The sequence below is a fragment of the Mucilaginibacter pedocola genome (genome assembly GCF_002013915.1).
Taxonomy (GTDB): Bacteria; Bacteroidota; Bacteroidia; order Sphingobacteriales; family Sphingobacteriaceae; genus Mucilaginibacter; species Mucilaginibacter pedocola.
This window is the reverse complement of sequence record NZ_MBTF01000036.1, coordinates 57,672-115,342: the sequence shown is the minus strand read 5'-3', so window position 1 is coordinate 115,342 and position 57,671 is coordinate 57,672. Positions and strand designations below refer to the sequence as shown.

The window sequence follows — 57,671 nt, the reverse complement described above, 5'->3', positions numbered from 1 at the left end:
GTGTAAATTAGCCCATACAATCCTGTTTTTGAAAGGTTAAGCGTTCCGTCGGGATTTAAGGCGCTCCCTTGCTCATAGCAATTGCGGTTTTCATATTCAAATGGAAAAGTAACCTTCTCCCATAGCCCGGTTTCGAAATTACACTTATAGGTATAGGCAGTTAAAGTTATTGGATGGCATTCTCCCTGCTGTGCAAACTTTTTGGCTGTTTCAATATCAAAATACTCGGCTATCCGCCCAAAAGAAAATCCGCCTATACCGCCCGCTACTGCCGGAGTAGTGCGCAGGCGCATTAAAACCGGCACCTGTATGCTTTGCCGGGCCGCCAAATCGGTTGGTACATAATTCATTACAAATTCGTACTCCGGGTCGTTATCCGGCAAGCTGAGTGATACTTTTTCGGCAGTTATCAATCCGTAATTAGTAAGCGTCACATTGAAAGCGAAGGTTTGTGCGCCCGTTAACTTTGGCATCACTTTAGGCATATCTATAATTACTACCGGTTTTGGCACCTCTGTTTCGAATTTAGTTTCGAGGGTGACGGTGTAATTATCCTGTATGGCTGTAGGCGTAACTTTCCAATCAAAAGTAATAGCCTGGTAATCTAAAAATGCCGATACGGCAACCGTACTGCCGGGGTTTATAGTAACTGTGCCACTGTAGGGTTTATGTTTTTCTTTTTCCACGGTAATGCTGTGCTTACCCTCGGGTATTCCTGCAATGGTGTAAATGCCGGTCGAGTCGGTGTAGCCATCAGCGTATACTTGCCCGGTGAAATAATTCTTTATCTGCACATGGGCATTTTTAACATTAGGTCCGCCTTGCGAGTAGAAGGTAAATTGGTCGGTTGCAGTAAGCTTAACCGTACCCGTAGCTGATGACACTTTTTTGAAGGTAAATGGCACCGAAAGCGCCGCAGCATTTTGCGCAGAAACTTTTAGGTTGCCATTAATCGGGTAATCAAAGGGCACCTCCGCGGCAGCTAAAAACTTCAGTACAACCGTGGTGGTATCACCAGGGGCCAGCGATGGCAGGTTTTTAGGCGTAACACTGCTAAGCCAGGCTGCCTGCGGCAATGCTACCGTTACCGGGCCCGATGCAGCAAGGCCTTTATTAGTCAGCTTAATTTCTACCTGCCGTTCGCCTTTTACAGATGAGGCGGTAACATCAATCTTGTCAACATCGGCAACCAAATTGGCATTGGCTGCGCGGCAATAATAATATAAGTCAAAATTCTGAATGGTACCTTCGTTAGAGGCGGCCCTTAGCGTAGCCAACTCAAAAAGGTCGCCGTTGGTTACTGTAGCGCCATAAATGGAGTATTTGATATCAACAGTAGCGTTGGCCGGCAGCGATGCCAGTTTCTCAAATTTCACATACGCGCCTGCCGGTAATTTTACGTTAGCCAACGTAAAATTACCTAATGCCCTGCCGCTCAGGTTTTGCACCTTCAATGTGCCTTTAAGCGTATCTTTTTGCGTAACGAGTATCTGCGGAGTTTCGCCCCCGTTAAGTTTTACGCCTACTATATCAAAGGCATCCTGCTCGGCAGCAGCCTCCAGGCCCGGGAAGCTTGCACCAACCGTATAATGGCCCGCCTCGGTTGCCAATGGGCTAAACTGCGCGGTAAATTTCCCTGCTTCGTTGGTGGTGGCGGCTATGGTACGCCGCAAGCCATTAGTAATAATATAAACTTCTACAGGCTTGTTGGCAACTGCAGCAGTACCAGTTACTGCCGTACCGGTTACAGCAATAGTACTGCCTTGTAAAACGTAAGTAGGAGCAACCTGTGCAGTTGCCGTATAAGCCGAAATAATATTTATTGGCAAGGCCTGCGATATATTGTTTGTGCTAAGCAATTCGGCAGGCGAATCGTTAGGGTTAACCCAAAACAGCACTTTATAATTGCCCGTTGCAGCCGGGGCCGCCACAGCATTTAAAACCTCCCTGGTTTGCCCTGCGGGGATACCATCTTTGGTAACGCTTTCGGCAAGCACAACGTCGCCTGCATCTATTGCATCATCCTGAGATAGGTAAGCGCGCACCAGCACTCCCGAAGGCGCAGTTGCACTACCCGTGTTTTTAATGGTTAGCTGATAATTGATTAGTGCGCCTGCATTTACAGTAGCGTTGGCAAGCTTGGCGGCTGCCACCTGCAGGTCGGGTTTGTTAATATCTGTAACCATTACCCAGATTACACCTGTTGCAAAACCTGCCGCGGTTGCTTTCAGGTAAACTTTTTTACTGCCATCGGCCAGGCCGTCATCCTTAGTAGTAATAGGCACATCTACATAGGTTTGGCCTGCGGGTATTACCGCTGTGGCAGGCAAGGTAACCTCTTTAGTATCTGATGATGTTAGGGTAAGTGTTAAGGCCGAATTGGTTGGCGTATTACGCGAGAACCTTACATAGCCGGCATTGGCAACACCTTCGGCAAAAGTTTGCTGGGCAACGTAGGTGGTTAAAGCAGGCCCGTCATTATCGCTGATGACCATAGATGCAGATACCGAGCCGGATGAAGTGGGAGGCGCCGAGCAGCCGCATGAGGCGATGTACAACGATGCATTTATTACCACGGTGCGCTGCCCGTCAACTATACTGTTATCAACTACGCCTATATCAAAAGTTTTTTCGTTTTCGCCTGCGGCAAGGCTTACTGTTGCCGGCAATAACAACGCATTGGCCACACTTGCCGATAGGTTTACCGTAAAGGCGTTACTACTGCCTGTGCCTGTACGGCGCAGCGTAGCCTGGGTAGCGTAAGCCCCCGCCCCTTCAGATACTATCCCGCTCTGAACAATCAATTCCAGGTTGGGTATATCATCATCGTTCACCGTTATTTTTGCGATGGCCGGTTCGCGTTCGGCAGCACCGGCGGAAACGGTTGCTTCTACCGCTATCTCTGGTGTTGTGTTTTGTGCTACAGTAACCGGCACATCAACATACAGTGCCCCGGTTGGTATAATTACCGATGCAGGTACCGGGAAACGTTTTTGATTACCGGAAGTGAGGTAAACCGTTAAGGGGCTCTTGGGTGCAAGGTTGGTATTTACCCTAAAGGTAACACTGCCGCCTTCGGTTATGGCAGATGGCAGGCTGGTAATGCTCAATGCAGCAACATCGTTATCTAACATAGTAATGCCGCTTTTTGTACCGAAGAAACTGGTGGCAGCGGCAGTGAGCGAATCGGCAATTGGGCCTTCTACCAAATTATTGTTAGGGGCAGCTATGGTAAACGATGCACCCGCCTGACCAGCCGGAATGGTTACCGTTGCCGGGATAGTAAATTTGGCAGTGTTTACCACACTAAGCCTTACTGATAAAGCTGCAGACAACGAACCCGTACGGCTAACTACGCCGCTTATGCTGCTACCCTCGGTTACCTCGCCTGCTGATAAGGCGAGGTTCAGCATTTTCCTTACGTTGAAAGAGGTAGCTTGTACGCCGGTATTATTGGCACCGTTGCCTTCCTCTTGAACGGTGGCTCCCGGTACAAGCTCCACTACAAACACACCTTTATCGCCAATATTAAGCTGGGTAGGTACGCCTATTTTGGTGCTTCTGGCTACTGTTTTAGCTATCGCGAGCGATGCGCCGCTATAGCCAACCTGCTTCAGGAAGGTACGGTTTTCGCCTGCTATGCCCTGCATGTAAATACGCTCTGCCCAATCGCCGTTTGACGCAAGTGAGCCATCGTTGGCAACTGTCCACGAAACGGTTACCGAATCGTTTGTGATGATGGTTACTTTATTAGCCAGTACATTTTTAACAGCCAGATCGGGCAGTTTGGGCACAACCGTAAAACTTTGCTGCACTGCGGCAGCGGCATTATAAAACTTATTACCCGCCTGGCTTGCGGTTATAACCACGTTACCCGGGGCAGTGATACGGAGCGTATCGTTTTTTATAGTTGCCGGCCCGGATGTTACAGCGAATGCCACTTTTAAACCCGATGATGAGGTTGCAACCAGTTTAAATGGTGCATCGCCTTCCTTTTTGGAAGGAAGAGCCGCAAAAGTGATAGTTTGCGCGCGACGCGTAACATTAAAAGTTTGCTGTGCCTGCGCCGGTTTAAAGCCGGCACTACCCGCTTGTTTGGCAGTTAGCGTAACCTTGCCGGTATCTAACGCTAAAAGCAAATTACCGGCCGCCAGCGCAGCAACGCCCGATGCAGGAACCGTTACAATGCTATAAGTAACCGGCAGTGCCGATGTTGCCGTGGCGTTAAGCCTTAAAGTATCGCCAACAAACTGCGTGGGGATGGCCGCCAAATTAACGGTTTGGTCAACCTGTGTGGTTTGCTGTACCCAAGGGATGAATAATACTTTGTTAGAAACTTTGTTGCCTTTGCCCTGGGGGTTTAAGGTAGTATGCAATGGCCCCGATGGGTCGCCCCAATACGAACTACGCGCGTCAACGGTATCGGCACCAGTGTTGTTTACGCCGTATTCGCTATTGCTGTAAATTTTGCTATTAAGGAGGGTCGGTTTGCCAGCGGTGTTATAAAAACCGACCTTATTGCCATAGAGGCTGGTTTCTGTTATTTTAGGGGATGCGGAGTTTTGGATAGCACCATAATAACTGTTTCGCACCGTACTATTTGATAATGTAATGTTACTGGCAATTTGCATAGATATCCCAGGACCGGAATAGCCATTACTAACGTCGCCCCATCCGTCCATCACTATATACTTCAACTGAGAATTTTTGCTACCTGCCCGGAGATACATTACACCGCCATTATTATGCCCTGAATTAGCAAAACCCGTAAATCGAATTGAATCCGCCTCATTTCCAATTGCATTAAGTGTGCCGTAAACATCTATCAAGTCGTTATAATTTTTTGACTGAATTTCAGTTTTGGGTTGTATCGTAAGTTTGGCATCTTCAGGAATGCTTATCCCCCCTTGCAAAATATATTTGGAGCCCGGACCAGGGTAAGGGAATATTTTTGCCCCTTCTATACTGCCATAATTTAAATAAATGGATGCATTAGACATATCAGATATGTTACCAACATTATTGGGGTTGGCATCAATATCCTGGCTGTAACTATTCCGCACTACGCTGTTAGATAGTTTTATTGTGCTATTTAAACGCATAGCTACACCTGGTCCCGAAGAACCATTACTAACATCGCCCCAACGGTCCATAACTACATATCGTAATTGGGAACTATCGCTGCCCGGACGGAAATACATTACACCGCCATTATTGTGGCCCGAGTTAGCGAAACCGATAAAGCGAATAGAATCGGCTTGCGTTCCAACCGCTGTTAATTGGCCGTAAACATCTATCAAGTCGCTATAATTCTTCGACTGAATTTCAGTTTTGGGCTGTACCGTAAGTTTGGCATCTTCAGGAATAGAAAGTCCTCCCTGTAAAATATATTTAGAGCCAGGGCCCGGGTAAGGGAATATTTTCGCCCCTTCTATACTGCCATAATTTAAATAAATGGATGCGTTAGACATATCAGATATGTTACCAACATTATTGGGGTTGGCATCAATATCCTGGCTGTAACTATTCCGCACTACGCTGTTAGATAGTTTTATTGTACTATTTAAACGCATGGCTACACCTGGTCCCGAAGAACCATTACTAACGTCGCCCCAACGGTCCATAACTACATATCGTAATTGGGAACTATCACTACCCGAACGGAAATACATTACACCGCCATTATTGTGGCCCGAGCTGGCGAAACCGATGAAGCGGATAGAATCGGCTTGTGTTCCAACCGCCGTTAATTTGCCATAAACATCTATCAAGTCGTAATAGTTTTTAGATTGTATCTCAACTTTTGGCTGTATGGTAAGTTTGGCATCTTCAGGAATGGAAAGTCCTCCTTGTAAAACATAATAAGAACCCAAGCCAGGATAGGGTAAAAATTTTGTCCCTTCAACGCTGGAATTGATCAAATAAACTGAGGCATTTTTCAAGTTAGAAATCGAGCTGGCGTTATTAACATCCATAACTACGGCACGTTCATTACCTGAAAAAACCACATTAGCAACAGATGGATTCCCGCTTGAAATATTTATACCTATTCCCTTGCTGTTGCGAACGCTACTATTGCTAATACTTATTGTTGATGTATTGATATTAACCGCTCCCCGATCTCCATAATAAGAGGTTTCACCCATTCGATCTATCGCTACATAATCCAACGATGACCTGATAGTGCCGTTAGACTGAAAAAGCAACTGCCCCCCATGACTAAGATTAGCATTATTAGGATTCGCAAAACCTTTAAATCTAATAGAATCGGTTATCGTACCCTTTGCTATTAATGCGCCATCAACAGTTATCCTATCTGTATAGTTTTTTGACTGTATTTCAACCCCCGGCGCAATAGTAAGCGTTACGCCATCAGGAATATTGAAACCGCCATCGAGCACATAGCGAGATCCGGTGCCCGGTTTAGGTATAGTAGCAGAAGTCGACATAGACTCGTAGCCAAGCCCTATCGCTGTATTAGTTAAGCTTGCAAACCCGCCAACGCTCGATGGGTACGCTGTAACATCTATAATGTTATTGGAAAACTTAATACTGCTTATTACCGGCGAAAAAGACTGGCCTATTTTAATAGCAGTCCCTTCGCTGTTTCGTACACTACTATTACTAATAGAAACTTTAGAAGAATTAACAGCGATAGCACCACGATCTCCGTAGTAATAAGTATCGCCCATACGGTCCATGGCTACGTATTGCAACGCCGAAGTTACTGTGCCTGCAGACTGAAAAACAATGCGCCCGCCATGGGTGTAACCACTTGCTGCATTGGTTTCAATACCAATAAAACGAATAGAATCTGCAGCTGTACCTTTGGCTATTAATGCTCCGTCGACGGTAATGTTATCATATACACTTTGCGACCGTATTTCCGTTCCTGCTGCTATGGTAAGCGTAATGCCATCGGGTATTGTAAACCCGCCATCAAGCATGTAATATGAGCCTGTACCGGGTTTTGCCATAGTTGCCGATTTTCCGAGAGATTCGCTGGTTAAGTAGATGGCGGTATTGGTTAGACTGCTCAACCCGCTTACACCTGACGGAAACGCTTGTATGTCGCGACTGTTATTTGCGAACGCAAGGCTGCTGAGTGATGGTGAAAACGACTGGGCTATCTTGATACCCGAGCCCTCGCTGTTACGGATATTGGTATTACTGATAGATACTTTAGAGCTATTGATAGCGATGGCCCCACGGTCGCCGTAGTAATAGGTATCTCCCCAACGGTCCATTGCCACATACTGCAATGCAGAGCTTGTTGCACCGGTAGATTGGAATACTATGCGGCCACCATGGGTGTATCCATTTGCGGCATTAGTTTCAAAGCCGGTAAAACGAATGGAATCGGCAACGGTACCTTTAGCGATCAACACACCATCAACAGTGATATTATCGTAAACACTTTTTGATTGAACCTCCGTTCCGGCCGCTATTGTTAAAGTAATGCCCGATGGGATAGTAAAGCCACCTTCAAGCACGTACACCGAGCCTGTGCCGGGTTTAGGAATTGTGCTCGATTTTCCTATCGACTCGTTACTTAAGTAAATTTGGGCTCCGGTTAAACTGCTTAGGCCGCCTACACTTGATGGATAAGCCTGTATATCACGCCCGTTACCTGCAAAAGCGATAGTGCTAACCAATGCCGAAGTAGATTGCGCTATGGTAATACCGTTGCCGCCATTGCCCGTAATTTTGGATGCGCTGATACTAACTTTATTTGATAGGTTAGCTGCAACCATTATCGCGCTGCCCTCACTGCCGCTTATCCGGCTGTTGCTTATTGTGGCAGAAGACGTGTTTATCACGATAGCGCCGCGGTCACCATAATAATAGGTATCGCCCCAACGGTCCATGGCTACATATTGCATGGCCGACATTGTAGCCCCTGCCGATTGAAATACAATGCGCCCACCATGGGTGTAGCCACTTGCCGCATTGCTTTCAAACCCTTTAAAACGAATAGAATCAGTAGCCGTACCTTTCGCTATCAGTACCCCGTCAACAGTTATTTGGTCGGAGTAAAAGTATGACTGTATCTCTACACCGGCTGCAATTGTAAGTGTTATTGCTGAAGGTATGGTGAACCCGCTCTCAAGAACATAAACTGAACCGGTCCCCGGCTTTGGTATAGTGCTCGATTTACCCAAAGACTCGTTACTAAGGTATATTTTGGCACCCGTTAAACCGCTTAACCCACCAACGCTTGAGGGATAAGCTTGAATATCTTTTGCATTATTAGAAAAAGAGATACCGCTGACCAACGCGGCGGTTGATTGCCCTATGGTAATACCGTTAGCTCCACTACCCGTAATTTTTGCGGAAGCGATGGTAACTTTATTAGATAGGTTAGCTCCGAGCATTATCGCGCTCCCTTCGCTATTGCTTATACGGCTGTTACTTATTGTTGCAGATGAGGTGTTTATTACTATTGCACCACGATCACCGTAATAATAAGTATCTCCCCATTTATCCATTGCTACATACTGCAAGGCAGACATTGTAGTACCTGTCGACTGGAAAACAATTCGCCCTCCATGAGTATAGCCGCTCGCCGCATTGGTTTCAAATCCTTTAAAACGGATCGAATCGGTGGCTGTTCCATTGGCTATTAACACACCATCAACCGTTATCTGATCGTAATAGTTATACGATTGCACCTCCACCCCAGCTGCAATGGTAAGCGTCGCACCTGCCGGAATATTAATACTTCCATCAAGAATATAAGGGCTTGCGGCTTTTGTCCAGGTGCCGCTTTGCTCGCCCGAAACGTGGGTTTGGGCTCGGAGGTTGGTTGCAAACGCAAGCATCAGCACAATGCTTGCGAATAGTTTAATGCGTGATAAGGCCATAAAAAGGTTATAACAATAATTTATTAATCAGGGCAAAGCAATACCGTTTACGGGCATCGCATATTTGCTGCCATTGCTTTACTTCGTTTGCAACCGAAGTATTGCAAGCGGCACTTTAAAAACGCTGAATATGTTTACCTTGAACCATAGGCCGCTGGGGGACGGATAGTATATACATGGCAAGAAAACGGGCTACGAATATGCGCCTGTGGAGGTATTAAACCCGGATAAAGAAATTTGATAATAAGGTATGGCCAAATAATGCCGACGAATAATTAGCCACTTATTATACCGCTAAAACACTGCTGTTTATCTTTATTGCGGATGTAAAGCACCAAGAACAAATACTCATCAACCAGCACTAAGATAAATAACAATAACACAAAAAACAGGCCCTATAGTAAAATTTATTTATTATAATATTTATAATAAATAAAGCCAAAACGCATTGATAATTAACAGTTTTGCCAACCACACGCGTAGCCAATTAGCAACGTCGCATCCATGACACTTAACTGACTATTAATAAGGAGCAATAAACGCGCATCTGGCGCGCGCAAACAGGCATAAGCCATAATAAATACGCAACCAATCCGTTGGCAGGGTCGGGTTTTAACGGCATAAAATTGCATTTACGCTTTCAACATCTTTGGCGCTTAGCAATTTATATTGTTTTGAACCTGAGGCGAACGCGCACATCCGGCATTTCTCTTCTACTTTATCTTTCAGGTATTTAATAACCTTATCGTTTTGGATGTAAGAGCGGTATTCATGCTTTTTAATACAACCTTCGCAGGCGGGGCCGCCTTCTGTAAATTCGTACATAAATATCAGCTTGCCTTCGGCACTGTAATAGTAATCTTCTTTGGCATACACATCGCCAACGGTGCCATAGTCTACCGATATTTTTACTATACGGTTATCGCTGTAATAATAGTCTACCTTCATTTGTTCATCGCACATAAATTCGAAGTGCTTCTTCTCGGTGGGTGAGGTGTTAATATCTTCTACTATTTGGCGAATGAAGACAATAGGATCTGTTGGTTCTGCGTCAGCTGCCGCCGTATCTGCAAGTACTGCATTGGCAGAATCAACCGTGTCGGTTAGGGATGCTTGTGTAGTATCTTGAGTTGGTTGGTTCTTTTTGCCCTCGCCACAAGAGAAAAGCAGGAGGCATAATATTGGCAGATAGATAGCTTTCATGGTTTTGGTAGAGCAATAACCTCACCAAAACCATTATAGAAACGCGCGGCACGCGCGCACCATCGACCGCAGACTATTTCAATGCATCCTGTATTATTTGCAAATATTCTTCCCTATTCGTTTTCTTAAACTCCACATCCCTGCATTGGTTAAAGCGTATAAAATCCTTTAATGCTTCTATCAAATTTTGCATCATGGCATCGCTTAGCTCCACCTCTTCAAAATGCAGGTTGTGTACGATAAGTACCTTTTGCTTGCGGTCGGCCTTGGCATCCATACGGGCAACAAAGGTGTCGCCAATTAATACGGGCAACGAGAAATAGCCGTACTTGCGTTTGGGTGCAGGCACAAAGCATTCCACCTGATAATCAAAATCAAAAAAGTCGCGCAGGCGGTGGCGGAAAACGTTCAGGATATCAAAAGGCGAAAGGATAAAAGCATCGCCCGATATCTCCACTTCTGTTTGCTGGTTGGGTAGCATGTAAAGTGGTGCAGTTTTCACACCCTCGATAGTTACCGTTAAAAGCTCCCCCTCCGCTACCATTTTAGCCAACTCCTTCTTCACCAAATTATCTTTCACAAAACGCGCACGCCAGGCCAGCTCTTTTGCCTGGGCAATACCTAAAGCACCCAGCGTACGGCGGATAACAAAGCGGGCATACTCTTCGGGCGAAGGCATGGTCTGGTCGGTGTCGGGCGGCACCAGGTTCAGCGGGACATCGTATACTTTATGAAATTTGGCGTTGCGCGTTATCATCAATTGCCCATAATAATAAAGGCGCTCCAAAGCTACCTTGGCGGGGCGCCAGTCCCACCAGCCGGTGCTGGCCTGCTCGCGGTCGTATTCAAAATCGCCCACCATTAACGGACCTTCGCGCTCTATGCGGTTCAGCACCTGCTTCATCAATTGCTTTTCGGCTGGCGTTAGCTGGTGGCGTTTAGTAAAAGCCTCTTTTATAGGTAACGAGAACCGAAAATCATGCATGGGGATGAAACCGGCATCCGAAGTGTAGTATTCAAATATCTGCCCATCCTCGCGCAGTTCGTCCAGCCAGCTTAGTTCGTAATCGGGTACGCGCGCTGCCATTACATTATGGTGCGCACGCTCAACAACGTAATTGGTATCTAACTGCAGGAAGCCCAGGTGGTTAATAATGTTATAAACCGCCTCTATCCCCGTACCGAACTGTGCTTTTTTGGCAAGCCCTGCGGCATTCAAAATAATTTTGCGGGCTTGTTGTTTGCTGAGCTTAATAGGTTGCATAGAAGCCAAAATAATAAATATATTGCGGTTATGAAGCAGGCATTATGGCTAATAGCGGGCTTTGCCCTATACTACATCGGGTTTAAAAACTTCGAGGCCATTATGCTTTTCTTCAACAAATGGGTGCACTACGGGCTGGCCGGCTATTTTTGGGCTTATGTGGCAGTAGGCATTCCCATTTTTGCGGCGGTCTGCATCATTAACAAAGGCTATAATTTCCCGGCCTACCTGGGGCTTAATGGTAACATCGGCATCGCCTTTATAGCTTCGCTTATTTTCGCGGCACCGTTGCTATTGGGTGGCTTTATTTTCTTCGGGTTAAAGCCGGTTACATCTGTCCCCAACCTAATTGCGCAAACATTATTCGCAGGCTTTTTTGAAGAACTGTATTTCCGGGGGTTCTTCTTCGGGCAGTTGTTTCGTAAAACGAAGCTTGGCTTTTTGCCGTCGATATTGGTTTGCTCGCTCATATTCGCCGCAGGGCACCTATACCAAAGCCACGATGCGGGTACACTATTCGGTGTGTTCATCACTACTTTCATGGGCTCGGTACTATTCGCCTGGCTATTTGCCGAATGGGAATTTAACTTGTGGGTACCCATTATCCTGCATACACTGATGAATTTGGCATGGGAGCTTTTTGCCATGAGCGAGAACGCTTTCGGTAATATGTCGGCGAATATATTACGCGGCATTACCATTGCTCTCTCCATCATTCTTACCCTCGTTTATAAAAAGCGTACCGGCCGCAAGCTTGCAGTTAACCGCCATACATTATTGTTAAAGCCTGCTGCAAAACCCTTGCAATAAATTATTGCCGGCACCAACTTCTAAGTAGAGTTTTGTTTTTTTTAATTACCTAAGAGTTAATAACTTTACATATCACAAAATATCTTAGTCCGGCATCAATAGTTATAGTATTACCTAAACCCCCTAAATGAAAAAACCTTTACTTTTTTGCATATTCCTGCTGCTTTTTACTGCCAACTTATTTGCGCAGGCACCCCGTGTAAACTCATTTACGCCCGCAAGCGGGAAAGTTGGCTCTACAGTAACCATTAGCGGCAACTCCTTTAATACAGTAGCAGCAAACAACCAGGTGTTTTTTGGTGGCGTAAAGGCAACGGTTACCGCTGCAAGTGCTACATCGCTCACCGTAACAGTACCTGCCGGTGCCGCTTACAAACCTGTATCAGTTTTAAATACATCAAACGGGCTTACAGGTTACAGTAATGTGTCGTTTATGGTAACAGCCGATTCAAAAAACTCTATAGGCTTATCTGATATCGACCCTAAAGTAGAGTTTTCTGCCGGCTCCCTGCCGCAAACCATTTGCACCGCCGATATTGACGGCGATGGTAAGCTTGATATGGCCATTTTAAACACCTCTTCAACCGGCGGTACCAGCATATCGGTATTGCGTAACACAAGCATAAAAGGTGCTATTAATAAAGCTTCCTTTGCCGCCCCGGTAAACCTGCCAACAGGTGCCGCCCCAACTGCCCTGGCCCTGCAGGATATGGATGGAGATGGTAAACCGGACCTTGTAGTTACCGACAAGAGCGAAAACAGTGTATCCATTTACCGTAATATTTCGGCACCGGGCAATATCAACGCAAATTCGTTTGAAGCAAAAGTTAGTTTCACTACCGGCTCAAATACACTATCGCTGGCCATTGGAGATATTGACAGCGACGGGCGACCGGACATAGTTACATCCAATGGGGTGGTTGTTTCGATATTGCTGAATAAAACTACCAGGGGCGTTATAAACGCTTCATCGTTCGCCACCAATTACGATGTTACCAGGCCGTTACAAGCTGTAATAATTGCCGACCTGGACGGGGACGGCAAACCCGACCTGGCTGGTATTAACAACATAAGTACTGTTATAGTAATGCGCAATACTATGGCCACACCAGGGGTGGTAGATTCGGCTTCTTTTGCGCCAAATGTTGTTTTTTTATCGGGTTCGGGCCCAAAACGCCTGTTAGCCACAGACCTGAATAAAGACAACAAACCCGAATTAATAACCATTAACAACTATGATAGCAACATCAACATTTTAGAAAATGCTACAACAGGCCCCGGCATTAGCAGTAATTCGTTTTTGCCCAAGGTTATTTTTCCGATAGGCACCTACCCCTCACTGCCAACCGATGTGGCCTTTGATGATTTAGATGGCGACGGCTACTTGGATATGGTAGTATCGGTATATGCCAATGCCCGCATATCTATTTTCAGGGGGCTTAATTCGGCAGGCGCTATTAATGCCGGCACATTTGCAGCTAAATTAGATATGCCGGTAGCCAATGATATGGCTTTGGTGGCCATGGGCGATATAGATGGCGACGGCCGCCCCGATATTTTAACTACTAATAACCTTAATAAGGTTTCGGTATTACGCAATAACCCGGTTATAGCGCCTACCATAACATCTATAACACCCATGAGCGGGCCGGTAGGTACAACCGTAACTATTACAGGCACCAACTTTAACAAATACGCTGCAGATAAAAATGTGGTTTACTTTGGCGGGGCACAAGCCAAGGTGGTATCGGCCACCGAAACGCAGATAGTAACTACGGTACCGGCCGGCTCCACCTATCAGCCTATATCCGTTTTAAATACCGAAACCATCCGTTCTGCCTATTCTAACAAGCCCTTCAATGTTACCTATAGCGGCAACACCGGCATCAGGGCGCCAGATTTTGAGATACCCGTTGCATATACTTATGCCACAAGCCGAACTGCCAGTGTAGATGTGGTAGATATTGATAACGATGGCGCGCCCGATATGGTAACCACTACCCTTACCAAAAACTGGATACACGTGCGGCTTAGCAAAGGCCTGTTGCTCGGGCACACTACAGACCAATATGATACGCCTACAGAGTTTACAATAGATAAACCTATTGATATGCTTAAAATAGCCGATCTTAATGGCGATGGCAAGGCAGACCTGATAGCCTTTTCGAGTGCGGCAAAAATTATTTATATACTCCGCAATACTTCAACACCCGGTAAACCTGCATTTGAACAGGCAAACTCCATAACTGTAGACCAGTATGGCACTGTAGATAAAATAACACTGGGAGATATGGATGGTGATGGTAAAACCGATATTTTATTAGGGAATTTTTACAGCACATTTAATATTTACCGTAACATATCATCTACAGCAGGCATATTCTTTACAGCTACTTCCGGCCCTCTCGGCAACAACGGCGGGGAGGATGCCCAGGTTGGCGATATTGATGGCGACGGCAAGCCCGACCTGGTGTATGGGTATTACGACGGCAATAATGTGAGAGGGATATTTGCGGCAAGAAACACATCAACACCGGGCCTTATCTCGTTTGCTCCCGGGCAACTTACAACCGCAGGCTACTACCGCAATTTTAGGCTGGCAGATGTAGATGGTGATAACAAACTGGATATAATTGCTGCCGGTATCGCAGTTTACAGGAACACCGCCACCAAAGGCACAATGAACGAATCTTCTTTTGCTCCCGCAGTAAGTTTGGGTGATGCCCAAACTTTTAACATATTTGGTTCATATGCCCTAACAGATGTAGATGGCGATGGCAAACCCGACGTTGTAGTAGCCAATGCCTACAATAATAACCATAATACCCTGGCGGTATTCCACAATACCAGTGCCGGCACCGCTATTTCTTTCGACCTGCCGATAAATATCGACATGCCCGCAGAACCTGTTAACCTGGCCGTGGCAGATATAGATGGCGATAGCTACCCCGATATATTGGTATCAACCGTTAATGGCTACATACAACCGGTATATTATCATGCCCAGGTGGTTATTAGCCCGCCCCAAATAACCGCTGTAAGTACTTTAAAAGGTGCGGTTGGTTCGCAATTCACCATAACAGGGAGCGGGTTTAGCCCTTCACCCCAGGGCAACACGGTTGTTATGGGTAATGTAACAGCTACAGTAACCGCAGCTTCGGCTACAAGTTTAACGGTAACCGTGCCGGTAAGCAGCATGTACGAAAATATTACTGTTACCAATAACGATAATAAACGGGTAAGCAACTCCTGGCAGCCCTTTGTTACCACGTTCGAGTCGAAAAACAGCTTTTCGTTAAACGACTTTGCCGACCCGGTATTTATCCGCACATATAGAACAGGCAACTCACTAATAATAACCGACGTAGATGGCGACGGAAAACTGGATATGGTGGCTTTAATAGATTCCAATTACGCCAACCGTAAAATGTCAATATACCGCAACATCTCGGTTAAAGGTACACCGCTCAACGCTGCTTCGTTTGAGCCAAAAGTTGATATCAAAGCCGACAATATTGTAGGCTTAAGGGATGTTGACGGCGATGGCAAACCGGATATTTTGAGCAGAGGCGGTGGCCCATTCACCTATGGCGGCAGTTTTAGCATCAGCCCCAATACCTCTACACCGGGCAATTTCTCTTTCGGGGCACCGGTTTACAACGGTACTTCATCATCCACGCTGGCGGTTACTGCCGTTGATATAGATGGGGATGGCTTGATGGATGTGGTATCATCAGGCGGCAACAATGCCAGGTCTGTAAGCATTTCGCAAAACGTTTACAAAACTAAACCCTTCGAATTTAGTACCGAAATGTCCTACGCACTCAGCAGCGACCCTGCCGTAGTAACGGTTAGCGATCTGGATGGCGATGGTAAACCCGATATTGTTACGGGCAACACTGATGGCAGCATTTCTGTTCTGCGTAATACGGCTGTACCTAACGCGATCAACGCGGCCACCTTTGCGCCCGAAATAAAATTCTCCATCGGGAAATCTTTGTTCGCGATACCTGTAGTAGGCGATATTGATGGAGATGGGAAACCCGATCTTGTTATCTCCAGCCAGGTAGATTCTACTTTTTGCATCTTACGCAATACATCTACCAAAGGCAATATCTCCTTTGCACCGAAGGTTGAATTTAGCACCATACAACTGCTTAGGCTTATGCTGGCCGATATAGATGGCGATGGTAAACCGGACATTATAACCAACCAACAAAACGATTACACAAAACCCACAGGCTTTGGCATATACCTAAACAAAAGCACGCCGGGTAGCTTCGACAAAAACTCGCTTGCGCCGCGGATGGATTCATACATTGGCACAATAATGCATTTAGCAGCCGGCGACCTGGATGGCGACAGCAGGCCCGAACTGGTAGCAAGCCTATCGGGAGTTATCACGATACTCCCTAATAAGCCGCATGTAGCCGCAGCTCCAACAATAACCGCTTTTGGCCCTGTAAATGCAACACAAGGTACCCAGGTTAGTATCATGGGAACCGACTTTACGGGCGCAACAGCCGTCAGCTTTGGCGGCACGCCGGCGGCCTCGTTCGTTGTGCAGTCGCCGCGGTTTATTACAGCGGTGATAGCCGGAGGTAACAGCGGATCGGTATCGGTAACTACTCCGCTTGGCACTGCCTCGCTGCCTGGTTTTACATATGGCCTGCCCGATACCAAGGCAACCCTTATAACACCATTGGCCGACGTAGTGGAACTAAAACTCAGCGGTAGCGGCACAAAGAACATTACCCTGGCCGATGTGGCAACGGTTGCTGCCGCAACTGCCACACCAAAAATTACGGTAAGCCCTTTAAGTTTCGATTGCACCACACTTGGCAACCAAACAGTAACCGTAAAAGTTGAAGATGCCGGTGCACCGCTAAACCCTGCAGCCGTAAAATTCAATTACCCCAACGGCCTGGCTATTGATGCCTCCGGAAACCTTTATGTTACCGAATACAATAATTTCAGGGTGCGCAAAATAAGTGCCGGTGGCGTTGTTACCACATTGGCAGGCAATGGCACCGAAAATTATAAGGATGGCAAAGCCACCGAAACAGGTATCCCTTACCCCGGTAGCATAACTATTGATGCTTTTAACAATGTTTATGTTAATATACAAAGCAGCGTAAGCAAAATAGATGCGCAAGGCAATATATCAATACTTGCCGGTAAATCGGGTGGCGGCGATGGCCGCTCTCTCCCGGGGATTGATATTTCCGCCGCTTTTGCTCCTACGGGGATGGTAGCTGCGCCTGATGGCGGCGTTTATATAACCGACTCCAGCGTAGGCCTTATAGCAAAACTGGCCCAAACCGGCATCGTTTCGGTATTTTCGGGCAAATACGTATTCAACGGCCAACCCTACGGCGCGCGCGACGCCTATTATAACGGGCCTGCCGGAATAGCGATAGACAAAGCCGGCAATTTATTCGTGGCCGAATCTAATGCCAATGCCATCCGCAAGATCACTCCGGCCGGGGTGGTATCTGCTTTAACACTGCAAGGCCCCGAAAGCTATATTTACCCAACAGGTATAGCAGTAAACAGTAATGGTACATTGTTTATAATAAACGGGCATTCGGTGGCCAGCATATCGCCCGATGGCTTTGTTAAAACCATAGCGGGGAATAAAGATGTAGCCGGAAACGTGGACGGCCAAGGTACCGAAGCAAGGTTTAGGCTACCTAAAGGGATAGCCGTTGACAGCAAGGGCAATATTTATGTTGCCGACGCCCTTAATAATACCATCCGTAAAATAGATGCTACCGGCTTGGTAACTACTTTGGCAGGTGGAGAAGCGGGTTTTCAGGACGGCAGCATTGGCTCACCTTCTTCTGTTACTACTGCACAAATAAAAGTGAACATAACAGGCGACCTGGCCATAACCACTACCTTTGAGGATAAGCTTTTGCCTTTACAACCCGACGGCAAAGCCACCATCCCCGATTACACTGCCGGAGTTATTGTTGCCGGAAGCTGCGGCACCGGCGGCATAAAAATTTCGCAATTACCCGTAGCCGGTACAAGGCTCAACCCCGCCGAAAAAACAACTGTAACTATTACTGCTACAGATATTGCGGGCGCCAGTGTATCAAAGTTATTCGCGGTTACGGCAGATGCTAACAAACTGGTTGTATTAAACCCCATACCCGAAATGGTTTACGGCAGTGCCGATGTTGCCTTAAATGCGGTACCGCCAACCAACAGCACTGTTAGCTACACCAGCAGCAATACCGCTGTAGCAACCATAGTAAACAATAAGGTACACATTACAGGGGCAGGTACTACCACTATTACAGCAACCTCGGCCGGTTTGTATGTAAGCCAGGCCACTCAGCTACTGCTTGTAAAACCTGCTACGCTTACTGTTAAAGCAGATGATAAAACACGCCTGGCCGGCACGCCAAATCCTGCATTCACTTTTACTTATACAGGATTTGTTAACTCAGACACGCAGGCAAGCATAACAACGGCGCCTACAGCCTCAACCACGGCAACGGCCGCATCCGGGCCCGGCACATACCCCATTGCATTGAGCGGTGCGGTGGCGGCCAATTATGTGTTTACATATGTGCCGGGTACGCTTACCATAACTAACCTGCCAACTGATAATTTTACCGTTTCGGCCAGCGGTGCTACTTGCAAAGGCAACAGCAACGGCAGCATAAGTGTTACCGCCAAGCAAAATTTAAACTACACGGCAACCCTAACCGGGGCCGCAAACCAATCGCAATCATTCAATAACACAACTGCTTTTAACAACCTGGCGGCGGGTACCTACAACCTTTGCATCACTATTGCCGGGCAAAGCGGGTATAGCCAGTGTTATACGGTAGTTGTAATTGAACCTCGCGATATATCGCTCTACACAACCGTGAGCAACGATAAAACAAAAGTACAGCTTGCAATGAGCGGGGCCGGCGTTTACAATATCCAGCTGAACGGAGTATTATATACCACAACCGATAGCACAATTAGTTTGCCGCTGGCTACCGGCAGAAACGAGTTGGTGATGACGAGCGATAAACCATGCCAGGGCATCATACGGCAGATACTTAACATTACCGATATTATAGTACCATACCCCAACCCCTTCGATAATGCCATAAACATTAACCTGGGAAGGCGTACCCCAACTAATGTACAGGCCGACGTTTATTCGGCAATGGGCAATTTGGTTTATAGCGAAAAGATCAGCAGCCCTACCGGCACCCTGCGGTTAAATTTGGCGGGTATTACCATGGTGGGTACTTATACGCTAAAGTTAACTACCGACGGAGAACAAAAAGTTTTTAAGATAATTAAGAAATGAGAATAAATATATTCCTGCTGTTGCTGGCAATGGCCTTATTTGGCTGCGGCGATAAGCATAACGATGCAGTGCCCGAAATTTTACCACCCGGAAAGCCCGTATTACTTTTCCCTGCACAAAACTCGGCATGTACACCAAGCGCTATTTCATCCCCGTCTGAAAGTACGATATTATTGGTTTGGGATACAGTTGCCAATGCCGAAAGTTATGTTGTAACTGTAAAAAATTTAATATCTGGCGAACAATCTACCCAAACAACAAACTCCCCGCCACTCATAAAAGCACTTCCGCGTGGCATGCCCTACTCCTGGTTTGTAGAGGCAAAATCTACCAAAACAACCGAGGTTGGCACAAGCGATACCTGGAAATTTTACAACCCGGGTCCCGGTACGCTGTATTATGCACCTTTCCCGGCAGATGCAGTTGCCCCGGCCTTAGGCCAGGCAGTTACGGCAGTTGGTAGCAAAATAAACCTGAGTTGGCAAAGTGCCGATGCCGATAACGATATTTTGAATTATGATGTATACCTGGGCACAGATGCATCGGCCAACACGCTGGTAAAGGCTAAGGTAACTGATAAATTCCTGAATGATAACACGGTAACTGCTGCCACCACATACTACTGGAAGATAGTAACACGGGATGCCAGGGGCAACACGTCCGAATCGGCGGTATTCAGCTTTAAAGTGAACTAAACTTAAGAGGGGTACTATCTGGCCCTGCGTTTCAGTTTATAGATAATGTATGGCCTAAGCCTTATTGGCAAGGCCATACATCGTCAGCGAACCGCCAAAAGCACGCATCAATACATATAATTTACTGATAATAAATTATATACAAATCTTAATATTTGTAATAATCGTATATTTATAAATATTAAGCTTAGTATTTGCGTCGTGTGCGGAGGTCATCCGCTGGGGTTAGGCTATGGGGATGGGGCGCGGATGCCTTGAGCTTTCAAAAATTGACTAACCCCTACAGCCATGGCCTTACCAGAATACATTGAATACACGCCCCCACTTCCCGAGTTAACACCTTATATAACCATTTTTGCTTCTGCCCGCATGACCGTTACAGAAGGCAGCGACAGTGTGGACATTTTCCCGGTGGGGTACAGCGTACTCTCCTTCGCGCTCGACGACCTATTGCAGGATTTTTTGGATAAGGACAAAACCCTGCCCCATTTAACCTTACCGGCCAAACCACCAAGTTTTACCAGCTTGGGGTAAAACCCGGGCGCTACCGTTTTTTATCGGCGGTACTGAAACCCTGGAGTGCTTACCGCTTATTCGGCACACCTCAAAACAGATTGGTTGACACCTTTATTGATATTGGCGAACTGCTCTATACTGATATGCAAGCCTTTTATCAACAGATGCTTGCACATAAAAACGAACCGGAGAAAGCCATGACTTTATTACAGGAATGGTTCGTAGGGCGGTTAAGCACCAAAGTAAATTCCGAAAAACTACAACTGGTACAACAGGCCTGCGAGCGGATAGATGAAGGCAGCGGCGTAAAAACCATTAAAGAAGTGTATACGGGTATGGGGATATCAAAGAGCACCCTCGAACGTCATTTTTTAGAAGTAGTTGGCATCACCCCAAAAATGTACAGCCGTATAGTACGCTTTAATAAAGTATATAATATTTTACAACACGGGCAATATAATACCTGGCAGGAGGTAATATACAACTTCAACTTTTACGACCAGGCGCACTTTATTAAAGATTTTAAGAAATTCTTCAACCGCACGCCCTCCGAGGTGCACAAAAGCCGCGTAAACAGTAACGAGCTGCTGGGGAGTGTAGGTGATTAATTTTTTGATTCCACCGATTAAAAGACGATTCCACCGATTTAAAAAAGGGAACTTTAACTGCCCAATTATTCGCATACTTTGGTTCCCCTCTTGAGAGGGGTTAGGGGTGTGTTAGAGTTGGTGCAAAGCGAATCTGTAAAACTCGCGAACACACCCCAGCAACCGCACATTTCCTTCGCGCCCCCTCTCAAGAGGGGAACAAAAAAGAGCTCATCTCCCGCTTCTTTTTTACAATGGCTCAAGCATTTACGTGTGTAACTTGGCTTATCGCCAAACCAAACACATGAAACTAACTTTACGCCTTCACTTTTTTTTGCCTGCTAAGCAATTTTGTATCGGCAAACAATTATCAACCCCAAAAAGGGCAACCCTCGCTCGCTATCCCGCTCCGGTTCGAGGAGAATAAGGGGCAGGTTTCCAACCAGACAAAACTATCCTCAAAAGATGTGCTGTACACCATGAAAGACCGCGGCATGGCCGTGTATTTCACCCGTACTGGCGTGCTTTATAAATGGATACAGGCCGATACCAAAACCCAAAGCAAAAAGCTGCCTGATAACCATCCGTTAAAAGGAATCCGCCCCGAAGAAACGGCTGTGAACATAGCCTATGCGCAAACGCAATGGCTTAATAGCAACCCGGCGGTAAAGGTGGAGGCAGATAGCGCTTATACCGATATCAGCAATTACTACCAATCGGGCAAGCTTATTAGCGGCGTAAAGAACTACAGGCGCATCACTTATAAAAATATTTACCCCAATACCGATATCGTATATTATATAAAAGATAATAAGCTGGAATACGATGTAGTGTTGCGCCCCGGCAGTGAGATTGCGAAGGTAAAGTTTGCTTACAGCGGAGATGCGCCGGCGGAAAAAGCCTCCGGCAAAATAAAAATAAGCAACGGACTGGGCACGCTTACAGAGGCAGGGCCGGTGGCTATGGTAGCCAACAAAACCATTGCCGCAAGTTACAGCCACAGCAAAAACGGTGTATCATTCAGCCTTGGCGATGTTGAACAACCGCAGGATAAAACGCTGGTGATAGACCCATCTATCAGTTGGAGCACCTTTTATGGCGGGCCAAGCGAAGATGCCGCGACGAGCACCGCTACAGATGCAAGCGGCAACGTGTATTTGGCGGGGTATACCCAAAGTACATCAAACATTGCCACGCCGGGCAGCCAGCAAAGCGGTGGCGGCGGCGTGTTGAATTACGATGCCATGCTGGTAAAGTTCGACGCGAACGGCAACCGCCTTTGGGCAACCTACTACGGCGGCACCAGCAGCGACCTGGCCTACGGCGTAACTACCGATAACGATGGCAATATTATTATAGCAGGCTACACCCAAAGCAACGGCATGGCCACAGCAGGTACGGCACAAGATGCTTTGGCCGGCGACTATGACGCCTTTGTTGCCAAATTCAGCACCAATGGTACACGTATCTGGGCAACGTATTATGGCGGGCCTATAAACGCATTCGGCATACAATCGGGCGAGGATGCGGCGCTGGCCGTTACTACCGATGCCAGCGGGAACATTTATTTCACAGGTTATACCTACAGCCAAAACTTCCCGGTAAAAGGTGCGGCGCCGCATCAGTTGGCACTTGCAGGCAGCTATGATGCTTTTGTGGTAAAACTGAATACCGCAGGCGCTGCAAGCTTTGCCACTTACTATGGCGGCACGCAGGACGATGCCGGGCGGGGCATAGCCGTAGGCGGCTCGCAGGTATACGTTACCGGCTATACCAATAGCCCTACAAAGATAAGTACAGGAGGCGCCCAGCAAACCACTTACGGGGGTGGTGGTTACTGGGATGCCTTTCTGACGGCATTTTCGCCTACCGGTTTGCAGCAATGGGGGACTTATTACGGCGGCAATGTTTATGATGATAAAGGCTTTGGCGTGGCGGTAGATAGCGAGGGCTCGGTTTACATGACGGGTTCTGCTGCAACACCCGGCCTGGGCACTATTGCCACTGTTGGCAGCCATAAACAAAGCATTGGCGGCAACGAGGATGCTTTTTTGGCGAAGTTCAATTCCCTTGGCGCAAGGCAGTGGGGCACTTATTATGGCGGCACCGCTACCGATATCAGCTCGGCCATCAGTATTAACGCTTCCGACGATATCTTCATAGGCGGCAACACCAAAAGCACCGCAGGTATTGGCAATGCGGGCTTTAAAAATGATTATACCCCGGGCGGTTTCCCTACTACTACCGATGGCTGGGTGGCCCGCTTTAAAAAGGATGGTACCCTGCAATGGGGTTCGTACATAGGCGATGCAGGGGATGATGCGGTTAACGGCCTGGCTACATCAGGCAATTTTGTTTACATGGCAGGGAGTACTAACAGCAACACCGGCTTTGTAACCAATGCCTTCCAAAACGCTTTTGGCGGTGGTGTGAGCGATGGCTTTTTGGCCAAAGCCGATATTACTACCGTGCCTGTAACGCTGCCGGTTGCTACCAACTCATCGAATATTGTATTCTCTAACATCCTGGGCGACCAGGTTACTCTAACCTGGACCAACGGCACCGGCACCGCCCGCATTGTGGAGGTGCGCACGCTGGATAATAACTTCCCCAACCCATCTGATGCTTCTATTTATCCAAACAATAATAATTACCCGTCTGGCTACCCGCTTGATGCTGCTACCAAAATTATTTACCGCGGCACGGGCAACAGTGTAACCGTAACGGGGCTTACCATGGGCACCACTTACTACTTTAAGGTGTTCGACTACACCGGCACCTTCGAGCCGCAAGTGGTTTACATCCGCGATAATACCACCGGCAATCCCGCCAGCGTAACCACAGGTAAAAACGCGCAAACCATCACTTTTGCCGGCCCGGTGGATAAAAATTATGGTAATGGAGAATTTAGTCCGGCAACCGCATCATCGGGCCTTGCAGTAAACTACACCAGCGATAACACCGCTGTAATAACCGTTGTTGGCGGGCAACTGCGCATAATGGGCGTTGGCTCGGCGAATATTACTGCCACTCAACCCGGCGATGCTACTTATGATGCGGCTACCGCAGTTACCGCGGTGGTAAACGTAAACAAAGCAACGCTTGCTATAAAAGCAGGCAACGCTCAACGCAAATACGGTGAGGCTAATCCGGCTTTCAGTATTGTGGCTTACTCGGGCTTTGTGTATAACGAGGGCGAGAACGTTATAACTACGCCGCCTGTATTTACCACGGCTGCCACGGCAACATCGCCGGTGGCTTTTTATAATATAGTTCCATCGGGCGCAGCAGCGGCCAATTACAATTTCGTTTATCAAAATGGTATACTCGAAGTTACCAAAGCAACCCTGACCGTACGCCCCGACGATAAAAACCGCGACCAGGGCCAGGCGAACCCTGCATTTACCCTAACTTACACCGGGTTTGTAAATGGCGAAACTGCTGCTGCCCTTACTACCGCCCCTACCGCTACAACCACCGCAACAACGGCGAGTGCACCGGGTGCTTACCCCATAACCGCGAGCGGCGGCGTGGCCACCAACTATGACTTTGTTTACCAGCAAGGCACGCTTACCATAGGCGTAGTACTCACCGCGCAAAGCATCACATTTGCCCCTTTTGCCGATGTATTTGTTGATGAAGCAGATTTCTTCGCTAATGGTTCGGCCAGTTCGGGCTTGCCGGTTACTTATAGTAGCAGCAACACCAATGTGGCAAACATTATTCCTGCTACCGGCGGGCAGCCCGCTATGGTACATCTTGTAGGGGCAGGCACTACTACTATTACAGCGTCGCAAGCCGGTAACGATGTTTATGCGCCTGCAGCGGATGTATCTCGCACGCTAACCGTAAACAAACACGACCAGGTATTCACCTTCGCACCATTTGCCGATGTAACCATCCTTGATCCTGATTTCTTCGCCGACGGGCATACCGATTCGGAACTACCCATCAGCTATAGCAGCAGCAATACCGCAGTGGCTACCATTGTAGGTGGCAACATGATACATGTGGTTGGCCTGGGTAGTACCATTATCACCGCCTCGCAAGCCGGAGATAATATCTGGAACCCCGCAGGCCCTATCAGTCGCCAGCTAACCGTAACCAAAGCACCGCAACAGGCCGACCTGTTGCCTATTAGCGCAAAAACATACGGCGATGCCGATTTTGAGCCTACGATAATTATTAATGAAGGCGGAGCGACCGTACTCAGCAGCAGCAACCCTGCCGTAGCCATTATTATGCCTGATGGTAAACACATCCACATTGTAGGCGGCGGCACGGCCACCATTACGGCCACGCAGCCCGAAACTGATATTTATTTCGCCGGCCCGCCGTCTTCGCAACTGCTTACCGTTAACAAAGCCAATCAAACTATTACGTTCCCCATATTCGCTAATCATTTGGTGGGCGAGGCCGACTTTAGCGTAGGGGCGTCTACCACCTCGGGCCTGCCGCTTATTTACACCAGCAGCAATACCGCAGTAGCTACCGTGAGCGCATCGGGTATGGTGCACCTGCTAAGCGAAGGTTTCACCAATATTACGGTATCGCAGCCGGGCAATGCCAATTTTAACGCTGCTGTAAGCGTAGAACATACCCTTAACGTATTTGAGCGCCAGCCGCAAACCATTGCGCTGGCCCCTTTCGAAAATGAAGAAGTTATAGCTACCGACTTTTTTGCAGGCGGCGTAGCAACATCGGGACTTAAAGTAACCTATACCAGCAGTAACCCGGCTGTAGCAACGATCGTTACCAGCAGCGATCCGCGTGGCGACCTCATCCATATTACGGGTGTGGGCACTACCACCATCACCGCATCGCAAGCGGGCGACGCATACTGGTTCCCGGCACCAAATGTTTCGCAGGCGCTTACCGTTGTTAAAGCATTCCAATCGGTTTGGATACCTCCCTTTGCCTTAAAAATTGATTTCGGCTCGGCAGACTTCAACCCGGAGGCCTCGGCTACCTCGGGCCTGCCCGTAACGCTTACCAGCAGCAACCCGGCAGTAGCTACCATAACGGCCGATGGCAAAATACACATCGTAGGGGCAGGCACGGCAGATATCACCGCCACGCAACCGGGTAATTCCGCGTATGTTGCCGCCGCCCCATTCACACAAACACTAACCATATCCAAAGCCGGCCAAACCATTACATTCGCAGCCATCGCCGATAAAACATTGATAGATGCCGACTTTGACCCTGGCGCAACGGCCAGTTCATCATTGGGAGTTACCTATAGCAGCAGCAATACTTCGGTAGCAACCATTTTGGCAGGCAAAGTTCATATTGTTGGGCTTGGGACGGCAAAAATTACCGCCACACAGTTGGGTAATGCCAATTACAATGCCGCTACCCCCGTACAGCACGATATTGTGGTAGCCAAAGCATCGCAAACCATCACCTTCGCAGCTATAGCGGATATGCGCACACAAACTACCGCAACGCTTACGGCAACCTCATCATCGGGACTGCCGATTACCCTTACCGTAACAGGCGACAAGGCGCGTCTATCGGGCACTACCCTTACCGCCTTAACAGCGGGCACGGTTACGGTTACTGCCACACAGGCCGGTAACGATACCTACTTAGCCGCCAAGCCGGTAGAGCGAACCTTCACTATTATACAGCCACCCACGGTTAGGCCTAATAATATCATCACCCCCAACGGCGATGGTTATAACGATACCTGGATAATAGCCGATATAGGCAGCTTCCCCGATTGCCGCATCCGCATTTACGACCGCGCGGGGCGCGAGGTTTATGCCTTCAGCGGGGCTTACAACAACAACTGGGCGGGCACCAACCGCAGCGGCGACCCATTGGTGCAGGATGCCTATTTGTATAAGATAGACCTGGGCAACGGCAGCACCCTAAGCGGTACCATAACCATCGTTAGAAACTAAACCTTTAGCCATCACAACCATGAAACTTATTCAGCACATAAAAGGAATTGCTTTAACGGTGTTTTTAACGGCCGTTATGTTTTGCATGCAGGCGCAGGCGCAATTGGTGCCCCTGGCCAGCCAGTATTATTTTAACAGGTATTTGGGTAACCCTGCCTTCGCGGGCAGCACCGAGGGTTTTAAAGGCAACCTGGCCTACCGTTCGCAATTTAACAGCGTAGAAGGTTCGCCGGTTACCGGGGCCTTTACAGGCGAGTACGGCTTTAACAACCGTGTGGGTATAGGCGCCACCGTGTTTACAGATAAAGCCGGTTTGCTGCGCCGTACGCGCGCTGTGGCCACTTACGCCTACCACTTGCCCGTAGCACAGGGCGAAACCCTGCATTTCGGTCTATCGGGAGGGATAAGCACTGAGAGATTAAACACCTCCAACCTACAGGGCGACATGAGCGACCCATCCATTGCGCGCTTTAATAACTCAAGCGCCAGTATCGATGGTGATTTTGGTATTGCCTATACCAACAGCGCCCTAACCATACAAGCAATGCTGCCCAACATGCGCCAGCTATTTAAAAAAGAAATTACCAATACCGTAAACTGGGCCGTGTTTTATACTGCCATCAGCTACAAATTGCCCTTGGGCGATGACGGCGATGGTACCCTCGAACCCTTAGCCGCCCTCCGCGGTGTAAAAGGCGGCGACCAGATATTCGACATCGGCGCCAACCTTGCCATGCTGAACAATAATTTGATGTTGAACGCCATGTACCATACTTCTAAAAACGCCACCCTGGGGTTGGGTGTTAATGTAGCCTCCATCAACTCGGCAGTAATGGTGAATTACACACTCAATACCGCAGGTATGAATCGCTTCGGTAATAGCAATGTTTTCCAGGTGGGGTTAAGGGTTGACCTGAAGAGAGAGGATTAGCTGCCCAAACATCCTGTAAAACAAAAGCCCTCTTTCCCTAAAAAGGAAAGAGGGTTGAATAGGGATAGCTGACCTAATTACCTGCCGGGGCCACCACCCTGGCCGCCTTGCCCGCCGTTGCCGTCGCCTTGTTTTAGGTCATCGTTGCTTACGCCACGTTTTTTCTTTGGCGGGCCGAAGGTGGTTTTACCAAAGTTGTAGGTAAAGCTAACACCGAAGGACCTGAATGGCACCGAGAAGCGGTTATACTGCGTGAGCGCACCGCTGTTGATGCGCGACGTAAAATCTTTGTAATCCTGGAACGGCTGGGTGATATTGATACCCACCGAACCCTTCTTTTTGAAGATATCTTTCTTAGCCCCTATCACAAACAGGTTAAAGGCCGGGTTGCTTCCCTGAAATGTGCGCCTTGCCGAATTTTGGATAAGGAACGTTTCTGCCGAAAGCGTTGAACTCAATTTTACTGTACCGCTGATGAAAGCATTGTACTGGATATAGGTAGACTGGTTACCCACCGGCAACAGGCTACTGATAACCTGCGGCTTGTAAGTAAAAGCATTGATATTACCCCTGATGGTTAAAACCTTAAATAATTCGGTAGAGCCAAATAGTGTAGCACCGATAGAGTTGTTCTTACCGACGTTGAGATAATTGGTTAACGATACATCGCGTGTCACGGTGTTGCCATCGTTATCAACGGTAGTGAAAGGCACGGTGCTTACATAGCTCTCAATAATATCGTTGGTTTTGCGGTAGTAAACCGATGCATTGATCACCGAGGTTTTGATGAAGGTAGAATAGTTAAGTTCTACGGTTTGGCTTATCTCGGGCGACAACTCGGGGTTACCCTGTGTTTGGTTAAGCGGGTTGGCCGTGTTGCGGAAAGGATTCAGGAACTGCAGGCTGGGGCGCTGTATACGTTTGCTATAGCTCAGTTTAAGGGTTTGTGTTGGTGTAAGCGCTTTAGAGATAACAAAGCTTGGCACAAAATTGGTGTACGAGTTGTTTAGCGGCGATAAACCAACACTGCTGTTGCCTGAGTTACCGCTGATCTGTGTATTCTCTACCCTTGCACCAAACTGTAGGGTATAGCCACTTTTCAGTGATGTAGTTAGCAAGCCATATCCCGAATACACATCCTGATCGTAATCATAAATATTTGAAGTTGCAGGGTTGAATACATAGTTGCCGCTTGCATCTGGGTTATAAAAATCGTACTCGCTGGTAATACGGCGGATAATGGTTTTTGCACCTGTCTCCAGTTTGAATACTTTATTGATAGGCAACACATAATCTGTTTGTATGGTGTACTCGTTGTTAACACCGTTGTTTTGTGCCCTTTCATTTTGGGTGAAACCGGTGTACTCGTTCAGGTAATTCACATCGTTGGTACCGTGCGTCCATTGGGCGGCTATGCTTATCTCCTCGCCCTCTTTGGCAAATTTGTGCGTAAAATCGTTATTCCAGTCGAAGTTCGATACATTGAATTTGTTGCTGGTTAGCGCTGTATAATTCACCAAACCATCCGCAGGCGAATAGTTGGAGTTTACCGTGCTGCCATCATTCTTGAAGGCACCGCCACGCAGGTTAAATGATGAGGAGAAGCTGTTCTTGTCGTTAAAATCGTAACCCAGAGATGCCGAACCATTCATGAAATGGCGGTTGGAGGTGTTCCTGCCTTCGGATGATGAATTGGTGCCCAGATCGGTATTCTGGCTGCTGAACGAAGTATAAGTGGTTTGCGGCCAGCCCGTGTTATAGCCAAAGTTACCCGTTAGGCTCAGCTTGTTTTTATTGTAATTGATGTTAGCGCTTTGGTTACTCTGCCTGGTACCAACGCTACCCGTAACCGACCCGCTAAAGCCCGATATCTCTTTCTTTTTGGTAACGATATTGATGATACCGGCCGAACCTTCCGCATCATACTTGGCTGATGGCGCGGTGATTACCTCGATGTTTTTGATCTGGTCTGATGGCATCGATTTCAGCACATCGGCAGCATTGGTAACCAGTGCGCCTGAGGGCTTGCCATTGATGAGGATACGTACATTCTGGCTGCCACGCAGGGCCACGTTGCCATCCATATCTACCGATACCATTGGCACCTTGCGCAAAATATCCGCGGCGTTACCGCCCGTGCTGGTCACGTCTTTCTCGGCGTTAAAAACCAGTTTGTCAATGCGATTCTCTACCAAAGCGCGTTGCCCGGTTATTTGCACGTCGGCCAGCATTTTGGCGTTGGGTGGTACGATTACCGGCCCAAGGTTAATGTCTTTTTTTGTTGGAGTTATCTGGATATTGTTGACCGACTTTGTGGCATAACCTAAAAAGGTAGCCTGCACACGATATTCGCCGGGCTGCAGGTTGGTAATTTTGAAGGCACCCTTGGCGTCGGTAAGGCTACCGCTTACAGGTGCGGTAACCCCTGCCTTGTAAACGCTCACCGTAGCATAATCTAAAGGTTTGCGCGTAACAGAATCTATCACCACGCCCGAGATAGAGCCCCCTGCCGGCGGCGGCCCCTGCGGAAAGCCGCCTTGTTGTGCCTGCGCTATAATAGGCAGCAGCAATAAAGCTACAAAGGCTTTCAGTGCATGCTTTAATATTGTTTTAAAAAGTGTATTCGGGTAAAGTTGGCGGTACATAATTCTTGGTTTGGCGCAAAACAAGCTAAATTCTATTAAGTAGTTTTTACTAATAGACGGGCAGGCCCTAAATGTAGACGAATGGCGATTAGAAACCGATGAGAACTAATTAGCGAAGTTTTAGCTGTGGAATACCTATTGTGCCGGGCTTTATAGATAGAAAATGCCGTTTCATCTATTTTATTTTGCAAACCGTCTATTCGACATTTTATATTGAAAAATATTCAGGTGATTTGCAGCATCCCGGTGAGATGGGATTTGGTTGATTACTGTATCTTGATACGGTATGGTGCGTTTTGCCTGAGAAACAAAACGCACTTTTTTTACCTTTAATTTTTACCAATTAACATAAGCCATGGCTGTTTCGGGCATTAAAAAGCTTCTTTTTTCGGCGCAGTTCTACATTATTGTGGGGCTTATAGCGCTTACGCTTTTCCCGCTGGCATGGCCCATTAAGCTCCCTCCCGAATTTTGGGCCAAACAGGTGCTGGTAAACCTGATGTGGGCCGCTTTATTTTATCTTAACCTGCTGTTTTTAGCGCCCAATTTTTTATACAAGAACAGGGTGCTGCCCTTTTTATTGCTGCTGATAGCGGTGGTAGTGGGCGTTGTATACCTCAATAACTGGCTGGATGAAGTTACCGGCGTGCGAAAGGCACTCATCAAACTCTTCAACAAAAAATCCGACGAAAGCAACAAACACGACAACTACTGGACCATCATCTCGGCGCTTATTGTTTTAGGTATCAGCTCCATCATCGCCATCTCCAAAAAAATACGTTTAGACCAGGAGGCCATTCGCGCTACCGAAAAGGATAAGATAACCAACGAACTATCTTTCCTCAAGTCGCAGATAAACCCGCATTTCTTTTTCAACATACTGCACACTATTTATGCCCTTGCCGATAGCAACGTGGCAGGCGCCAAGGATGCTATTTACACGCTATCGCACATGATGCGTTACGTGATATATGAAACCAAGAATGACCTTACCAATCTTGAAAAAGAGATAAAATTTATTGAGGACTATATTAAACTGATGAAGCTGCGCCTGAGCGATGATGTGCAGATCATATTTGAGAAGCCCGAGCACCTGCGCAACCACGATATTGCCCCCATGATATTTTTGCCTTTTGTGGAGAATGCCTTTAAGCATGGCATCAGTTCGGTACATCCCAGCTATATTTTTATAGAGATAAGCCAAACGGCCAACACCTTGATACTCGAAATAAAAAATTCGCTTTTTAACGAGAAGGCGCAGTACCTTGAAGAAAGCAACGGCATTGGCGTGGCCAATACCAAGCGCCGACTGGATCTGTTGTACCCAGGCCGTTACTCGCTTGACATTAACAGTGACGCCGTAACCAAAGACTACACCGTATCGCTAACTTTAAATTTGAAATGAAAATAAATTGCATAGCGGTTGATGACGAACCCGTTGCCCTTAAGCTGGTAACATCGTACATTGAGCAAACTTCGTTTCTGAACCTGGTAGGCACTTTTTCCAACGCGGTAGAAGCGCTAAAGGCTACGTTTGAGAATCCCGCAATACAATTAATTTTCCTCGATATCCGCATGGCCGACCTGAGCGGTGTAGAGCTGGCTCGCATTATTGAGCAAACCGGCAAAAAGAAAAACCTGCGCATTGTTTTCACCACTGCTTACGACCAATATGCTCTTGAAGGTTTTAAGGTTGATGCGTTGGATTACCTGCTAAAGCCCTTCAGTTTTGTAGATTTCACCAAAGCGGCAACCAAGGCCTACGATTATTTTGTGATGCTGGAGAGCAGCAATGCCGGCGCAGGAATTGAAGCTCCGATAACCGCACCGCAGAAAAGCTATATATACCTGAAGGTAGATTTTCAGCTGGTGAAAATAGATACCGACGATATTTTGTACATAGAAGGCTTAAAGGATTACGTAAAACTTTTCCTGAAAAGCCAGGAGAAGCCACTGCTTACCCTAACCAGCCTCAAAAGCCTCGAAGAGAAACTTTCACCCTCGGGTTTCCTGCGTATACACCGCTCATTCATCATCGCCAAAAATGCTGTGAAATCGGTCACCAAAAACAGCGTACAAATTGCCGATACTACCATCCCCGTTACCGACCAATACAAAGAGTTATTCTTTGAGTTTATTAAGGACTGGCGGTAGGTAAACGTTTTTATTTACCCTCTTGAGAGGGGGCGCGGTGGACGGAGCGAGAGCAGGGGTGTGTTGGCTGATGTTTTCCATTATCCGAGATGCGCAAACACACCCCTCCACCCCTCTCAAGAGGGGAACCGCACCAGCCTTTCCGCACATTTTTTAAAGCGATCCAAGCTTTAATCGATATCCACTACCAACTTCCCTCTCGAACCGCCCGCAGCCTGTATAGCATAAGCCTCCTCCACATCGGCCAAACCAAACGTACGCTCATCAACATTTGGCAATAACTTACCGGCTTCTATCAAACGCCCTGCATCTGCCAGTATTTGCCCGTGATGCGCCCTGCCCTCGCCCGAAATAAGCGGGTATAAAGTAAACACACCCGAATACGTGCCTCCCCGAAATGATAGCGGTGCCAAACTATGCGTGCCCCAGCCCAATATACTTACCGCATGCCCTGTATACCGCTTTACTGCACGGAAGGAATCATCCAGCACCGCCCCGCCAACGGTATCCAGCACAATATCGAAGCCATCGCCGTTGGTGCGTTGGTTCACATATTCTTCAACACTGCTCTCTTTATAAAATATGGGGATAGCGCCATAACCGGTGATGAGGCTTTCATTCTCGTGGCTTACGGTGGTAAATACTTTTGCGCCTCTGGCTACTGCTAATTGCACAGCAATATGCCCTACCCCACCTGCACCGCCATGTATCAAAACAGTTTTACCCGGCCCAACATTGGCCTTATCTACCAAGGCTTCCCAAGCAGTTATTAAAACCAGCGGTAATGCAGCAGCTTGTTTAAAACTGATATTGGCGGGCATTTTAGCCAACAGCGCAGCATCTACCGAAGCATATTCGGCCAGCGAACCGGGGATGCCGGCTATACCACCCGTCATGCCAAATACACGGTCGCCGGGTTTAAATGGGGTAATGCCTTCGCCAACTGCTTCTACCACGCCTGCCATATCTATGCCTAATATTGCAGGCAATTGAGTGTGCGCATGTGCGGCCTGCCCGGCTTTTATTTTCAGGTCGAGCGGGTTGATGCCGCTGGCTTTAACTTTTACCAATACTTCGCCGGGTTTAGAGGCGGGTTTATCTATATCTTTCAATACAAAGGATGCATTGTAATTTTCTAATACTAAAGCTTTCATAATTATTTATTTGATGACACAAAGTTGCGATAGCGCGCTGCCCGATAAAGAGTATTTTTACACCATTATGGTGTAAAAATTTACCACACCGCATTATATTTGTGTATGGTAACAGACCATCTAAGGCAACCCTTCGAACTGGTATTGAAAGAAGCAATGGACGAGTGCCCCCGCGGTTGGCATCAGCATAGCTTTTTCGAACTGGTGTATATTGTGGCCGGCAGCGGCACGCAATGCATAGATGAAAGCGAACTGCCCTACCATACCGGCGAGCTTTTTATATTGGCGCCCAACCATTCGCACCTGTTCAAAATACAAGAGCGGTCGCAATTCTTTTTCATACGGTTCAACCAATTATTCCTCAGCCGGGCGAAGGGCAACAGCGCATTGCTTGCCCGCTTAGAGATGATACTGGAGAATGCCGGCAGGCAAACCCCATTATTGAATCAGCCGGAAAACAGCACCGCCCTGAAAAACCTAATGGATATTTTAATAAGCGAACACTTACGCCGTGATATTTATTACGAGGAAGTGACCGGGCAATTGGTAAACACCCTGCTTACGTTGCTGGCGCGAAACCTTTCGCCCGTTGTGGGGGACCAACCTAAAATAGCAGACGACAAGTTGCTGGATATGATGGAATACATACAGGCCAATATATACTTCCCCGATAAACTTAGGGCAGCGGCCTTGGCCCAACGCTACAACATCTCGGAAAGCTACCTTGGCCGGTATTTTAACAAACATGCCGGCGAAACGCTGCAGCAATACATAAACAACTACCGCATGCAGCTGGTGGAGAACCGCCTGCTGCAAACCAAAATGCGCATAACCGAAATTGCCGACGAATTTGGCTTTACCGATAAAAGCCACCTCAACCGCCTGTTTAAGCAATACAAACAGTTAAGCCCGGGCGAGTTCAGGCGCGCTAAGGCAATAGCATAAGCAGTTCATTCACCGCTCAATTGCGCCCCTGTTTTTTATTCTACCCTACGTAAGTTATATTTGCCCGCAACAGCACCAATTCAGGCCACCAAAATGAACAAATACAGCAAGCAAACAAGATTTTTATTAGCGGTAGATTGTATAATTTTTGGCTTCGATGGCGAATCGCTGAAACTACTGCTGATAAAACGGGGCTTTAACCCCGAAAAAGATAAATGGAGCCTGATGGGTGGTTTTGTGCAGGATAGCGAAAGCCTGGACCAGGCTGCCAACCGCATCCTGAAACAACTCACCGGTTTAGAAGGGGTGTATTTAGAGCAGATGTATTCCTTCGGCGAAACCACCCGCGACCCTATCGAGCGCACCATATCGGTAAGTTATTTTGCGCTGATAGACATCCATAAATACGAGCAGCAAATAAGTTCCGAGTTTCATGCCGAATGGGTACCGCTCGAACGTATCCCCAAACTGATATTCGACCATCAGGACATGGTAGAAATGGCCCGCGGCCGTATCAAATACAAAGCGGCGCTGCACCCTATTTTGTTCGAATTGTTGCCATCGCGTTTCACGCTGCCGCAGTTGCAAAACCTTTACGAAAGTGTATTTAACACCAGTATTGATAAACGTAACTTCAGCAAACGTGTGCTGGCCACCGGGCTGCTTATTAAATTAACCGATAAAGACAAGGCCGGTTCTAAACGCGGCGCTTACTACTACCAGTTAGATAAGGATAAGTACTACGCCAACTTCCAGGCATTCGTTAACATCATCCCTAACCCCGATTCGTTGCAGAATTAAGCGGTAACAAAAAAGGCCATCCGTTTATCAACGGACAGCCCTCTTTAGTTTAGTTTGTTTAATTTTTAGATGTAGCGGTTCACCAGGTTTTCCAGGTATTCTTGCTTGCCGCTTTTTGGTGTTGGCTCGCCATTGGCGGCTGCGTAGTTGCGCAGGTCTTCTAACGACAATAAACCGTTTTCGTAATCTTTACCCGCGCCGCTATCGAAAGAAGCATAGCGATCGGCACGTATTTTCTTGTAATCCGATTTTTGCAATATGTTATCGGCAATAACCAATGCCCTTGCAAAAACATCCATACCACCTACGTGTGCATAGAACAGGTCGGCAGGGTCTACAGAGTTACGGCGAATTTTTGCATCAAAGTTGATACCACCACCTGCAAAGCCACCTGCTTCCAGTATGATGAGCATGTATTCGGTTACCTCGGTGATATCATTCGGGAACTGGTCGGTATCCCAGCCGTTTTGGATATCGCCACGGTTAGCATCTATCGAACCCAGCATACCGCAATCAGCAGCTACCTGCAATTCGTGCTGGAAGGTATGGCCCGCTAATGTAGCGTGGTTCACTTCCAGGTTCAGTTTAAAATCATCGGTAAGCCCGTATTTCTGCAAGAAGCCGAACACGGTAGCGGCGTCAAAATCGTATTGATGCTTAGTTGGCTCGCATGGTTTTGGCTCGATGAAGAAGGTACCTTTAAAGCCTTGTTTGCGGGCATAATCTTTAGCGGTATGCAAAAATTTGGCAAGGTGCTCCTGCTCGCGTTTCATGTTGGTGTTCAGCAGGCTCATGTAACCTTCGCGGCCTCCCCAAAAAACGTAGTTCTCGCCACCTAAGGCAATAGTAGCATCCATTGCGCCTTTTACCTGTGCAGCTGCATGCGCCAGCACATGGAAATCGGGGTTGGTAGAAGCGCCATTCATGTAGCGCGAGTGGCTGAATACATTGGCAGTACCCCAAAGCAGTTTTACACCGCTGGCAGCTTGTTTTTGTTTAGCGTATTCAACCAGTGTTTGCAGGCGTTTCTCGTTATCAGCAACATCGTTGGTGTAGTCAACCACATCGATATCGTGGAAGCAGTAGTACGGCATGTTCATTTTGGTGATGAACTCAAAAGCCGCATCCATTTTATCTTTAGCACGCTCTACCGCATCCGCTTTAGCATCCCAGGGGAAAATATGGGTAGCACCACCAAACGGATCGGCACCGTTGCCGTTGAACGAGTGCCAGTATGCACAGGCAAAGCGCATATGCTCTTTCATGGTTTTACCGGCAACCACCTTATCGGCATCGTACCAGCGGAAGGCCAGCGGGTTATCCGACTCGGGGCCTTCGTATTTTATTTGCCCTATTCCTTTAAAAAACTCTTTCTCTCCTGTTATAACCGACATAGCTTTTCTATTAGTTTATGTTTGATTTGTTTATGATGATAACTTGCTTAAATGCTCTTGCAAAATACCTTTCCAGCTTTGGTAGGTTTCTTCAAAGCCATCGCCTTGTGGCTCTACCCTCTGGATAACTTTAGCATTGCTGAAAGCCTCCGATGGCGTGAATATCTCTGCGCCTATACCCGCGCCCAAGGCCGCGCCCATGCTGCCATCGTTATTATAAAGCTCTACCGGTACGCCTGTAGCATTCACAAAACTTTGGGTGAAAAGGCTACTCAAAAATAAATTGCTTTTGCCTGCGCGGATAACGGTTGGGTTCATGCCGTTTTCGCGCATAATATCCAACCCGTACCTGAAGGCGGCAGCAATACCCTCCTGCCCCGCGCGGAAAATATGGGCAAGGGTATGCAGGTTCAGGTCGATATTGTGGAGGTGCGCGCCTACCTGTTTATTGTTAAGCATGCGCTCGGCACCGTTGCCAAAGGGCATAATACGTAAGCCGTTACTGCCAACCGGGGCTTTCTCTGCCTCGGCATTCATTTGCTGGTAGGTTAAATTGCCCGCAAAGGCATTTTTAACCCAGCGGTATAAGCTGCCCGTGCCGTTGATGCACAGCAACACGCCCAAACGTTTGGCATCGTTGGCATAGTTAACGTGCGCAAAAGTGTTCACGCGCGATTGTGGGTCGTAAGCCAAATCGTCGCTCACGCCGTATATAACGCCCGAGGTACCAGCTGTAGCGGCTACTTCTCCGGGTTTTAGTACATTCAGCGAAAGGGCGTTATTGGGCTGGTCGCCGGCTTTATAGGTTACCGGGATGCCGGTGGTTAGTTTCAACGCTGCGGCAACATCAGGTTTTACGCGCCCGTGAGCCGAAAAAACCGGCTTCATTACCGGGAACAGACTATCATCGAACCCGAAGTATTCGATAACATCTTTTGAGATACCGTTGAATTGAAAATCGAAGAAGATACCTTCTGATAGCGCCGAGGCGGAAGTAGTTATTTCGCCCGTTAGCTTCATGGCGATATAGTCGCCCGGTAGCATTATCTTATCTATCTGCTCGTAAACTGCGGGTTCGTTTTGTTTTACCCAGGCCAGTTTAGATGCCGTAAAGTTCCCCGGTGAGTTGAGCATGTGCGAGAGGCAGGCTTCGTGGCCTATCTCATCGAAGGCTTTATCGCCAATTTCTACGGCGCGGCTATCGCACCAGATGATGCTGTTGCGCAACACCTGCTGGTTCTTATCAACCAATACCAGCCCGTGCATTTGGTAGGCAATGCCTATGGCAGTAATATCGGCAGGGTCATAACCGCCTTTCTTATGGCACAGCGCTATGGCGTGGCCGGTTTGCTGCCACCACTCCTCGGGCGATTGCTCGGCCCAACCCGTTTGCAGCGAAATAATGGCCGCTTCCGTTTCGGGGTATTGCGCCGATGCAACAAGTTGCTGCTTCTCAACATCAACCACGCTCACCTTTACCGATGACGTACCCAGATCGATACCTAACAATAACATAAATAATAGCCGTTTTTGGTTATAATTGCAGAAACGAAATTAAATTAAATTCAACAAAATGCAATCGATTGTTGAATTTAATTTTAAATTTTATCTTGCAGCATGAGATCGAAGAAACGAACTACCATTTATGATATTGCCGAAAAGCTAAACCTCAACCCTTCATCGGTATCGAGGGCGCTTAATAACAGTAGTTCGGTAAACGACGCTACCAAGAAACTCATCCTGAAAACAGCCAAAGAGCTTAACTATACCCGCAATACGCTGGCATCTAACCTGCGTAAGGGGCACTCCAAAACCATTGGCGTGGTGGTTCCGCGCATCAACCAAAACTTCTTCTCGAATGTGATAGCGGGGATAGAGGATGCTACTTACAAGCAGGGCTACAACTTGATCATTTGCCAATCTAACGAGCAGTACGAAAAAGAAGTGCAATGCGTAAACACGCTGATCAACCAGCATGTTGATTGTATAGTAATATCTGTTTCGGTAGAAACTACAGCGCACGACCACCTGCAGAATGTATTGGACCATGGCATACAACTCATCCAGTTCGACCGTGTGGTGGATGAACTGGAAACCCTGAAAGTGACCAACGATAACGAACAATCATCTTTTGATGCGGTAAGCCACATGATCACACAGGGTTACAAACGCATAGCCTTGCTGGAGGGTCCGCAGAAGCTCAATATTTTCCGCCAGCGCAAAACCGGTTACCTGCGCGCACTAAAAGAGCATGGCATAGCCCCCATAGCCGACCTGATGATAGAGAACGCCTGGACCAAAGAACTCAGCGCGGCCGCTACCCGTCAGCTACTCAGCCTGCCCGAGCCACCTGATGCCATATTTGCGTCTACCTCAGATTTTTCGGCTCTGGGTGTTTTGGAGGTTGCTACCATTATGCAAATTAAGGTGCCGCAGCAATTAGGCATCTGCGGGTACGCTAACGAGAACTTTACCGAAATAACCAGTCCCTCCATCACTACTATAGACCAGTTCAGCTTTTACATGGGCAAAACGGTGGCCAACCTCTACTTTCAGGAAATGGAGAATACCGATACCGTAGTGGTACCAAAAGTAATCAGTATAAAACCTAAGTTGATCACCCGGGCATCAACTACCCGCGAGTAGTTGATGCCCGGCTTAAATGTGTGTAGGAGGTGTTGGTTATACACCATATCAGGCAATCGATTGTTATTTCAACAGGATATTGAATTAACATGTATATTGCAGCTATGCATAATAACTCTACTATTCTTTTTAAATACACCACCGCTATTTACTTATTGTTTAATTGCATTACCGTAGCAGGGCAATCAAAATATAAACCAACGGACCTGTTCCCGGCAGTGCCTATCTTACCCGCCGGTAACGAATACAGGGCCGCCACCGGCGAACCCGGCCCAAAATACTGGCAAAACCAGGCTGATTATACCATAGATGTTTCGCTGAATGACGCGGCCCACACCATTACCGGGACGGTAACGGTTACGTATACCAACAACAGCCCAAATGCGCTAAAGGTATTGTGGATGCAGGCAGAACAAAACGCTTTCAGGAAAGATTCGAAAGGTGTGCTGTCAAAGCTTTTTCTTTATCAAAATACAGATGTTAAAGTGCCTGACGGCGGGTATCAAATAAGCGGTATAAAAACAGCCGGGGCTAACGGGCGGGATATCAAATACAACATTTATGATACCCGCATGGAGTTGCAACTGCCCGAGCCATTGCTGAGCGGGCAAAAGATCAGTTTCAGCATTAGCTATAGCTACAATTTCCCCGTTAACTATAAAAATGCCGACTTCCTGGTGAACCGTACCGACATACTCCCAACAAAAAACGGGGAAATATTTGCCGTGGCGCAATGGTACCCGCGCATGTGCGTGCTGGATGATGTGGAAGGCTGGAACACGCTGCCATATTTAGGCAACGGCGAGTTTTACCTCGATTATGGCAACTACGAAGTGAACATAACAGTGCCATCATCCTACATTGTAGAAGCATCGGGCGATCTGCAAAATGCCGAAGAGGTTTTAACGCCAACGCAATTAAAGCGCTGGCAGGCAGCTAAGGCAAGCGATGCACCGGTATTTATCCGCACCGCCAAAGAGGTAACCGATGCAGCGGCAAAACCGGCAAAGGCAACCAGTACATGGAAGTACAAACTAAGCAACAGCCGCGATTTTGCCTGGACGGCCTCCAAATCATTTATTTGGGAGGCATTGAGTTTCCCGATAGCGGGCGGCAAAAGGGTTATAGGCAGCTCATTGTATCCTATCGAATCTGATAAAAAAGATAGCTGGCGCCGTTCTTCGGAGTATATCAAATTCACCATACAGCACTTTTCTGAAAAATGGCTGGCCTACCCTTATAACAAGGCGGTAAATGTGGCTTCTAACCTGGATGGAATGGAGTACCCTGCTATGGTTTTCTGCTCGGCCAAAGATACCGGCAACGCCTATTTTATGGTGGTTAACCACGAGTTGGGGCACACCTGGTTCCCGATGGCGGTGGGCGCAAACGAGCGTAAGTACGCCTGGATGGATGAAGGCTTTAACACCTTTATAGATAACCTTGCCGTAAAAGAATTTAACAAAGGCGAGTTTGTAGGCTACCAACAGATATACGCTCCGATGGATACTATATTTTCTGAAAGGGCGGTACCGATAATGACACGCCCCGATGCCATCCCCGGTGATATGGTTTTCCCGATACAGTACCAAAAGGTGGCTTACGTGTTAACCTTACTGCGTAACAGGATAGTGGGGGCTGAAAGATTCGACCGTGCGTTTAAAAAATACATGCACGATTGGGCTTACAAACACCCTACGCCCTGGGACTTTTTCAGGAGTATTGATAATTCGTTTGGCGAGGATTTAAGCTGGTTTTGGAAAAGTATGTTCATAGAAAACTATAGGCTCGATCAAAGCATAGTTAAAGTTGATGCTAAAGAACGCGCCGTTACAGTAATGAACATGGACAGGGTCGCTATGCCGCTGGAAGTTGAAATTACTTACGCCGATGGAACGAAAGAACAACGGAAGTTCCCGGTAGAGATATGGCAATACACTAATACGTATACTTTTACAGCAAACAATACGGGCAAAGCCATTGCAAAAGTAGTGATCGATCCCGAAAGCGCTTACCCGGATATAAACCGCGCTAACAACACTTTCGAAGTAAAATAAATATGCTATAACCTTAGGTTCCTAACAGTAAAAACGAACCTTATTTAAAGCTGCCCTGTTTTTCGGTGGATAACAGGGCAGCTTTGTGTCAACGTAACAATTTTAAATACGCATCCTTATTTAGACTAATTCTTATTAACTTCGCAGCATCGCTCCGCTTAACATTCATTGCTGCATGAAAAAGATATTTTTACCTCTTATTGCCTGCTGGTTTGCCCTTGGCGCGAACGCCCAGCAAGCACCCGCAAACAAATTATTAGACCAGGCCTACTGGAAAACCATGCCCGATGTAGAGGCCGTGAAAGCCGAGATTGCCAAAGGCAACAGCCCTTCACAGTTGAACCAGTTCAGTTTCGATCCGGCGGTGCAGGCTATGCTGGCACAAGCGCCCAATGAGTCGATAAAATACCTGCTTACCTTGCCGGGAAACGACATAGTAACCAAGCTGACGCACGATAACCGCACCTACCTGCACTGGGCGGCTTACAAAGGCAACGAGGAATTAATGGAGTTCCTCTACAGCAAAGGTGCCAAAAACGATATTGAAGATAGCCAGGGTGCTAACCCGGTACTATTCGCCGCTGCTACCGGTCAGCTAAACACTAAAGTTTACGACTCGTTTATAGCCCATGGTGTTGACCTGAAAGAAGAGATAAACGGTGATGGTGCCAACGCATTATTGTTAGGCATATCGGGCGATAAAGACTTTGCCTTAACAAATTACTTTATATCAAAAGGCCTTAGCCTGAACAGTACCGATAAAGCAGGTAACAACGCATTTAGCTACGCGGCCAAAAGCGGAGATATCAATAAGCTGAAAGGCCTTATACAAAAAGGTATAAAACCTACTGATAACGCCGTAATACTAACCGCGCAAGGCGCAGGCGGCCGTCGTGGTGGTACGCCGTTGCGTTTGCCTATCTATCAATATTTAGATAGCCTTGGGTTGAAAATGACCACTACCGATAAAAGCGGGCACAACGCTTTACATTATATAGTACGCGCGCCGGAGCAAGCCGAAGTGATCAAATTCTTTTTGGCAAAAGGTGTTAACATTAACCAGGCCGACGAAGATGGCAACACACCGTTTATGTATGCTGCTGCCGCCAATCGCGATACTGCCATCCTGTTGAGCCTGCTGCCAAAGGTTAAAAACATAAACCAGCCCAACCAAAAAGGCTTAACGGCATTGGCTATGGCTCTGCGCAGTAATTCGCCGGCTGCCGTTCGTTTGCTGATTACTAAAGGAGCCGATGTTAAAGCTGTAGATAAAGCAGGAAACAACCTTGCTTATTATGCAGTAGAAGGCTACCGCCCCGCAAACGCTGCCGACTTTGATGCCAAGCTGCAATTACTGAAAGATAAAGGCCTGAACATTACTGCCGCTCAGCAAAACGGTAACACACTTTACCACCTCGCCTTGGCTAAAAACGACATCGCGCTACTAAAACGCCTGGAGCCACTGGGTATTGATGTGAATGCCAAAAATGCCGAGGGCATGACGGTATTGCACAAAGCTGCTTTGGTTGCTAAAGACGATGCCCTGCTGAAATACCTTTTGTCTATCGGTGCTAAAAAAGAGGCGGTAACCAACTTTAAAGAAACCGCTTTCGATTTGGCGGCCGAGAACGAATCGCTTACTAAAAACAACGTATCTGTTAACTTCTTAAAATAAACCATGCGAAAATTAACCGCTATTATATTGCTCTCCCTTGCCTTTACCATGGCCGGCGCTACTCGTTCGTTCGCCCAAACCACCAAGTATAAGTGCATGATACAAATGACCAACTACATGGGCGAAGGCGCTTACATTGCCATATCGCTGATAGACAGCAAAGGCGCTTACGACAAAACGCTGTACATATTGGGCTCCGACAAAAAATGGTACAAAACCCTTAAGGAGTGGAACAAATTCAACAAAGAGAACCCAACTAACCTGAGCGCCATTACCGGTGCATCGGTAACCGGCGGCGACCGCAGCGTCAATGTTATCGAGATCGAGAACTCGAAAATAAACGCAGGCTATAAAATACGTTTCGAAGCCGCTGTGGAAGATCAGGAATACAAAGTAAAAGACATTGAGATACCGCTAACCACCGAAGCCCTTTCTGCAAAAAGCGAAGGCTCGGAAAAAGGATATATCCGCTACGTACGCTTTAGCGCAAACTAACTCTACATCTGCCTATGACCATTTCGGTTTGGAGATACAGCCACTTAGCACTGGCTGTATCTTCTTTTTTACTGCTCACCCTCGCGGCCGTTACAGGCATCATCCTTGCCTTCCAGCCCGTATCCGAAAAACTACAGCCCTACCGTACCGATAACTTTAGCGGCACTACGCTGGCACAAACACTGCCCGCACTCCGCAAGACCTATCCCGATATTACCGAAATATCTGTTGATGCCAACCATTTTGTATTAGCCAAAGGCACCGATGCCGATGGTAAAAAACTGAATGCTTACATAGACCCTATTAGCGGCAAAATTGTAGGTACTCCCGGCGAAAAGAACGAATTTTTCCAGTGGGTGACGGGTTTGCACCGGTCACTTTTTCTACACGAGGTGGGGCGTTTTTTTGTTGGGCTTACGGCATTTTTATTATTGCTGATAACGGTTTCGGGCACGGCACTTATCATTCAGCGGCAGCGCGGGGTAAAGCGTTTTTTCACCAAAATAGCGCAGGATAACTTTGCGCAGTATTACCACGTAACTTTGGGCCGGCTGTCGCTTATCCCTATACTTATCATTGCCCTAAGCGGCACTTATCTATCACTATCCCGCTTCGGGCTAATTAATGTGCCCAAGCAGGTATCGCCCAAGATCGATTTTGATTCGATAAAAGATAAGCCCGTAGGTAAGCCTGCCGACTTTGCCATTTTTAAGGATACCAAACTATCAGATGTAGAATCGGTAGAGTTTCCCTTCTCGGAAGATGCTGAAGATTACTACACACTGAAACTAAAGACCCGCGAGGTTGCCGTAAACCAAATAACCGGCGAAATACTGGGCGAAACCAAATACCCTATGGCGGTTTTGCTTACCAACCTAAGCCTTGACTTGCACACCGGGCGGGCAAGCGGTATTTGGGCGGTTGTGCTGGCATTTGCGGCAGCCAATATCCTGTTCTTTATTTACTCGGGCTTTGCCATTACATTTAAACGCTTAGGCAACCGCAGCAAAAACAAATACAAGGCCGCGGAGAGCGAATACATTATTTTAGTAGGCTCTGAAAACGGCAGTACTTTTGGTTTTGCAAGGGCAATTTACCAATCATTAATAAAAGCAGATAAGCGCGCGCATATTACCGAATTGAATAATTACACTGCCTTCCCCGAAGCGAAGCACATTATTGTGGTTACGGCCACTTACGGGCTGGGTGATGCGCCTACCAATGCCGCCAAATTTGCATCATTGCTGAACAAGCACCCTCAAGCGCATGATGTACATTATTCGGTACTGGGCTTTGGCTCGCACGCTTACCCCGATTTTTGTGCTTTTGCTTACGAGGCCAACAACTTGCTTGCTCATCAAAGCTGGGCCACGCCGCTGATAGATATCCATACCGTTAACGACCGCAACCCCGACGAATTTGCTTTATGGGCAGAAGCCTGGGGGCAGCAGTCGGGCATACAGTTGAGCGTTTTACCACAATTGCAAAGTGCCAAACCAAGCAAATTGGTAAACTTTACAGTAATGGCCAATACAGCCACCACGCAAACCGACGGCACATTCACCATACAGCTAAAACCCAAACGCGGCCAACGCGTAACCTCGGGCGACTTGCTGGCCATATACCCCGCTAACGACCACCGCGAAAGGCTTTACTCCATCGGCGTTGTTGCCGGACAAATACGCCTAAGCGTAAGGCTGCAGCCTAATGGATTAGGTTCAGGCTTTTTGCATGGGCTGGCGGTTCATGATGTGATAAAGGCCAAGGTGATAGATAACGGGCACTTCCATTTCCCGGCAAAAGCGCCGCAGGTTATCATGATATCTAACGGAACAGGTATTGCACCATTCCTGGGTATGCTGAGCCAAAACGATAGCAAAACGCCATGCGCGCTATACTGTGGTTTCCGCGAACAGGCATCGTACAATATGTACCGCGAATTATTAGAGGGATGTGCTGCGGGTGGAAAAGTTAATAGCATCAATGTATCCTACTCGCGCGAAGGCGAAAAACAATACGTAAGCGATTTGATAGGCCGCGATGCAGATGCTATTGCAGATGCACTGAAAAAGGGTGCTGTATTGATGCTATGCGGCTCGCTGGCCATGCAGAAGGATGTAATGGAATTGCTGGAAACTATCAGTAGCGAAAAAACCGGGAAGAGCATTAGCTATTACCAATCGCACGGGCAGGTATTATCGGATTGTTATTGAGTGAACAAAGCCATCCAAACTCCCTTCTTGAGAAGGGGGGCGGCTGGAAAGAGCGGTGGCGGGGATGTGTTAGGCACAATGCATAGCTACCCTACAAAGCTTAACACACCCCTCCACCCCTCTCAAGAGGGGAATCGCACGAGCCTTTGCGCTCTTTAAACTATCCTTTCGTTCAGCTCACTCACTTCACCCTACTTTTCTTCAGCCCCACCCCTTTCGATGCAATCACTTTCCCCTTATCGGTGATAATAATATACCGATACGCAGGAAACTGTTTAATGAATTTCAGCGCTGCTTCCTCGCCCAACACCATCATTGAAGTACTGAAACCATTGGCCCGTTCGGCACTGGGGCCAAATATGGTTGCACTGCATAGGCCGGTTGCCGGGTAACCGGTGGCGGGATTAATGATGTGGGCATACCGTTTGCCGTTAAACACTACAAATTTTTCGTAACTGCCTGATGTTACTACCGAGCCTTGTTTTAGCGATACTACGGCAATAATGGTATCTTCTTTAAAGGGGTTGGTGATGCCAATGCTCCAATCGCTGCCGTCGGGTTGTTTGCCCCAGGTGCTCATATCGCCCGAGCCATTTACTATTCCTGCTTTTATACCCCGAGCCAGCATCATGGCACGGCAACGGTCGGCAGCGTAGCCTTCGCCAAGGGCACCAAAGCCTACCTTCATGCCTTTTAGTTTTAAAAACACGGTAGAGTTTGCGCTATCGAGAATAATGTTTTTATAACCTACTTTCTCTACCGACTTCTTAATAGCCTCGGGCGTTGGCATGGCGGTCATAGAGCCATCGAACTTCCATATCCTATCCATTGCAGCAAAGCTGATATCGAAAGCACCATTGGTGATCTTAGAAAGGTGGAGTGCACGCTGAAAAAGTTGGAACACTTCCTTATCAACCTTTATGGGCTGTATGCCCGCGTTTGTATTCAGCTGCCCTACCTGGCTGTAGGAGCGCCAGTCGGATATCAGGTTTTCTATACGGGTAACTTCGGTAATACAGGTATCTATATTTTGCTCAGCCGTAATCGAATCTTTAGCCACAATGGTTATCTGCCATTTGCTGCCCATTAGCTTGGTGGTACGCTTACGCAAAACCTGGGCGTGGCTGATAAATATGGGGAAGAGTAACAGGAGGAGGAATACTTTTTTCATAGCTTGTGCTGCAAAAATACGGCTCAGCGCTTTATTAATGGCAGTGTGGGTAATTTAAAAGCGGGATAAACTTGGCAACACCTGCAAATGTTTGTACATTGTGGTATCGATATCTAAAATCACAACACCATGAAACACGAAGAAGTAGTGGCTGCCCTAAAGGTAATTTCTGAAAAAGGCTTGGCAATAAATATAAGTAAGGACGACCTGCAGGACCTGCGCCTTTACAACCTCATCAATATTGAAAAAGGTACCGAAAAAGACAGGTCGCCGGTGTGCATTCTTACCAAAAAAGGGAAGGTAATGTTAAAGGCCAACACTAAACCAAAAGCCCAGCCTTAATCCTTTATAAAACTTGCGCCCTCTGCGTATTGTGGTTTCTTAAGCTGCTTCTTTAATCCCTGGAAACTATTAATAGGCCCCTCGGCAGCCAGCAGGTTTATCAGCCATGCCGGGATGCTTCCACCCGGGTTCACCTGCAAAGTATAAACTACTCTCACACGGTCTTTTTCCAGCGGCGTTAGTATCCACTCCCCTTTCGATTCGCTTATGCGCACAATGCCCTCCTTAACGGGTACAAAACCCGGCACTGCGGGGCCATCAACGGTAACCACTTTGGTTTCGGGGTTTTGATGAACGGTTAAGTGCGCCACAAAATCGCGGTTAGATACAGGCCATGGAACATCAATTTCCGAATAATAATATAATTCTGATGGAGACACCTGTTTTACCAGCGTGCACAGTTTGGTATGCGATACCCATTCGGTACAACCTTTTACATCAAGCAGCACTTTTACCAATTGCGCGGGTGTGGCATCCAGGTCGGCCTCTACTTTTACGGCTTTTATTTTAGAGCCCTCTACTATACTGGTAAAAACTTTAATACCGTCTTTCTCGGTTTTTGGGGTCCATTTATATTGTGCCGATGCGGCTGTGATATTTAAAAGGAATATGATAGAAAATAGATACTTATACATGTGGTCGGTAGCGATTTACGAAACTCAAAATTAGCCAATATCAGCCCCGGGGCTTAACATTATATTAATTATGACATAATACAGGCAAATGGGTTTAACCAAAAAAAGCGGCACAAAAATTCCTGAAAAGCGGGCGCAATAAACTATAATTGTCAAACAAACACCTCTTAAACCCAATGAGAACCAAGCTGCCCTTTATATGCCTGTGCATTGCTGCATTGTTTTGCCCTGCCGCAAAAGCACAAAGCCCTAAAACCGCTACAGCTTATATAGCTAATCGTGCCCCCTTACGCCAAAACCCTTATATGGAATTACCGCTGGGAGCCATTAAGCCGCAAGGCTGGCTGCGCGAAATGCTGGTAAGGCAAAAAAATGGCGCAACAGGCAACCTGGATAAGCTATACCCATTGGTAATGGGTAACCGCAACGGTTGGCTCGGCGGCGATGGCGACCAATGGGAACGCGGCCCTTACTGGGTTGATGGCTTGCTGCCGCTTGCTTATATTTTGGATGATAAAGAGCTGATAGCGAAAGTAAAACCCTGGGTGGAGTGGAGCATAAAAAGCCAGCGCGCCGATGGCTACTTTGGCCCGGCAAAAGATTACCCCGGCGAACCGGGCATACAGCGCGATAATACCGGAGATTGGTGGCCAAAAATGGTGATGCTGAAAATACTGAAACAGTATTACTCGGCCACCGGCGATAAGCGGGTGATAACCCTCATGACCAATTACTTTAAGTACCAGTTGAAGGAATTACCCACGCACCCGCTGGACCACTGGACCTTTTGGGCACGCTACCGCGCAGGCGATAACCTGATGGTAGTTTACTGGCTGTATAACATTACCGGCGATAAATTCCTGTTAGAGCTTGGCGACCTGCTGCACAAACAAACCTTTGATTTTACGGATGCCTTCCTGAACACCCCGCTATTATCAGAAGCGGGGAGCATACACGGCGTAAACCTGGCTCAGGGCATGAAAGAGCCTATCATTTACTATCAGCAACACCCCGAACAAAAGTATTTGGATGCCATCGTTAAAGGCTATAAAGACCTGCGCAAGTACGATGAAATGGCGCACGGCCTATACGGTGGCGACGAAAGCCTGCACGGCAATAACCCAACACAGGGATCAGAACTTTGCACTGCTGTGGAGATGATGTTCACGCTGGAAAGCACTTTAGAAATTACCGGCGATGTAAATTACGCTGACCGCTTGGAAAAGATAGCCTTTAACGCCCTGCCAACACAAGTGGCCGATAATTGGGTAGACAGGCAATATTTTCAGCAAGCCAACCAGGTGCTGCTCACCCGCAAAACCCGCAACTTTGATACCAACCACAGCGGCACAGATATTTGCTACGGTTTGCTTACCGGTTACCCCTGCTGCACATCTAACATGCACCAGGGCTGGCCAAAATTCACGCAAAACCTATGGTACGCCACGCCCGATAATGGTTTAGCGGCATTGGTGTACTCGCCCAGTGATGTAAAGGCAGTGGTAGCCGATGGCAAGGAAGTTACTTTTAAAGAAGAAACCGCCTATCCCTTTGGCGATGTAATTAAGTTCACCCTAAATACAAAAGCCAAACAATTAGCTTTCCCGTTGCATTTACGCATACCTGCCTGGTGCAAAAAAGCAACCATCAGCGTAAACGGTAAAGTATTGCAAGAGCCTGCGGGCAACCAGATAGTACAGGTGAGCCGCGAGTGGAAGAACGGCGATGTGGTGGAACTTACCCTGCCTATGCACATCTACAAAAACAACTGGTTCGAAAACTCCATGTCGGTAGAGCGTGGCCCAATTGTGTATGCGCTCAAAATTGGCGAAGAAGTAAAACACGTACAAATTACCGATAAAGATTCGGTAGATTATGGCAAAGGTTACAACGAAGTGCACCCTACTACGCCCTGGAACTACGCCCTGATAGCTGTGGGAGATGATAAACTGGCAGACCAATACCGGGTAGAGAACGCAGCCGCCATGACCAACTACCCATGGAGCGCAGCAAAAGCCCCTATCCAACTAAAAACAAAAGGAAAACGCGTGCCATCGTGGGGCTTGTATAATGACATGACGGGGCAGGTACCTTTCAGTATTGGGTATGGTTTGGAAACCAGTAAAGAGGAAGATATTATTTTGATACCTTACGGCTGTACAAGGTTGCGGATATCGCAGTTCCCGCTGGTGTGGAGGTAAAGGCAGATGAGGAATTTCGGCGTGTATTTGTGGGGGCTTTTTAGTATAATTGCTATAACTTAAACACCTGTTGTGGCCAATATTCCGTCGAAAGAGCTTTCCAAACTAAACCATATCGACCTGCTGAGGGGCATTGCCGTAATACTGGTAGTAATAACCCACGTAGCCCTAACCGACCGTAACATTACCGAGGTTTGGCGCGCGCGCCTCATATTCGGGCAGGTAGGAGTACAGCTCTTCTTTTTTCTATCGGCCTATACTTTATGCCGGTCGATGAGTGCGCGGCGCGAGGAGCATTATGTGCGCAATTTTTACCTTCGCCGCTTTTTCAGGATAGCACCGCTATACTACGCGGGGATAGTTATATACCTTATAGTTGCGCTTACGCCCTTGCTAAACCGCCAAGGGCCGTTGTCGCATATAGAAATGTATACGCCGCTCTCTGTATTGCTCAATATTGTTTTCCTGCACAGCTTTGTAGAGCAGGCCTATAATAGCATTGTGCCCGGCGGCTGGTCTATTGGCACCGAGATGTTGTTCTACCTCTTGTTCCCGGCCATATTTAACTACTATAGTAAAATTAGAAATGTAGTATGGCTGTTTTTGCTGCCGCTTGCAGCCTTTATAATTGCCACCCTTTACACCGCGACCTGCTACGCTGCTTTTAAAGAGGAGGTATTTACCAACCACTTCTTTTTTGCTTTTATTATAAACCAGTTGCCCATTTTCGCCCTTGGTATAAGTTATTTCTTTTTAGAGAAGTTTATTCCAACCAAACTGCCCCCCTTGGTGAGCATGGCTTTGTTCCTGGTATTATTTTTTGCCGCACTTATTTTATCGCGCAAGCTTACGCACAACATCAACCTCACCATTTTTGTAGCAGGCCTGTCATTTGCATTCCTGTTCAACTTTTTTAAACATGCCGGCCTTAATCTTCCCATACTCGCACGCATAGGGCAGCTGTCATTCTCCATCTATATTTTCCACTTTTTATTTGCGTACCCGCTGTCTAACGAAATAAGCATTCACATCTCGGGCAGGTTTAATGCAACTACCGTTTTGGTGATCAACTTTTTAATAACCTTAACACTATCCGCACTTTTGGCCATACTATCCGAAAAGTTTATTGAGAAGCCGGGAATAGCGTTGGGGAAGAAGGTTATAGGGCGGCTGGATAATAAGTAAGTTTGATAGGTTTGATAGGTTTGATAGAACAACTGACTACATATTTTAAAAACTATTTTGCACTTAGCCCGGCAGAGGAGGAAGCATTTGCTATTCGGCTCACTCAAAAACGTGTAAAACGTCGTCAATTTTTATTGCAACAAGGAGATGTGTGCCGGCACTTCTCATTTGTGGTTTCGGGCTGCCTTAAAATGTATGCCGTAGATAAGAACGGTAAGGAACACAACATCCAATTTATTGCCGAAAATGATTGGGCTACAGACTTAAGTAGTTTTTACGACGAAAAGCCCAGCCTGCTATACATTGAGGCCGTAGAGCCAACAGAAGTGCTGCAAATAAAACACCAGGACCTTTTATACCTGTACTCTAACCACCACACCATCGATCATAATTTCCGGGTCATTATCGAGCAAAAGTATATCGCATTGCAGAACCGCGTGCTACAAAACATCAGCCTATCCGCAGACGAGCGCTATGAGGCTTTCCTGAAACAATACCCTAAATTGGCAAACCGCCTGCCAAACACCCAAATAGCATCTTATATCGGCGTTACACCTGAATTTCTGAGCACTATTCGCAAAAAGCATACCCAGCAAAGCTAATTCTTAAACTATCTTAAGGGTATTTCTTAAAATACCTTATGGGTTGAGTTGCGCCATCTGCTCGACCTTTGCTTTCATAATTAAAACTCATGAAAGCAATAAAACTACTTGCCGCATTGTGCATCATTTTATGCAGCACAACCATCAAAGCACAAACGCCGAACGATGCTCTTTTAAAAGACTGGGAACGCGCCAAAGCCTACACCAAAGAATACCTTGATGCTATGCCCGAAGCGTCGTATGGGCTAAAGCCAACGCCCGAAATGCGCAGCTTTGCTGCCCAAATGCTCCACCTGGCCGATACCAATTACGGCTTTGCTTCAGCAGCCTCGGGCGAAACAAGCCCTATCGGGATGGGTGCATTAGAAAAAACAACAGATGTTTCAAAAGCAGGCGTCACTAAATCGGTATTAGATAGTTACGATTTTGTAATTGCATCCCTGAAAAAGTTAACACCCGAGAAACTGAACGAACAAATAAAACTCTTCGGACGGTTCGATCTGTCGCGTAAGCAAGTTTTTGAAAAAGCCTTCGAGCACCAAACCCACCAACGCGGGCAAACTGCACCATACCTTCACCTTGCCGGTTTACAAAAAGCACCGGGCGAAAAACTGTTTTAAGCCATGAAAGCCTTAATACTGTCAGCTACGCTCGCCATAAGCCTTAATGTAAGCGGACAAACCAAACCTTTGCCGCCACGGCATTTTATGCAGGTAACCACGCCATCCGCAGGGGGAATACCCTACGGCAACAACCCGGCCGCGGGCAAATATGCAAACGCGGGCGATGCCAAAATATATTACGAAGTTTATGGCAAAGGTGAGCCCTTTGTGGTATTGCATGGTGGCGTGTACGGCTCGATGCAGGAAATGGGGAGGTTTATTGATAGCCTTGCCACACGCTACCGCGTGATAGCTGTTGGCACCCGCGGGCACGGCAAATCAGAAATAGGCCGCCTACCTGTTACTGCCGAATTAAAAGCCAACGATATAATAGCCGTGATAAATGCCGAAACCCGCGATAGCGTGAACATTCTTGGCTTTAGCGATGGTGCTTACACTGGCTACATTGTGGCAGGCATGTACCCGCAACGGGTAAAAAAGCTGATAGCCGTTGGTGCAGGCGAACAAACACCCGGCTTACGCAAAGTGATATTAGATACCAAAACGGCATTTAAGGCCGATAGCGCTTATTGGAAACAACAACTCGCTCTAATGCCGCAGCCCGGCCGCCTGCAAGTATATTGGGATAACCTGGCTGATTTTTATAACAGCATGGAGATAAGCAAAAAACAATTTGCCATCATTAAATGCCCGGTGCTGGTAATGGCAGGCGAACGGGACCAAAATGCGCCGCTTGCTACGATAATTGCGGCATATCAAATGATACCTAACAGCCAGCTCAGTATAATCCCAAACGCACCGCACCCGGTCTTTTTGGTAAACTTTCCGGCTGTATGGGATAGTATCGTCCCTTTTTTAAATAAGTAACATATGAAAGCAGCAGTGATCTACACAGCGGGCGGCCCGGAGAACTTCGCTATAGAAGAGCGCCCTATACCCACTCCCGGCGAGGGGCAGCTACTGGTGAAAGTAAAAGCCTTTGGGCTCAACCGCTCGGAATTGATGACGCGGAAAGGTTACTCGCCCGGCGTGCAGTTCCCACGGATATTGGGCATAGAATGTGTGGGCGAAGTAGTTACCGATGCCTCCGGCGAGTACAAACCCGGGCAAAAAATAGCCGCCTTTATGGGCGGCATGGGTAGGGACTACGACGGCAGTTATGCCGAATACACCGTGCTACCGAAACAGATCATTATACCCTTTGAGAGCGTATTGCCCTGGGAAGTACTTGGTGCCCTGCCCGAAATGTTCCAAACCGTTTATGGTTCGTTGCATGTAGCACTAAGAATTAAAAAAGGGCAAAGCCTGCTTATACGCGGTGGCACATCGTCGATCGGCCTATTGGCAGCCCAACTTGCCAAAAACGCCGGGTTGCGGGTAATTGCCACCACCCGCAAACCCGAAAGCCGCGAAGCACTATTGCAAAACGGCGCACACGAAGTTTTGATAGACGATGGACAACTTGCGCTGCAACTAAAAGCCCTGCACCCCGCAGGCGTAAACCATGTTTTAGAACTGGTAGGCACATTAGCCCTTAAAGATTCGTTGCAATGCGCCTCAATTGGAGGTTCGGTTTGCATGACGGGTATGCTGTCCGAACAATGGTCAGTACCGGAATTTAGCCCCATGGAATTTATCCCCGCCGCGGTAAACTTAACCGTTTATGATAGCGGGCAAATACGCATAAGTGCAGAGCATTTCCAAAATTTTGTACGCGAGGTAAAAGCAGGTATGGTAAAAATAAAGACCGCCAAAGTGTTTAAGTTGGATGAAATAGTGGAGGCACACCGCTTGATGGACAGCAATATAGCAAAGGGGAAAATTGTTGTGGTAACCGATTAATGTACCCGCCAATAAATAAAAAACGGCCCATTCTTTTCAGAAATGGACCGCCCCCTAATTAAACATTTATTTTTTGCGCTTAACCATAGCGATGGGTTTGAAACCCATCGCTATGGTTGAAGACGATCGCCCTACGCCCTTACCGCCAAACTTGTACCGGTAATCACCACATTGTATTTCTTCAGCGCATTAACAGCGGGGCCCTGAACTACGCTACCGGTAGTACTAAAACGGCTGCCATGCAGCGGGCATATGTATAACCCTGCAGTATTATTATAGTTAATAAACGCTCCTTCATGCGTACAAGCCACCTGTACGGCCGAAAATGCATCGGCAGTGTTGCCGGGCGCGGTGCGTGCTAAAATTACGCCGTTGGATACTTTGGCATCGCCCACGTTAAGTAGTTCGCTATCCAGGTTGGTGGTAAATATATTGCCATCGGTTGTTGGCGTAGGGTCTTCGTTTTTGGGATTGCTGCCGCATGATACTAAACTGCATCCGGTGCAAACAGCCGCCAGGGTAATACCCAGCTTTGCTAAAAATTCTTGTCTTTCCATGGTATGTTGTATTTAGTATGTTTTACCTTCTTTTGCTTTTTTGTTGAAACTGAACATCCTCGAGATGGTAAAGCCCAGCCTGAATTGCCCTTTACCCCAATCGCTTTGGCTGCCCGCCAGGTAGCTGGCCTCGCTAATGGCTTTGGTATTGCTGAACACAATAGTGAACACGTGGCCACCGGTCTCTATTTCTATACCTATACCCAGCGGGTCGTAAAAGGCATTATCGCCTGTTGCTTTGTCGCGGAAGGAGGAGAAGGGATGCGCATAATCAACCACGATACCCATGCGCTTGGTAACCTTTAGGCGGCCCGCTGCGCCCAATGCAAAAAAGCCACGGTTGTTACCCGCCAAAAACGGGAAAGGCGAGTTATGCCTCACAAAAGTTGGCGTTAATTGCAGCGAGAAGTTGCTCGAGAACTTGCGGGCGATAATGGCCTGCGCTACATAATCCAGCCTATCGGCAAAAGTTGGGAATTCGCCCTGGTTGGCGGTGTAGGCCTTTACGCCTGTTTTGCCCAAAAGCGTAATGGCAAAGGGTGTGGCATCGTCTGATGTTTGGTGCAACATGGCGTATTTCAGCCCCAGGTCTACCTGTTGGTTGTACTTGCTGCGGCCAAAGTCGATATCGAGGTTATCGCTTAGGCCGTATTCGAACCCGATGTAGATATCGCTCGAATTATCCAGCCCGAAAAGCGTTTTACCCCCGCCTTCCGAGCCGCCTATATCGCCAAAACGGTGTATCACCAAAAAGTTAAGGTTGTTCTTTTTAACGGTTTCGGTAGTGGCACCTAAAATAAGCCTTGTAGATTTGAAGGTGGCAATTACCGGCTCGGCCTTGGTGTTACCGGCATCCATACTGTTCAACAGGGAATCGGCGGCCGATTTGCTCTCGGCGGGCTTGGTTTGCGCGCATAGCCCGGTACTTATCGCAGCGCAGGCCGCAATTAAAATTAGCTTTTTCATGGAGTATAGTTTTTGTGTAGGGTTTTTAGCTGCTCTTGGCCACTGTGTAAGTGCCCGATACATTCATCTTGATGCTTTCGGCTATCTTTTTAAATACCAGCGTGGGTATCTCTATTTTATGGTCGGCGCATTTTACCATAAACTCTGATGACAGGCTCACCGTGCCATTGTTTACCACGGCAGTGCCGGTAATGGTGCGGGTTTGGGTAACGCCGTGCACCTGCAGGTCGCCGGTGGCGGTTACCGGGTAAGTGCCGTTTTTAGTTACATCGATGGTTTCTTTAATCTTCCCTTTGAAAGTGGCTTTAGGGTATTTGTCGCTTTCCATGTAGTTCTCGTTAAAATGCTCCTGCATTAACGATTTGGGGAACTGGAACGAGCGGATGTTTACGCTAAAGGCCAGATCGCCGGTGGCAGGGTTGTAAACCGAGGTTCCGGTGCTGGTAGATGCTGTGATATCTTCCAGCGGGGCACTCGAAAACAAACTTACTTTTACGTTTTTACAGGCATAGAGGTCCTGGCTCGCCTGGTTTTTGATGCTTAACCAGGCAAGTAAAATAAGGCAGATGTACTTCATGTTACTTTGGTTTGGTGAATGAATTGATATTCCAGTTGAAGCCCACGGCAACCCCTGCGGTATGCAGGTTTACGTTGCTGTACCCCACTGCCGATATTGGCAGTTTCATGTAGGGTTGCACACTCAAACTGAATTTTGAATTTACCTGATGCTCGAAAGTGGCATTTAAATTAACTGTACTTAATAAATAGTTTTTAGGGTTGGGCACCTGGTAACTGGTTGGCCCGTTTGCGTACGCAGAGCTGTATGTATATTTATAATTCTCGTGCAGCATAAAGTAGGAGGTTAGCCCCGTACCCAGCGCGAATTTGTTTTTGCCTTTTTGGTATACCCGGTACCCAACGTTAAGCGGTATATCCAGCATGCGGCAATCGGCAGTCACCTCGGTGGGATCGGTTTTAAACTGATATGCTGTTGTGTAATTGGCAAAAGATGTTGCGTATGGTTTTATAGCATACATGGCACCTGTTGTAAAACTCCATTTATTTACGCTTACCGTGAACATAGCCCCAAAGTTGCTGCCTGTTTTACCCTGGCTTAACGAGTTAACGCCCGTAACATCGCCCGAAGCAATAACACTAAGCGCGAATTGCGGCCGGTTTGGCCCAAAGGTTTTCACCTTAGGTTTTACCGAAGCAACAACCTGTGCTGCGTTTTGCCCCTCGGTATTTAGCTTAGCAGGTGGCGTAGT

36 protein-coding genes (2 of these 36 cut by a window edge) are annotated in these 57,671 nt (G+C 47.4%); 23 read left to right on the top strand and 13 right to left on the bottom strand.

Features of this window, described 5'->3' with window-relative positions:
- The 3 genes from BC343_RS25305 to BC343_RS25295 all read right to left on the bottom strand — a co-directional run.
- On the bottom strand, positions 1–8,864 hold the 5' portion of the coding sequence (locus BC343_RS25305) for an MBG domain-containing protein (protein ID WP_078350608.1). The gene continues 7,546 nt to the left of window position 1, outside the view; the window shows 8,864 of its 16,410 coding nt (coding positions 1–8,864); it begins with the start codon at positions 8,862–8,864; the stop codon falls past the left edge of the window.
- Positions 8,865–9,476: 612 nt separating this feature from the next.
- Entirely contained in the window at positions 9,477–10,067 is a 591-nt protein-coding gene (locus BC343_RS25300) for a hypothetical protein (RefSeq protein ID WP_078350607.1), read from the bottom strand.
- A 73-nt stretch (positions 10,068–10,140) separates the two neighbouring features.
- On the bottom strand, positions 10,141–11,331 hold the full coding sequence (locus BC343_RS25295; protein WP_078350606.1) for a winged helix-turn-helix domain-containing protein: 1,191 nt from the start codon (positions 11,329–11,331) through the stop codon (positions 10,141–10,143).
- A gap of 30 nt (positions 11,332–11,361) precedes the next feature.
- On the opposite strand from BC343_RS25295, the gene BC343_RS25290 reads away from it, so the two are divergent.
- From BC343_RS25290 to BC343_RS25260, 7 genes are all read left to right on the top strand, one after another.
- Positions 11,362–12,141: a CPBP family intramembrane glutamic endopeptidase gene (locus BC343_RS25290; RefSeq protein WP_143822346.1), complete on the top strand. Its 780-nt coding sequence runs from the start codon at positions 11,362–11,364 to the stop codon at positions 12,139–12,141.
- Between the two features lie 127 nt (positions 12,142–12,268).
- Positions 12,269–19,462, top strand: a complete 7,194-nt coding sequence (locus BC343_RS25285; RefSeq protein ID WP_078350604.1) for an FG-GAP-like repeat-containing protein — start codon at positions 12,269–12,271, stop codon at positions 19,460–19,462.
- Positions 19,459–20,157 (top strand): hypothetical protein, encoded by a 699-nt coding sequence (locus tag BC343_RS25280; RefSeq protein WP_078350603.1) that lies wholly within the window; start codon positions 19,459–19,461, stop codon positions 20,155–20,157. The genes BC343_RS25285 and BC343_RS25280 overlap by 4 nt, the downstream gene beginning before the upstream one ends.
- 288 nt (positions 20,158–20,445) lie before the next feature.
- Complete coding sequence (locus BC343_RS25275; protein ID WP_078350602.1) at positions 20,446–20,691, top strand: hypothetical protein; 246 nt, start codon at positions 20,446–20,448, stop codon at positions 20,689–20,691.
- A gap of 146 nt (positions 20,692–20,837) precedes the next feature.
- Positions 20,838–21,281, top strand: a complete 444-nt coding sequence (locus BC343_RS25270) for a helix-turn-helix domain-containing protein (protein WP_162276939.1) — start codon at positions 20,838–20,840, stop codon at positions 21,279–21,281.
- Positions 21,282–21,598: 317 nt separating this feature from the next.
- Positions 21,599–27,169 carry a DUF7948 domain-containing protein gene (locus BC343_RS25265; RefSeq protein WP_449406591.1) on the top strand — a complete coding sequence of 1,857 codons (5,571 nt, stop codon included), beginning with the start codon at positions 21,599–21,601 and terminating at the stop codon, positions 27,167–27,169.
- A 19-nt stretch (positions 27,170–27,188) separates the two neighbouring features.
- Positions 27,189–28,100: a PorP/SprF family type IX secretion system membrane protein gene (locus BC343_RS25260; RefSeq protein ID WP_078350599.1), complete on the top strand. Its 912-nt coding sequence runs from the start codon at positions 27,189–27,191 to the stop codon at positions 28,098–28,100.
- A 77-nt stretch (positions 28,101–28,177) separates the two neighbouring features.
- On the opposite strand, the gene BC343_RS25255 is transcribed toward BC343_RS25260, so the two are convergent.
- Positions 28,178–30,745 carry a TonB-dependent receptor domain-containing protein gene (locus tag BC343_RS25255; RefSeq protein WP_078350598.1) on the bottom strand — a complete coding sequence of 856 codons (2,568 nt, stop codon included), beginning with the start codon at positions 30,743–30,745 and terminating at the stop codon, positions 28,178–28,180.
- Positions 30,746–31,100: 355 nt separating this feature from the next.
- Here BC343_RS25255 and BC343_RS25250 point away from each other — a divergent pair, with 355 nt between their 5' ends.
- Positions 31,101–32,150 (top strand): sensor histidine kinase, encoded by a 1,050-nt coding sequence (locus tag BC343_RS25250; RefSeq protein ID WP_078350597.1) that lies wholly within the window; start codon positions 31,101–31,103, stop codon positions 32,148–32,150.
- The gene (locus BC343_RS25245; protein ID WP_078350596.1) at positions 32,147–32,899 is read left to right on the top strand and encodes a LytR/AlgR family response regulator transcription factor; all 753 of its coding nucleotides are present in this window, start codon (positions 32,147–32,149) and stop codon (positions 32,897–32,899) included. The genes BC343_RS25250 and BC343_RS25245 overlap by 4 nt, the downstream gene beginning before the upstream one ends.
- Positions 32,900–33,069: 170 nt before the next feature.
- On the opposite strand, the gene BC343_RS25240 is transcribed toward BC343_RS25245, so the two are convergent.
- Entirely contained in the window at positions 33,070–34,053 is a 984-nt protein-coding gene (locus tag BC343_RS25240; protein ID WP_078350595.1) for a zinc-dependent alcohol dehydrogenase family protein, read from the bottom strand.
- A 105-nt stretch (positions 34,054–34,158) separates the two neighbouring features.
- On the opposite strand from BC343_RS25240, the gene BC343_RS25235 reads away from it, so the two are divergent.
- Both BC343_RS25235 and BC343_RS25230 read left to right on the top strand, forming a co-directional pair.
- Positions 34,159–34,998: an AraC family transcriptional regulator gene (locus tag BC343_RS25235; RefSeq protein WP_078350594.1), complete on the top strand. Its 840-nt coding sequence runs from the start codon at positions 34,159–34,161 to the stop codon at positions 34,996–34,998.
- Positions 34,999–35,091: 93 nt separating this feature from the next.
- Entirely contained in the window at positions 35,092–35,799 is a 708-nt protein-coding gene (locus BC343_RS25230) for an NUDIX hydrolase (protein ID WP_078350593.1), read from the top strand.
- A gap of 65 nt (positions 35,800–35,864) precedes the next feature.
- On the opposite strand, the gene xylA is transcribed toward BC343_RS25230, so the two are convergent.
- Together xylA and BC343_RS25220 are read right to left on the bottom strand one after the other, a co-directional pair.
- Positions 35,865–37,193, bottom strand: a complete 1,329-nt coding sequence (xylA, locus tag BC343_RS25225) for a xylose isomerase (RefSeq protein WP_078350592.1) — start codon at positions 37,191–37,193, stop codon at positions 35,865–35,867.
- Positions 37,194–37,223: 30 nt separating this feature from the next.
- Positions 37,224–38,708, bottom strand: coding sequence for a xylulokinase (locus tag BC343_RS25220; protein ID WP_078350591.1), 1,485 nt, complete (start codon positions 38,706–38,708; stop codon positions 37,224–37,226).
- A gap of 102 nt (positions 38,709–38,810) precedes the next feature.
- Between BC343_RS25220 and BC343_RS25215 the strand changes: the two genes are divergently transcribed.
- From BC343_RS25215 to BC343_RS25195, 5 genes are all read left to right on the top strand, one after another.
- On the top strand, positions 38,811–39,839 hold the full coding sequence (locus BC343_RS25215; protein ID WP_078350590.1) for a LacI family DNA-binding transcriptional regulator: 1,029 nt from the start codon (positions 38,811–38,813) through the stop codon (positions 39,837–39,839).
- A gap of 104 nt (positions 39,840–39,943) precedes the next feature.
- On the top strand, positions 39,944–41,896 hold the full coding sequence (locus tag BC343_RS25210) for a M1 family metallopeptidase (RefSeq protein WP_143822345.1): 1,953 nt from the start codon (positions 39,944–39,946) through the stop codon (positions 41,894–41,896).
- 175 nt (positions 41,897–42,071) lie between these two features.
- Positions 42,072–43,571, top strand: coding sequence for an ankyrin repeat domain-containing protein (locus BC343_RS25205; RefSeq protein WP_078350588.1), 1,500 nt, complete (start codon positions 42,072–42,074; stop codon positions 43,569–43,571).
- Between the two features lie 3 nt (positions 43,572–43,574).
- On the top strand, positions 43,575–44,066 hold the full coding sequence (locus BC343_RS25200; RefSeq protein WP_078350587.1) for a DUF2271 domain-containing protein: 492 nt from the start codon (positions 43,575–43,577) through the stop codon (positions 44,064–44,066).
- 14 nt (positions 44,067–44,080) lie between these two features.
- On the top strand, positions 44,081–46,279 hold the full coding sequence (locus tag BC343_RS25195; RefSeq protein WP_078350586.1) for a PepSY domain-containing protein: 2,199 nt from the start codon (positions 44,081–44,083) through the stop codon (positions 46,277–46,279).
- Positions 46,280–46,460: 181 nt separating this feature from the next.
- Here BC343_RS25195 and BC343_RS25190 read toward each other — a convergent pair whose 3' ends face one another.
- The gene (locus BC343_RS25190; RefSeq protein ID WP_078350585.1) at positions 46,461–47,450 is read right to left on the bottom strand and encodes an FAD:protein FMN transferase; all 990 of its coding nucleotides are present in this window, start codon (positions 47,448–47,450) and stop codon (positions 46,461–46,463) included.
- A 129-nt stretch (positions 47,451–47,579) separates the two neighbouring features.
- On the opposite strand from BC343_RS25190, the gene BC343_RS25185 reads away from it, so the two are divergent.
- Positions 47,580–47,792 (top strand): hypothetical protein, encoded by a 213-nt coding sequence (locus tag BC343_RS25185; RefSeq protein WP_078350584.1) that lies wholly within the window; start codon positions 47,580–47,582, stop codon positions 47,790–47,792.
- Here the strand turns inward: BC343_RS25185 and BC343_RS25180 are convergent.
- On the bottom strand, positions 47,789–48,427 hold the full coding sequence (locus BC343_RS25180) for an START domain-containing protein (RefSeq protein WP_078350583.1): 639 nt from the start codon (positions 48,425–48,427) through the stop codon (positions 47,789–47,791). The two genes, BC343_RS25185 and BC343_RS25180, sit on opposite strands and share 4 nt — an antisense overlap.
- Positions 48,428–48,603: 176 nt before the next feature.
- On the opposite strand from BC343_RS25180, the gene BC343_RS25175 reads away from it, so the two are divergent.
- From BC343_RS25175 to BC343_RS25150, 6 genes are all read left to right on the top strand, one after another.
- Positions 48,604–50,628, top strand: coding sequence for a beta-L-arabinofuranosidase domain-containing protein (locus BC343_RS25175; RefSeq protein WP_078350582.1), 2,025 nt, complete (start codon positions 48,604–48,606; stop codon positions 50,626–50,628).
- A 72-nt stretch (positions 50,629–50,700) separates the two neighbouring features.
- Positions 50,701–51,813, top strand: a complete 1,113-nt coding sequence (locus BC343_RS25170; RefSeq protein ID WP_078350581.1) for an acyltransferase family protein — start codon at positions 50,701–50,703, stop codon at positions 51,811–51,813.
- 20 nt (positions 51,814–51,833) lie between these two features.
- Positions 51,834–52,415, top strand: a complete 582-nt coding sequence (locus BC343_RS25165; RefSeq protein ID WP_238381864.1) for a Crp/Fnr family transcriptional regulator — start codon at positions 51,834–51,836, stop codon at positions 52,413–52,415.
- Positions 52,416–52,504: 89 nt separating this feature from the next.
- Positions 52,505–53,035, top strand: coding sequence for a DinB family protein (locus BC343_RS25160; protein WP_078350580.1), 531 nt, complete (start codon positions 52,505–52,507; stop codon positions 53,033–53,035).
- A gap of 3 nt (positions 53,036–53,038) precedes the next feature.
- Positions 53,039–53,905: an alpha/beta fold hydrolase gene (locus tag BC343_RS25155; RefSeq protein WP_078350579.1), complete on the top strand. Its 867-nt coding sequence runs from the start codon at positions 53,039–53,041 to the stop codon at positions 53,903–53,905.
- Positions 53,906–53,908: 3 nt separating this feature from the next.
- Complete coding sequence (locus tag BC343_RS25150; RefSeq protein ID WP_078350578.1) at positions 53,909–54,880, top strand: zinc-binding alcohol dehydrogenase family protein; 972 nt, start codon at positions 53,909–53,911, stop codon at positions 54,878–54,880.
- Between the two features lie 131 nt (positions 54,881–55,011).
- Here BC343_RS25150 and BC343_RS25145 read toward each other — a convergent pair whose 3' ends face one another.
- The 4 genes in view from BC343_RS25145 to BC343_RS25130 are tightly spaced (at most 25 nt apart) and all read right to left on the bottom strand, a layout consistent with a single transcriptional unit that may run on beyond the window.
- Entirely contained in the window at positions 55,012–55,437 is a 426-nt protein-coding gene (locus BC343_RS25145) for a QcrA and Rieske domain-containing protein (RefSeq protein ID WP_078350577.1), read from the bottom strand.
- Between the two features lie 12 nt (positions 55,438–55,449).
- The gene (locus BC343_RS25140; protein WP_078350576.1) at positions 55,450–56,403 is read right to left on the bottom strand and encodes a DUF5777 family beta-barrel protein; all 954 of its coding nucleotides are present in this window, start codon (positions 56,401–56,403) and stop codon (positions 55,450–55,452) included.
- 25 nt (positions 56,404–56,428) lie between these two features.
- A complete protein-coding gene (locus BC343_RS25135) occupies positions 56,429–56,980 on the bottom strand; it encodes a YceI family protein (protein WP_078350575.1) in 552 nt (183 codons plus the stop codon).
- A gap of 1 nt (position 56,981) precedes the next feature.
- Positions 56,982–57,671 carry the 3' portion of a porin family protein gene (locus BC343_RS25130; protein ID WP_078350574.1) on the bottom strand. It continues 651 nt past the right edge of the window, so the window shows 690 of its 1,341 coding nt (coding positions 652–1,341); its start codon lies beyond the right edge, outside the window; it ends in the stop codon at positions 56,982–56,984.

Excerpts from the sequence above, each read along its gene's own strand:
- BC343_RS25300 (WP_078350607.1), bottom strand. The coding sequence starts at position 10,067 with ATGAAAGCTATCTATCTGCCAATATTATGCCTCCTGCTTTTCTCTTGT.
- BC343_RS25295 (WP_078350606.1), bottom strand. The coding sequence starts at position 11,331 with ATGCAACCTATTAAGCTCAGCAAACAACAAGCCCGCAAAATTATTTTG.
- BC343_RS25290 (WP_143822346.1), top strand. The coding sequence starts at position 11,362 with ATGAAGCAGGCATTATGGCTAATAGCGGGCTTTGCCCTATACTACATC.
- BC343_RS25285 (WP_078350604.1), top strand. The coding sequence starts at position 12,269 with ATGAAAAAACCTTTACTTTTTTGCATATTCCTGCTGCTTTTTACTGCC.
- BC343_RS25280 (WP_078350603.1), top strand. The coding sequence starts at position 19,459 with ATGAGAATAAATATATTCCTGCTGTTGCTGGCAATGGCCTTATTTGGC.
- BC343_RS25275 (WP_078350602.1), top strand. The coding sequence starts at position 20,446 with ATGGCCTTACCAGAATACATTGAATACACGCCCCCACTTCCCGAGTTA.
- BC343_RS25270 (WP_162276939.1), top strand. The coding sequence starts at position 20,838 with ATGCTTGCACATAAAAACGAACCGGAGAAAGCCATGACTTTATTACAG.
- BC343_RS25260 (WP_078350599.1), top strand. The coding sequence starts at position 27,189 with ATGAAACTTATTCAGCACATAAAAGGAATTGCTTTAACGGTGTTTTTA.
- BC343_RS25255 (WP_078350598.1), bottom strand. The coding sequence starts at position 30,745 with ATGTACCGCCAACTTTACCCGAATACACTTTTTAAAACAATATTAAAG.
- BC343_RS25250 (WP_078350597.1), top strand. The coding sequence starts at position 31,101 with ATGGCTGTTTCGGGCATTAAAAAGCTTCTTTTTTCGGCGCAGTTCTAC.
- BC343_RS25245 (WP_078350596.1), top strand. The coding sequence starts at position 32,147 with ATGAAAATAAATTGCATAGCGGTTGATGACGAACCCGTTGCCCTTAAG.
- BC343_RS25240 (WP_078350595.1), bottom strand. The coding sequence starts at position 34,053 with ATGAAAGCTTTAGTATTAGAAAATTACAATGCATCCTTTGTATTGAAA.
- BC343_RS25235 (WP_078350594.1), top strand. The coding sequence starts at position 34,159 with ATGGTAACAGACCATCTAAGGCAACCCTTCGAACTGGTATTGAAAGAA.
- BC343_RS25230 (WP_078350593.1), top strand. The coding sequence starts at position 35,092 with ATGAACAAATACAGCAAGCAAACAAGATTTTTATTAGCGGTAGATTGT.
- xylA (WP_078350592.1), bottom strand. The coding sequence starts at position 37,193 with ATGTCGGTTATAACAGGAGAGAAAGAGTTTTTTAAAGGAATAGGGCAA.
- BC343_RS25220 (WP_078350591.1), bottom strand. The coding sequence starts at position 38,708 with ATGTTATTGTTAGGTATCGATCTGGGTACGTCATCGGTAAAGGTGAGC.
- BC343_RS25215 (WP_078350590.1), top strand. The coding sequence starts at position 38,811 with ATGAGATCGAAGAAACGAACTACCATTTATGATATTGCCGAAAAGCTA.
- BC343_RS25210 (WP_143822345.1), top strand. The coding sequence starts at position 39,944 with ATGCATAATAACTCTACTATTCTTTTTAAATACACCACCGCTATTTAC.
- BC343_RS25205 (WP_078350588.1), top strand. The coding sequence starts at position 42,072 with ATGAAAAAGATATTTTTACCTCTTATTGCCTGCTGGTTTGCCCTTGGC.
- BC343_RS25200 (WP_078350587.1), top strand. The coding sequence starts at position 43,575 with ATGCGAAAATTAACCGCTATTATATTGCTCTCCCTTGCCTTTACCATG.
- BC343_RS25195 (WP_078350586.1), top strand. The coding sequence starts at position 44,081 with ATGACCATTTCGGTTTGGAGATACAGCCACTTAGCACTGGCTGTATCT.
- BC343_RS25190 (WP_078350585.1), bottom strand. The coding sequence starts at position 47,450 with ATGAAAAAAGTATTCCTCCTCCTGTTACTCTTCCCCATATTTATCAGC.
- BC343_RS25185 (WP_078350584.1), top strand. The coding sequence starts at position 47,580 with ATGAAACACGAAGAAGTAGTGGCTGCCCTAAAGGTAATTTCTGAAAAA.
- BC343_RS25180 (WP_078350583.1), bottom strand. The coding sequence starts at position 48,427 with ATGTATAAGTATCTATTTTCTATCATATTCCTTTTAAATATCACAGCC.
- BC343_RS25175 (WP_078350582.1), top strand. The coding sequence starts at position 48,604 with ATGAGAACCAAGCTGCCCTTTATATGCCTGTGCATTGCTGCATTGTTT.
- BC343_RS25160 (WP_078350580.1), top strand. The coding sequence starts at position 52,505 with ATGAAAGCAATAAAACTACTTGCCGCATTGTGCATCATTTTATGCAGC.
- BC343_RS25155 (WP_078350579.1), top strand. The coding sequence starts at position 53,039 with ATGAAAGCCTTAATACTGTCAGCTACGCTCGCCATAAGCCTTAATGTA.
- BC343_RS25150 (WP_078350578.1), top strand. The coding sequence starts at position 53,909 with ATGAAAGCAGCAGTGATCTACACAGCGGGCGGCCCGGAGAACTTCGCT.
- BC343_RS25145 (WP_078350577.1), bottom strand. The coding sequence starts at position 55,437 with ATGGAAAGACAAGAATTTTTAGCAAAGCTGGGTATTACCCTGGCGGCT.
- BC343_RS25140 (WP_078350576.1), bottom strand. The coding sequence starts at position 56,403 with ATGAAAAAGCTAATTTTAATTGCGGCCTGCGCTGCGATAAGTACCGGG.
- BC343_RS25135 (WP_078350575.1), bottom strand. The coding sequence starts at position 56,980 with ATGAAGTACATCTGCCTTATTTTACTTGCCTGGTTAAGCATCAAAAAC.